At 65.5% G+C, this 57,671-nt stretch carries 51 protein-coding genes and 1 tRNA gene (2 of these 52 cut by a window edge); 36 read left to right on the top strand and 16 right to left on the bottom strand.

The genetic code is table 11. The annotated features are described in order from the left end of the window. Together J3E64_RS11025 and J3E64_RS11020 are read left to right on the top strand one after the other, a co-directional pair. Nucleotides 1-1,411: the 3' portion of an ABC transporter ATP-binding protein gene (locus tag J3E64_RS11025; protein WP_253342799.1), read on the top strand. It extends 293 nt beyond the left edge of the window; the window shows 1,411 of its 1,704 coding nt (coding positions 294-1,704); the start codon falls outside the window, past its left edge; its stop codon occupies nt 1,409-1,411. Continuing rightward, nucleotides 1,404-2,099 carry a S8 family serine peptidase gene (locus J3E64_RS11020; protein WP_253342798.1) on the top strand — a complete coding sequence of 232 codons (696 nt, stop codon included), beginning with the start codon at nt 1,404-1,406 and terminating at the stop codon, nt 2,097-2,099. Before J3E64_RS11025 ends, J3E64_RS11020 begins: the two co-directional genes overlap by 8 nt. On the opposite strand, the gene J3E64_RS11015 is transcribed toward J3E64_RS11020, so the two are convergent. Beyond that, a complete protein-coding gene (locus tag J3E64_RS11015) occupies nt 2,088-4,118 on the bottom strand; it encodes a PAS domain-containing sensor histidine kinase (protein WP_253342797.1) in 2,031 nt (676 codons plus the stop codon). The genes J3E64_RS11020 and J3E64_RS11015 overlap by 12 nt on opposite strands. A 149-nt stretch (nt 4,119-4,267) precedes the next feature. On the opposite strand from J3E64_RS11015, the gene J3E64_RS11010 reads away from it, so the two are divergent. Together J3E64_RS11010 and J3E64_RS11005 are read left to right on the top strand one after the other, a co-directional pair. Further along, nucleotides 4,268-5,302, top strand: a complete 1,035-nt coding sequence (locus J3E64_RS11010) for a COX15/CtaA family protein (RefSeq protein ID WP_253342796.1) — start codon at nt 4,268-4,270, stop codon at nt 5,300-5,302. Between the two features lie 62 nt (nt 5,303-5,364). Next, nucleotides 5,365-6,126, top strand: a complete 762-nt coding sequence (locus J3E64_RS11005; protein WP_253342795.1) for a hypothetical protein — start codon at nt 5,365-5,367, stop codon at nt 6,124-6,126. 67 nt (nt 6,127-6,193) lie between these two features. On the opposite strand, the gene J3E64_RS11000 is transcribed toward J3E64_RS11005, so the two are convergent. Beyond that, complete coding sequence (locus J3E64_RS11000; RefSeq protein WP_253342794.1) at nt 6,194-7,111, bottom strand: DUF2171 domain-containing protein; 918 nt, start codon at nt 7,109-7,111, stop codon at nt 6,194-6,196. Between the two features lie 246 nt (nt 7,112-7,357). On the opposite strand from J3E64_RS11000, the gene J3E64_RS10995 reads away from it, so the two are divergent. The 3 genes from J3E64_RS10995 to J3E64_RS10985 all read left to right on the top strand — a co-directional run bounded on the left by J3E64_RS10995 (nt 7,358) and on the right by J3E64_RS10985 (nt 9,213). Further along, a tRNA-Ala gene (locus J3E64_RS10995) sits at nt 7,358-7,433 on the top strand. 280 nt (nt 7,434-7,713) lie between these two features. Next, nucleotides 7,714-8,484, top strand: coding sequence for an NUDIX domain-containing protein (locus J3E64_RS10990; RefSeq protein ID WP_253342793.1), 771 nt, complete (start codon nt 7,714-7,716; stop codon nt 8,482-8,484). A 3-nt stretch (nt 8,485-8,487) separates the two neighbouring features. Beyond that, nucleotides 8,488-9,213 (top strand): extensin family protein, encoded by a 726-nt coding sequence (locus J3E64_RS10985; protein WP_253342792.1) that lies wholly within the window; start codon nt 8,488-8,490, stop codon nt 9,211-9,213. A 1-nt stretch (nt 9,214) separates the two neighbouring features. On the opposite strand, the gene trpE is transcribed toward J3E64_RS10985, so the two are convergent. Both trpE and J3E64_RS10975 read right to left on the bottom strand, forming a co-directional pair. Next, complete coding sequence (gene trpE / locus J3E64_RS10980) at nt 9,215-10,735, bottom strand: anthranilate synthase component I (protein ID WP_253342791.1); 1,521 nt, start codon at nt 10,733-10,735, stop codon at nt 9,215-9,217. Nucleotide 10,736: 1 nt separating this feature from the next. Then, complete coding sequence (locus tag J3E64_RS10975; RefSeq protein ID WP_253342790.1) at nt 10,737-12,689, bottom strand: peptidyl-prolyl cis-trans isomerase; 1,953 nt, start codon at nt 12,687-12,689, stop codon at nt 10,737-10,739. A 199-nt stretch (nt 12,690-12,888) separates the two neighbouring features. On the opposite strand from J3E64_RS10975, the gene tpiA reads away from it, so the two are divergent. From tpiA to J3E64_RS10955, 4 genes are all read left to right on the top strand, one after another. Next, nucleotides 12,889-13,632, top strand: coding sequence for a triose-phosphate isomerase (gene tpiA, locus J3E64_RS10970; RefSeq protein ID WP_301287243.1), 744 nt, complete (start codon nt 12,889-12,891; stop codon nt 13,630-13,632). 106 nt (nt 13,633-13,738) lie between these two features. Next, on the top strand, nt 13,739-14,101 hold the full coding sequence (gene secG / locus J3E64_RS10965; RefSeq protein WP_253342789.1) for a preprotein translocase subunit SecG: 363 nt from the start codon (nt 13,739-13,741) through the stop codon (nt 14,099-14,101). Nucleotides 14,102-14,191: 90 nt separating this feature from the next. Continuing rightward, a complete protein-coding gene (locus tag J3E64_RS10960; protein WP_253342788.1) occupies nt 14,192-15,826 on the top strand; it encodes a CTP synthase in 1,635 nt (544 codons plus the stop codon). A gap of 141 nt (nt 15,827-15,967) precedes the next feature. Then, nucleotides 15,968-18,508 carry a TonB-dependent receptor gene (locus J3E64_RS10955; protein ID WP_253342787.1) on the top strand — a complete coding sequence of 847 codons (2,541 nt, stop codon included), beginning with the start codon at nt 15,968-15,970 and terminating at the stop codon, nt 18,506-18,508. 18 nt (nt 18,509-18,526) lie between these two features. Here J3E64_RS10955 and J3E64_RS10950 read toward each other — a convergent pair whose 3' ends face one another. After that, nucleotides 18,527-19,660 (bottom strand): PQQ-dependent sugar dehydrogenase, encoded by a 1,134-nt coding sequence (locus J3E64_RS10950; RefSeq protein WP_253342786.1) that lies wholly within the window; start codon nt 19,658-19,660, stop codon nt 18,527-18,529. Between the two features lie 186 nt (nt 19,661-19,846). Between J3E64_RS10950 and rimP the strand changes: the two genes are divergently transcribed. From rimP to ligA, 16 genes are all read left to right on the top strand, one after another. After that, the gene (gene rimP / locus J3E64_RS10945; protein WP_253342785.1) at nt 19,847-20,371 is read left to right on the top strand and encodes a ribosome maturation protein RimP; all 525 of its coding nucleotides are present in this window, start codon (nt 19,847-19,849) and stop codon (nt 20,369-20,371) included. Nucleotides 20,372-20,385: 14 nt separating this feature from the next. Beyond that, nucleotides 20,386-21,954 (top strand): transcription termination factor NusA, encoded by a 1,569-nt coding sequence (gene nusA / locus J3E64_RS10940; protein ID WP_253342784.1) that lies wholly within the window; start codon nt 20,386-20,388, stop codon nt 21,952-21,954. A gap of 6 nt (nt 21,955-21,960) precedes the next feature. Continuing rightward, entirely contained in the window at nt 21,961-22,194 is a 234-nt protein-coding gene (locus J3E64_RS10935; protein WP_253342783.1) for a 4-oxalocrotonate tautomerase family protein, read from the top strand. Between the two features lie 63 nt (nt 22,195-22,257). Beyond that, nucleotides 22,258-22,926: a DUF448 domain-containing protein gene (locus tag J3E64_RS10930; RefSeq protein ID WP_253342782.1), complete on the top strand. Its 669-nt coding sequence runs from the start codon at nt 22,258-22,260 to the stop codon at nt 22,924-22,926. Between the two features lie 58 nt (nt 22,927-22,984). Further along, entirely contained in the window at nt 22,985-25,564 is a 2,580-nt protein-coding gene (gene infB, locus J3E64_RS10925) for a translation initiation factor IF-2 (RefSeq protein ID WP_253342781.1), read from the top strand. Nucleotides 25,565-25,775: 211 nt separating this feature from the next. Next, on the top strand, nt 25,776-26,525 hold the full coding sequence (locus J3E64_RS10920) for a hypothetical protein (protein ID WP_253342780.1): 750 nt from the start codon (nt 25,776-25,778) through the stop codon (nt 26,523-26,525). After that, nucleotides 26,522-26,932, top strand: coding sequence for a 30S ribosome-binding factor RbfA (gene rbfA, locus J3E64_RS10915; protein ID WP_253342779.1), 411 nt, complete (start codon nt 26,522-26,524; stop codon nt 26,930-26,932). Before J3E64_RS10920 ends, rbfA begins: the two co-directional genes overlap by 4 nt. Before the next feature lie 79 nt (nt 26,933-27,011). After that, on the top strand, nt 27,012-27,908 hold the full coding sequence (locus tag J3E64_RS10910; protein WP_253342778.1) for an alpha/beta fold hydrolase: 897 nt from the start codon (nt 27,012-27,014) through the stop codon (nt 27,906-27,908). Between the two features lie 8 nt (nt 27,909-27,916). Beyond that, the gene (locus J3E64_RS10905; protein WP_253342777.1) at nt 27,917-28,495 is read left to right on the top strand and encodes a thymidine kinase; all 579 of its coding nucleotides are present in this window, start codon (nt 27,917-27,919) and stop codon (nt 28,493-28,495) included. 83 nt (nt 28,496-28,578) lie between these two features. Further along, entirely contained in the window at nt 28,579-29,487 is a 909-nt protein-coding gene (gene truB / locus J3E64_RS10900; protein WP_253342776.1) for a tRNA pseudouridine(55) synthase TruB, read from the top strand. 17 nt (nt 29,488-29,504) lie between these two features. After that, entirely contained in the window at nt 29,505-29,774 is a 270-nt protein-coding gene (gene rpsO, locus J3E64_RS10895) for a 30S ribosomal protein S15 (RefSeq protein ID WP_253342775.1), read from the top strand. 175 nt (nt 29,775-29,949) lie between these two features. Beyond that, nucleotides 29,950-32,280 (top strand): polyribonucleotide nucleotidyltransferase, encoded by a 2,331-nt coding sequence (pnp, locus tag J3E64_RS10890; RefSeq protein WP_253342774.1) that lies wholly within the window; start codon nt 29,950-29,952, stop codon nt 32,278-32,280. Nucleotides 32,281-32,443: 163 nt separating this feature from the next. Further along, nucleotides 32,444-33,463, top strand: coding sequence for a sensor histidine kinase (locus tag J3E64_RS10885; RefSeq protein ID WP_253342773.1), 1,020 nt, complete (start codon nt 32,444-32,446; stop codon nt 33,461-33,463). Nucleotides 33,464-33,519: 56 nt separating this feature from the next. Continuing rightward, nucleotides 33,520-34,305, top strand: a complete 786-nt coding sequence (locus tag J3E64_RS10880) for an outer membrane protein assembly factor BamD (RefSeq protein ID WP_253342772.1) — start codon at nt 33,520-33,522, stop codon at nt 34,303-34,305. Between the two features lie 51 nt (nt 34,306-34,356). Then, nucleotides 34,357-36,030, top strand: coding sequence for a DNA repair protein RecN (gene recN / locus J3E64_RS10875; protein WP_253342771.1), 1,674 nt, complete (start codon nt 34,357-34,359; stop codon nt 36,028-36,030). A gap of 290 nt (nt 36,031-36,320) precedes the next feature. Continuing rightward, nucleotides 36,321-38,438, top strand: coding sequence for an NAD-dependent DNA ligase LigA (gene ligA, locus J3E64_RS10870; RefSeq protein WP_253342770.1), 2,118 nt, complete (start codon nt 36,321-36,323; stop codon nt 38,436-38,438). Between the two features lie 28 nt (nt 38,439-38,466). Here ligA and J3E64_RS10865 read toward each other — a convergent pair whose 3' ends face one another. The 7 genes from J3E64_RS10865 to J3E64_RS10835 form a co-directional block, all read right to left on the bottom strand. Further along, entirely contained in the window at nt 38,467-39,252 is a 786-nt protein-coding gene (locus J3E64_RS10865; RefSeq protein ID WP_253342769.1) for a phosphoadenylyl-sulfate reductase, read from the bottom strand. Then, nucleotides 39,245-39,685: a DUF934 domain-containing protein gene (locus tag J3E64_RS10860; RefSeq protein ID WP_253342768.1), complete on the bottom strand. Its 441-nt coding sequence runs from the start codon at nt 39,683-39,685 to the stop codon at nt 39,245-39,247. Before J3E64_RS10860 ends, J3E64_RS10865 begins: the two co-directional genes overlap by 8 nt. Continuing rightward, a complete protein-coding gene (locus tag J3E64_RS10855; RefSeq protein WP_253342767.1) occupies nt 39,678-41,309 on the bottom strand; it encodes a nitrite/sulfite reductase in 1,632 nt (543 codons plus the stop codon). The genes J3E64_RS10860 and J3E64_RS10855 overlap by 8 nt, the downstream gene beginning before the upstream one ends. A 2-nt stretch (nt 41,310-41,311) precedes the next feature. After that, the gene (locus J3E64_RS10850) at nt 41,312-41,608 is read right to left on the bottom strand and encodes a DUF2849 domain-containing protein (RefSeq protein ID WP_253342766.1); all 297 of its coding nucleotides are present in this window, start codon (nt 41,606-41,608) and stop codon (nt 41,312-41,314) included. After that, nucleotides 41,605-42,405 (bottom strand): uroporphyrinogen-III C-methyltransferase, encoded by an 801-nt coding sequence (gene cobA, locus J3E64_RS10845; RefSeq protein WP_253342765.1) that lies wholly within the window; start codon nt 42,403-42,405, stop codon nt 41,605-41,607. The genes J3E64_RS10850 and cobA overlap by 4 nt, the downstream gene beginning before the upstream one ends. A gap of 94 nt (nt 42,406-42,499) precedes the next feature. Continuing rightward, complete coding sequence (locus J3E64_RS10840) at nt 42,500-43,933, bottom strand: succinylglutamate-semialdehyde dehydrogenase (RefSeq protein WP_253342764.1); 1,434 nt, start codon at nt 43,931-43,933, stop codon at nt 42,500-42,502. Nucleotides 43,934-43,987: 54 nt separating this feature from the next. Further along, complete coding sequence (locus J3E64_RS10835; RefSeq protein WP_253343006.1) at nt 43,988-45,385, bottom strand: protein adenylyltransferase SelO family protein; 1,398 nt, start codon at nt 45,383-45,385, stop codon at nt 43,988-43,990. Between the two features lie 37 nt (nt 45,386-45,422). Here J3E64_RS10835 and J3E64_RS10830 point away from each other — a divergent pair, with 37 nt between their 5' ends. From J3E64_RS10830 to J3E64_RS10810, 5 genes are all read left to right on the top strand, one after another. After that, complete coding sequence (locus J3E64_RS10830; RefSeq protein WP_253342763.1) at nt 45,423-46,292, top strand: alpha/beta fold hydrolase; 870 nt, start codon at nt 45,423-45,425, stop codon at nt 46,290-46,292. After that, a complete protein-coding gene (locus tag J3E64_RS10825) occupies nt 46,285-47,418 on the top strand; it encodes a glycosyltransferase (protein ID WP_253342762.1) in 1,134 nt (377 codons plus the stop codon). Before J3E64_RS10830 ends, J3E64_RS10825 begins: the two co-directional genes overlap by 8 nt. A 90-nt stretch (nt 47,419-47,508) precedes the next feature. Continuing rightward, nucleotides 47,509-48,912, top strand: coding sequence for a nitronate monooxygenase family protein (locus J3E64_RS10820; protein ID WP_253343004.1), 1,404 nt, complete (start codon nt 47,509-47,511; stop codon nt 48,910-48,912). Then, a complete protein-coding gene (locus J3E64_RS10815) occupies nt 48,912-49,127 on the top strand; it encodes a DUF2093 domain-containing protein (protein WP_253342761.1) in 216 nt (71 codons plus the stop codon). Before J3E64_RS10820 ends, J3E64_RS10815 begins: the two co-directional genes overlap by 1 nt. A gap of 479 nt (nt 49,128-49,606) precedes the next feature. Beyond that, nucleotides 49,607-49,987: a VOC family protein gene (locus J3E64_RS10810; protein ID WP_253342760.1), complete on the top strand. Its 381-nt coding sequence runs from the start codon at nt 49,607-49,609 to the stop codon at nt 49,985-49,987. 9 nt (nt 49,988-49,996) lie between these two features. On the opposite strand, the gene purU is transcribed toward J3E64_RS10810, so the two are convergent. The 3 genes from purU to J3E64_RS10795 are packed head-to-tail and all read right to left on the bottom strand — an operon-like array spanning nt 49,997 to nt 53,334. Further along, nucleotides 49,997-50,863, bottom strand: a complete 867-nt coding sequence (gene purU / locus J3E64_RS10805) for a formyltetrahydrofolate deformylase (RefSeq protein WP_253342759.1) — start codon at nt 50,861-50,863, stop codon at nt 49,997-49,999. Between the two features lie 33 nt (nt 50,864-50,896). Beyond that, on the bottom strand, nt 50,897-52,318 hold the full coding sequence (gene astD / locus J3E64_RS10800; protein ID WP_253342758.1) for a succinylglutamate-semialdehyde dehydrogenase: 1,422 nt from the start codon (nt 52,316-52,318) through the stop codon (nt 50,897-50,899). Beyond that, a complete protein-coding gene (locus tag J3E64_RS10795) occupies nt 52,315-53,334 on the bottom strand; it encodes a DUF1338 family protein (protein WP_253342757.1) in 1,020 nt (339 codons plus the stop codon). The genes astD and J3E64_RS10795 overlap by 4 nt, the downstream gene beginning before the upstream one ends. An 86-nt stretch (nt 53,335-53,420) precedes the next feature. Here J3E64_RS10795 and J3E64_RS10790 point away from each other — a divergent pair, with 86 nt between their 5' ends. After that, entirely contained in the window at nt 53,421-54,314 is an 894-nt protein-coding gene (locus J3E64_RS10790) for a LysR substrate-binding domain-containing protein (protein ID WP_253342756.1), read from the top strand. A gap of 93 nt (nt 54,315-54,407) precedes the next feature. Here the strand turns inward: J3E64_RS10790 and J3E64_RS10785 are convergent, their stop codons facing one another. Next, a complete protein-coding gene (locus tag J3E64_RS10785) occupies nt 54,408-55,427 on the bottom strand; it encodes an SPOR domain-containing protein (RefSeq protein WP_253342755.1) in 1,020 nt (339 codons plus the stop codon). A 199-nt stretch (nt 55,428-55,626) separates the two neighbouring features. Here J3E64_RS10785 and J3E64_RS10780 point away from each other — a divergent pair, with 199 nt between their 5' ends. The 3 genes in view from J3E64_RS10780 to J3E64_RS10770 are tightly spaced (at most 19 nt apart) and all read left to right on the top strand, a layout consistent with a single transcriptional unit that may run on beyond the window. After that, the gene (locus J3E64_RS10780) at nt 55,627-56,349 is read left to right on the top strand and encodes a ParA family protein (protein WP_253342754.1); all 723 of its coding nucleotides are present in this window, start codon (nt 55,627-55,629) and stop codon (nt 56,347-56,349) included. Nucleotides 56,350-56,362: 13 nt separating this feature from the next. Continuing rightward, nucleotides 56,363-56,914: a hypothetical protein gene (locus tag J3E64_RS10775; RefSeq protein WP_253342753.1), complete on the top strand. Its 552-nt coding sequence runs from the start codon at nt 56,363-56,365 to the stop codon at nt 56,912-56,914. A gap of 19 nt (nt 56,915-56,933) precedes the next feature. Further along, nucleotides 56,934-57,671, top strand: partial view of an SPOR domain-containing protein gene (locus J3E64_RS10770; RefSeq protein WP_253342752.1) — the 5' portion only. Its footprint extends 624 nt past the window's final position; the window shows 738 of its 1,362 coding nt (coding positions 1-738); the start codon lies at nt 56,934-56,936; its stop codon lies off the right edge, out of view.

The raw sequence follows: 57,671 nt of genomic DNA, 5'->3' as shown, positions 1-57,671 counted from the left end.
GCTCTACGATATTCGCGCCGCCCTGCTGCGCCATCTCCAGACGCTCTCGCCTCGTTTCTACGGCAGTTTCCGGCTGGGCGACCTGGTGTCGCGCCTCAACAGCGACGTCAGCGACGTGCAGCGGATCGCGGCGGACACGCTGCTTTCGGTTGTCGGCAACCTGCTCTTCTTCGTCGGCTGCGTGGCGATGATGCTGTGGCTCGACTGGCGCCTGTTCCTGGTCAGCGTGCTGCTCGTTCCTGCCAGCCTCGCCATCTTCTCCCATTACCAGCGCCGCCTGACCGCGCTGACGCGCACCATGCGCGAACGGGGTGCGGATCTGGGCAGCCTGCTGGTCGATACGGTGATGGGGATGCGCGTGGTCGCGTCGCTGCGCGCGGGCGAGCATGAGGTCGGGCGGTTCAGGGCGAGGAACGACGCCTTCGTCGCCGCGATGCTCAGGATGCAGGTGGCCTCCTTCCTGACCGGGGCGCTGCCCGGCACGCTGATGACGGCGGCGACGTCGGCGGTGATCCTCTACGGCGGCTGGCGCATCATAGAAGGGGACATGAGCATCGGCACGCTGGTCGCCTTCATGACCTATCATATGCGGCTGCTCTCGCCGATCCAGACGCTCATGGGCCTGACGTCGGGCCTTGCGTCGGCACGGGTGTCGCTGGGGCGTATCTTCGAACTGTTCGACACCCCTCCCGACGTGGTGGAGCGTGCCGGCGCCCGGCCCCTGACGGGCGCCGGCACACTGCGGTTCGAAGCGGTGGCGATGCGCTACGACCGCGATGCCGTGCTGCGCCATGTGGACCTGACCATTCCTGCGGGCAGCCTGTGTGCGATCCTGGGACCCAGCGGCGCGGGCAAATCGACCATGGCTGACCTGATGGTGCGCTATCTCGACCCGGACAGAGGGCGCATCAGCGTGGACGATGTGGACCTGCGCGATTGCCGGCTGGACGACCTGCGGCGCGAAATCATCCTGGTCGACCAGGCACCCTGGCTGTTCAACGACACGATCGCCGCCAATATTGGCTTCGCCCTGCCGGACGTCACCCGGGCGCAGATCGAGGCGGCGGCGCATGCGGCCGGGCTCGACGCCTTCATCGACCGGCTTCCCGAAGGCTACGACACGCCTGCGGGCGAGCGCGGCATGGCCCTGTCGGCGGGCGAGCGGCAGCGGATCGTGCTGGCGCGCGCCCTGCTGCGCCGGCCGGGCATCCTCATCCTGGATGAACCGACATCGGCGCTGGACGGCGATACGGAACAACTGGTCGCGGACCGCCTGCGCGCGGCATTGCCCGGCGCGACCATCATCGTCATCACCCACAAACCCCTGCTGGCGCAGATGGCGGACCATGTCATCGCGCTGAAGGACGGGCGGGCGACCATGACCCGGCGTGCCGGTCCGGTCCATGTCTGATCCTGTCCGCATCGCCATCATCGACAGCGGCGTGCATCCGGGCCATCCGCATATCGACGCCGCCCGGCTGCTGCCCGGCTTCGCGGTTGCGGCGGACGGAACGGTGTCCCGTGACGAGGCGGTCGACCGGCTTGGACACGGCACGGCCGTGACCGCGGCGATCCAGGATCAGGCGAAGCAGGCGTCCTGCCTGCCGATCCGCGTGTTTCACGAATCGCTCCGCACGACCGCGCGGGCGCTGGTTGCGGCGATCGACCGGGCGGTGTGGGAAGGCGTGGAGATCGTCAACCTCAGCCTGGGGACGACGAACCCGGCGCACCGTGCCCTGTTTGAAGCCGCCGCCGATCGCGCCCTTGCGGCGGGCGTGCTCGTCGTCGCGGCGCGCGCGGTGGAAGGGACGCCCTGTTATCCGGGCAGCCTGGACCGGATACTGGGCGTGGCGCCGGACTGGGACTGTGCGCGCGACACCATAGTGGAGCGGGACGGCATCCTGCATGCATCCGGCCGACCCCGGCCGATTCCCGGCGTACCGCAGCGCCGCAACCTGCACGGTGTCAGCTTTGCCGTAGCCAATATGAGCGGCATTATCGCGCGACGGGGGCGACAGGAAGTTGCGCGCCGACTGGTGCAGCTTGGCGCGGCGGCGGACCCGGCCGGACGCCCGGCCGACGATGCCCTAGGCCGGTGACACCATCGCCTGGCGATCGAGTATCTCACGCACCTTCGCGGCCAGGTCGCCATAGCTGAACGGCTTGGTCAGCAGGTCGACGCCGGGGTCCAGCCGCCCATGATGCACGATGGCGTCGCGCGCATAGCCGGTGGTGTAGAGGATTCGCAGGTCCGGCCAGCGGGCATGGACATCGCGGGCAAGGTCGGCACCACTCCGGCCGCCGGGAAGAACGACGTCGGTGAACAGCAGGTCGATGGGGTCGCTCGACGCCTCCAGCACCCGGATCGCCTCGGCCGCCGTTTCCGCCTCCATCACCCGATAGCCCAGATCGCGCAGGACGTCGGCGGAATAGGCGCGGACCTGCTGGTCGTCCTCGCACAGCAGGATGGTTTCGTTGCCGCCCTTGCGCGTCGGTTCCACGGCAGATGCCGCCTCGACCGGCGCCATGCCATGCAGGCGCGGCAGATAGAGGTTGATGCTGGTGCCTTCACCCGGCTTCGACAACACGCGCATGTGCCCGCCAGATTGCTTGATGAAGCCATAGACCATCGACAGGCCCAGCCCGGTACCGCGTCCGACATCCTTGGTCGTGAAAAAGGGTTCGATGGCATGGCGCACCGTATCGGCATCCATGCCTTCGCCGCTGTCTGTGATCGTGATCAGCACATATTGGCCCGGAGCGATGTCGGGCTCTCCCGCCATTGCCGCCGTCTCGACATAGATGTTGTCGACCGCGATTCGCAGCGTGCCGCCGTCCGGCATGGCATCGCGGGCATTGACAGCCAGGTTGATCAGGGCGTTCTCAAGCTGGTTATGATCCACCTCGATCGTCCAGGCCTGCGGGTTGAGGCAGGTGTCGATCTGGATCGTCTCGCCCAGGCTGCGGCGCAGCAGGTCATGCATGCCCGATACCAGCTGGCTGGGGTCCATTGCGCGGGGCATCAGCGGTTGTCGCCGGGAAAAGGCGAGCAGCCGCTGCGTCAAGACTGCGGCACGTTCGGCGCCCGCCATGGCATTTTGCGCCGCCCGTTGCAGCCTGGCATCGTCCGCGGGCAACTTGCGCATCAGCAGGTCCAGATTGCCGGTGACGACCTGGAGCAGGTTGTTGAAGTCATGCGCGACACCGCCGGTCAATTGCCCCAGCGTCTCCATTTTCTGCGCCTGTCGCAACGCCGCCTCGGCGTCCGCGCGCGCCTGCGCCTCGGCCCTATGCTCGGTGACGTCACGCGCCACGCAAAACATCAGGTCGCCGTCCGCGACGGCGGTCCAGCTGAAGATATGATAGTTGCCGTTCCGCGCGCGAAACCGGTTTTCGAACCGGCTCGCTTGCTCGCCGGCCGCAATGGCCTCGATCCTGCCCCGTGTCCGCTCCACATCGTCGGGATGTTCCATCCATTCCGACGTCCGGCCGATCAGTTCCGCCTGCGACCACCCCAATATGTCGGTCCAGGCCGGGCTTGCGGCGAGCCATGTCCCCCGGGCATCGGCGATCAGGAACGGATCGCGCGCAAGCGCCCACAACCGGTTGCGCTCGGTCGCCATCTGCCTTTCGGCCAGGACGCGCTGCGTGGTTTCGCTGACAATGCACAGAACACCGCCGATGGATCCGTCCGCCTCGAACACGGGCGAATAGGAAATGTCGAAAAACACTTCCTCGCCCCGGCCGCCGTCACGCTCGATGTAGAAGGGACGATCCTTGGCATGGACCGTCTCGCCTCCGTTCAACACCGAATCCAGCAGCGGCGCCAGGTCGTCCCACAATTCGGCCCAGCCTTCGCGTGCCGGTCGCCCCAGCGCGCGGGGATGCTTGTCACCGATGGTAGGCGCATAGGATTCATTATACAGCGCGCACAGATCCGGCCCCCAGAACAGGGCGATTTCCGCGCGGGACGACAGCAACAGGCGAACGGTCGACACCAGCGCAGGCGACCAGGATTCCACCGGTCCCAGCGGTGATGACCCGTCGATCGCGGCGATCAGCCGTCCCAGGGACCCCTGGCTTGCGATCATGGTCTCGATGGTCTGGTGCGCTTCCATCCTCCCCACCATAATTGTTCAGCCCCCCGACCCGATCGGAAACGATACGTCCCGTCGCGCTAATGTTTCCATCCTGTTAGGATGAAAAGATATTTGTACATTAAAATGCACTCTTGTAACGGCACGGGCATCGGCGCATGTGACCGCCGATGACGCGTTTTGCACCCGCACCCACCGCGCGACCCCGCGCCCTGGCCTGGTGGCTTCTCGTTGTGGCAGCGCTGGTCTTTTGCATGGTCGTCGTCGGCGGCATCACCCGTCTGACCGAATCCGGACTGTCCATCACCCAGTGGAAACCGATCACCGGCGCCATCCCGCCGCTTACCCATGATCAGTGGATGGAGGCGTTCCGCCTGTATCAGCAGATTCCCGAATATCGCGAAATCAACCGGGGCATGAGCCTGTCCGATTTCCAGTTCATATTCTTCTGGGAATGGACGCATCGCCTGCTCGGCCGGCTGATCGGCATGGCTTTCGCCTTGCCGCTGCTCTGGTTCGCCTGGAAGCGCGCGATCCCGGCAGGCTATGGCTGGCGCCTCGTCGCGCTGCTGGCGCTGGGCGGGCTTCAGGGAGCGATCGGCTGGTGGATGGTGGAATCGGGCCTGTCGGTGCGCACCGATGTCAGCCATTATCGTCTGGCGGTGCATCTGCTGACCGCCCTTTTCATCATGGGCGGGCTGATCTGGACGGCGCTGGACCTGTTCGCGCTGGCGCGTCATCCCCATGCGCGGCCGGCCCGGATGCGCGGCGCCGCGCTGCTGACGTTGCTGGCGCTGTTCGTCCAGTTGATGTTCGGGGCCTTCACCGCCGGGCTCGATGCGGGCTATGTGTCCAGCACATGGCCCTTGATGAACGACCATTTCGTCCCGGAAGGAATCGACTGGGGCGGCTCCTTCTGGGCGACGCTGTCGAGCGACCCCTATCTCGTCCACTTCATCCATCGCTGGTGGGCGTGGATCGCCGCACTGGCCCTGGTCATGCTGGCGCGGCGCGCCCGGCGGGCGGGCTGGCGCGGGCCGTCGATAGCGATCAATGCGACGGTGGGCACACAGATATTGCTTGGTATCCTGACGGTGGTGAGCGGTATCGCCCTGCCGCTGGCGGTGCTGCATCAGGCCGTCGGCGCGCTGGTCGTCGCCAGCGCCGCGTGGGGCGCCCATGCCGTTGGTCGCAAGGCTGCGTAACGGTGCCTGCCGCCAGATTGTGCGGGCCTGCCTTGAAAGTCCTGTCCATGATGGCGGCGGCGATGACGGCCGCATCGGCCGGCGCCGACATCGTCGCCATTCCATTCTCCCCGCCGGTCGACCGGTCGCTCGTCTACCGCGTCGATCAAAGCCGTACGATTGAATCGGCAATGCGCCGGTTTACCGCGACGCGGTCGCTACGCTTCACGCGTGATGGCGACGGTTACCGGTTGCAAGCGACGCTGGTCGCGATTGACAGCGACGCGCCGCCTGCCGCGGCGGAGCCCTTCCGTGCGGCGCTGACCCCGCTTGTCGGCGTGGAGATGCATTTTCGACTGGACGCCCAGGGGCATATCCAGTCCCTGGACGACATGGATCAGGTGTGGGCGAGCGTCGAATCGGGCCTGGCGCGGATGATCGGGACATTCGCGCCGGACACGCCGCGCCATCGCGCCGGCGTGGCGGTACAGGCTCTTTTTGCCGGCCTTGCTCCTCAATCCCGCCTTGCCCTGCTTGCCGGCGAATATCAGCCCTTGCTGCTCTTTGCCGGCGGCAATGTGGATGACGCCACGGGGCGGGGGGTCAGGACGGTGGCCGGGTCGCCACTTGGTCGGCCAGTGTCGGTCGAGGGGGTCTTGCATGTCAAGGGACGGAGCGGCGATCAGCTTGAACTGGAGGAAGTCCTCGCCGGGAACGGGGTGGATGTCACGATGCACTATCGCCTCTCCGGCGCCACCGGACTGGTGGAGCACCAGGTGCGCAGAATGGTCATGGGCGAAAGGCGCCTGGTCGAGGAGCGCGATCTTCGCCCGGCACGGCCATGAAGGCGGCATGAAACAAACAGAAGGCCCGGCGCATCGGCCGGGCCTTCCATATCGTCGTTGCTGCTGATCAGCGGTAGCGGCCGGCCACGTAGCCGCCGCTCGTCAGACCATTTTCGCGCCCGTTCGGACTGCGTTCGTCACGGCCGAACATCGCGCCCTGTTCGCGCTCGGTGCGCCATGCGTCCTGCGCTTCCTCGGCGGTCTTTTCGATGGTCACACGCGTCGCGTCGACCGACTTGATCCACCGCGACGGGATGGAATGGTGCACGCCGCCGGCATCCTGGTCGTTCTTGGTCAGGATGATGCGGTCGCCCCGGCATTTGTCGACGGTGCCGACATGTTCGCCGTCGCTGCCGACGACTTCCATATGTTCCTTCACCTGGGCCAGGGCCTGACGCTGTTCGCTGCGACGATTGCGCCAGGTGCCGAATTCAGAGTTGAACCGCGACCGGTTCTCGTTCTGATATTCGGCATAGTCGCGATCCAGCTCGTCGATGCGCTGTTGCCGCCACGCGTGATAGTTGCTGTCATGGTGCGACCCGTGATCCTGCGCCGGGCCGAATGCGCGGGTGCGATAGCCATGATCTTCGCTGCCGAAGCCGCTCCGCTCGCTGGTGTAGGGCGCATAGCCGCGATTGGGGAGGTAGCTGTCGCTGCGCGAGGCGGACGCGAAGCCGACACGGCTCGACGGGTCGCGCGGATCGCCGTAGGGGCGATTATAATATTCGTCATATTCACGGCGGCGCTCGGCTTCCTCGTCGCCGAACCAGCTGCGGATCTCGTCTCCCGCCCGGTCGAAAAACCCGCGCTCGTCGGGATCGTAGCTATCGGGTCCACGGCGATAGTCGGGACTGTCGAATTGGCCGCGCGTGCCATATCGATAGCCGCGCTCTTCGCGCCTGTCCCGGCGGTAGCGATCGTCGCCGCGGTCCCATCCGGCCGAATAGCGATCATCACCATAGCGGCGTGCGCCTTGGTAACCCATTGTCCTTCTCCTTCGTCTGCGTCTTGGAGGCGGCATCCTTGCGGCACCGTCCCCCCTTCAATGTGCGGGCGCGGGCATCGTTCCGGGCGTTACGCAGGAGTAATATCCGGGTGCAGCCTCGCTTCGCCGCTGGCGGATTTTCGCGCTTCCCGGCTACGCCGACCGGGCATGGGCGGCCCTCCGAATTTTTGCGCAAAACACCGTTGCATGGCACAGATGGCTCGCTTATAGGCAGCGCTCCTTCAAGGGGCCGTAGCTCAGCTGGGAGAGCGCGTCGTTCGCAATGACGAGGTCAGGGGTTCGATCCCCCTCGGCTCCACCAATTCTCGGAATTGGTTTCGCCTTCGGTTATGGGTTTGGAACCGGGGCTCCATCCGACTCTTCAGCGTGTTTTCGCCTCGGCATCCGGGGTATCTCCGCCATAGTCTTGTGCGCTGTTGTCGCTGGCCGCGGGCACAAATCCGCTCGGGCATCGGGCGCCGCGTCGCGATCACGGTCCCTGCGGACGCGTTCCAGGGCATTTTTTGTCGCAAGTCCGCGGCCGCAGGGTTTCGCCCGGACGGAAAAGCGTCGTAGGGCAAGGCCATGACACAGGAATTGCAATGACACAGTCATCGACTCTGGACCGGCCGGCCGCGACAGTGGTGATCGTGCGGGACCGGCCCGGCGCCATGCCATCATTGCTGATGGTGCAGCGGGCGCCGACCTTGGCGTTCGCGGCCGGGGCGCTGGTCTTTCCCGGCGGCGCGGTGGACGATGCCGACCGCGCGCTGGCCCTTGAAACAGACCACGGCCTGCCGCAGGACGAAGCGGCGAGCCGGATCGCCGCGATCCGGGAAGCGATAGAGGAGGCCGGCATCGGTGTCGGCCTTGTCGGGGCGGTCGATGCCGCCGCCCTGTTGCGGCTTCGCGACGGGCTGCATGACGGCCAGCCGCTTGGCGCGCTGCTGACCCGGCATGATATCGGCCTCGCGCTGGATCAACTCGTCCCCTTCGCCCGCTGGCACCCCGCGCCGTTCGAGCGGGCGACGCGCATATTCGATACGCGTTTTTACCTGGCACGCGCGCCCGAAGGGCAGGTGGCCAGCGTCGACACGACCGAAAATGTGCGGCTGCTGTGGGGTAGCGCCGCCGACACGCTGTCCCTTTGCGACGCGGGGGAGGGGCGGATCATCTTTCCGACCCGTCGTAACCTCGAACGCCTCGCCCCCTTCGCCTCCCATGCCGACATGGTCGCCCATGCGGCCGCTTTCCCGGTCGAAAAGATCCGGCCCTGGCAGGAGGAAAGGGACGGTGAAACCTGTCTGTGCATCCCCGATCATCTGGGCTACCCCGTTACCTCGGAACCGATGCGCCGGGTGCAGCGCGGCTAGGCGATGCGTCGCCTTCATCTTGTCCTCCGCCGGGTCTTTCTGCTGATTGCCTGCCTCGCACTGGCATTGCTCGCCTATGCCTGGCTGGGGCACAGGCCGCAGGACCTGCCCTGGACCGATCTCGACCTGGAACGGCCGATCGGTCTGTTCACCGGGCGCAAGCTGGCGGCGCTGACCGGCGACGCCGCGCGGTGCAGGGCGCTGCTCGACCGCGCCGGTGTCGCCTATGCGCCCGTCGCGCCGGGAGGCACGGGCCAGTGCCGCCATGCCGACGCGGTGCGGCTGCGCCTCGGCGCCGACGCGATAGCGCTTTCCCCGGCCTCGGTCGCGCCGTCCTGCCCGGTGGCGGCGGCGCTGAAACTTTGGGAATGGCATGTCGTCCAGCCCGCGGCGCAACATGTCTTCGGTCAGCCGGTCCGGACGGTGGCGCATTTCGGCAGTTATAGCTGCCGTCGCCTCTATGGCCGCAGCGAAGGCGCGTTCAGCGAACATGCGACGGCGGACGCGATCGACATCGCAGCCTTCGTGCTGAAGGACGGCCGGCGGGTCAGCGTGGTGAATGACTGGGCAGGGCAGGGCCGGGACGCCGCCTTCCTGCACGCCGTGCGCGACGGGGCGTGCGGCCTCTTCTCGACGGTGCTGTCACCCGATTACAACGCGGCGCATCGCGATCATTTCCACCTGGACCAGGCGGAACGCGGCGCGCTGGGCGGCCGCGTCTGCCGCTGACCTACTGCCCGAACCGGGCTTCCCGCGACACGCTCACGGCTTCGCGCGCGGCGGCCAGCAATGCGCCGCTCTTCGCCTCGCATTCGCGCTGTTCATAGTCCGCGTTCGAATCCGCTACGATGCCCGCACCCGCCTGCACATGCATGACGCCGTCCTTCAGCACGGCGGTGCGCAGCACGATGCAGCTGTCCATATTGCCGTCCGGGCCGAAATAGCCGACCCCGCCGGCATAGGCGCCGCGCGTTTCCGGCTCCAGTTCGGCGATGATCTCGCAGGCGCGGACCTTGGGCGCGCCCGACACGGTGCCTGCCGGAAAGCCGGCGAACAGGGCGTCGATCGCGTCCTTGTCGTCGGCCAGACGTCCGACCACGTTCGACACGATGTGCATCACATGACTGTAGAATTCGACGCTATAGCTGTCCGTCACGGTCACGCTGCCGGCGGCGGCGACTCGGCCGACATCGTTGCGGCCCAGGTCCAGCAGCATCAGATGCTCGGCCCGCTCCTTGGGATCGGCGAGCAGGCTTTCGCGGTTGGCGGCATCCTCCACCGCCGTCCTGCCGCGCGGCCGGGTGCCGGCGATCGGGCGGATCGTCACCTCGCTGTCGCGCGCGCGCACCAGAATTTCCGGGCTCGATCCGATCAGGGCAAAGCCGGGCAGGTCAAGATAATAGAGGAACGGCGACGGGTTGATCCGCCGCAGCGCGCGATAGAGCGCGATCGGGGGCAGGGTGAAGGGGCTGGTGAAACGCTGCGCCAGCACCACCTGGAATATGTCGCCCGCGACGATATAGTCCTTCGCCGCGTCTACCATATGCGCGTAGCGCCCCGGCTCCAGTACGGGCGTCACCGCCACATCGGCGATGTCGGCGGGGACGGGCATGTCCGGCAGGGGCGCGGCCAGCCGGGCGGCGGTGGCGTCGATCCGTTCCAGCGCGGCCGCGATCGCTTTGTCGGGATCGGTGAAGCTGCCCTTCCACACCGGCGACACGATGTAGAGCGCATCGGCCAGTCGGTCGAACACCAGGATGACGGTCGGCCGGACGAACAGCATGTCGGGCACGCCGATCGGATTGGGTGCGGGGCGGGGCAGCTTTTCGACCAGTCCGACCGTCTCATAGCCGAAATAGCCGACCAGGCAGGCGAGTGCATTGGGAAGGCCGGGGTCCATCTCCGCCCGGCATTCCGCCACCAGTGCGCGCAGCGCGGCGAGCGCACCGGCGCTTTCCGGGACGAAGGCGTCGCGGTCGGTGGTCCACTGGCGGTTGATCTCCGCCCTGTCGCCTTCCACGCGAAAGACCAGGTCGGGCGCCAGCCCGATCAGGCTGTACCGGCCGCGCACCGCGCCGCCCTCGACCGATTCGAGCAGATAGTCGCCCCGGTCGGCCTCGAACAGCTTGAGCGCGGCGGAAATTGGCGTGTCGGTATCCGCGACCTGCCGTCGCCACACCAGCGCGGACTCGCCGCGTGCCAGTGCCGCGCGCGCCGATGCCACGCCGTCCGCCGCCCCCCGGTTCGCCATGTTACTGCGCGCCGCTGCTGGTGGCGGCCAGTGCCTGACGCGCCTGCGCGACGGCCTTCGGGTTGCGGGTCACGCCCAGTTCCTTCTCGATCGCGCGCTCGAACTGCTGGGCATATTCCTCGCCGGTGGCACGGCCCAGCTCGTCGCGCAACTGCTTGACCACTTCGGGCTGCTTGCTCGCGTCGCCCGGATCGATCTTGTTCAGCTGCACGACGAAATAACCGCGCCCCTGGCTGATCGGCAGCGTCTTGACCGTGTTTTCCGCCATGGAAAACAGGATCGCCACTTCGGCGGGCGGGCGCTGCTCGCCGCGCATGATCTCGGCGCGGGTGCCGCCAAGCTGCTGCGGCGGGGGCAGCCGCACGCCGGACTGCGCGATGGCGTCGGCCAGCTTGGCGCCCTTGGCGACCTTGGCGCGGATATCCTCGGCCAGCTTCTTGGCCTTCTGGTTGCCCGCGTCCAGCTTGTATGCGGCGACGATCAGCGACTTGACCTCCGCCAGCGGCGGCGGTGCGGCGGCGATGATCTCGCCGGGCGCGACCAGCGCATAGCGCTTGTCCGCCGTGATCGGAACCAGCTGCGCATCGTCGTCCGCACTCATCGCAAAGACCGGCGCCAGCAGCGGCTTGACGTCGTCGGACGGCACATAGGCCTGATCCTTCGCCTGCTTGCCGGTCGACAGCAGCGCCGGGCTGGTCTCCAGCTTCAGGCCGTTGTCCTTGACCACCTGCTCGAAACTGTCGCCGTCGCCGATCTGGTCCTCCAGCTTGCCGGTGAAATCGGCCAGCAACTGCTTTTCCTTCTGCGCGCGCAGCGTGTCGACAATGTCGCCGCGCACGGCGTCCAGCGCCTTGGCCGGCGTTTCCTTGACCGCCGTCACCCGCACCACCAGCCATCCCAGCGGCGCGCGGATCGGCCCGACCAGATCGCCTTGCCCGGCGGCGAAGGCGGCGTCTGCGACCGCCTTGTTGGCGGCGCTTGTCAGCTGCGGCACGGTCTGGTCCGACAGGGTCGACGTCGCAAGGCCGGCGCCCTGCGCGGCGGCGGACAGGCTCTTGCCGCCCTTCACCTGATCGGCGATGGACTTGGCCGCCGCCTGAGTCGGCAGCACCAGCTCCTCGATGGTGCGGGTCTGCGTCGCGGCGTAGGCCGCCTTGTTCTGGTTGTAATAACCGGAAATCTCTGCGTCTGAAGGCTGCGCCGCCTGCGCGAACCGCTCTGCATCGATCACGGCGTAGCGGATGCGGCGCTGTTCGGGGATGGTGAAGCGCGCGGCGTTCTTCTTGTAGAAGTCGGCAAGCTGCGCGTCGGTCGGGTCCTTGGGGTCGAGGAAGGCGACGGCGGGGATGGCGGCGACCGATCCCTGCCGCTTTTCCAGCAGCAGCGACGCATAGGGCAGTGCCTGGCTCTCGGTCGGCCGCGCACCCAGTCCGACCGGGCCGAGCAGTTGGCGTTGCAGTATCTCGCGGCTGATGTCGTCACGCAGCGCCTGTTCGGTGATGCGCTCACGCACCAGCAGCTGGCGGAAATTTTCCTGGCTGAAATTGCCGGCCGCGTCCTGGAAGGCGGGAATCTGCGCGATCTGCGCGTCGACCAGCCGCTTGCTGATATGCACGCCCTGCGCGTCGGCGAAGGCGCGCATCGTCAGCGACGCGACCAGCTGGTCATAGACCTGGTCGCCGCCGCCCTGCGCGAAAAAATCGGCGATCTGAAGCTCGGGGCTGGATCGCCGGGCGTTTTCGAACACGCGCTGCACGCGATCCTGCAACTCCGCCTCGGTCAGCGCATAGCCCTTGGCCTTCGCGACCGTGCCGCCGCCCAGCATCGATCCGGTGCCGAACTTCCCGCTGGTGACGTCGCCCAGGATGAACGCTGCGGCGATGACGCCCAGGAACAGGATCGCGAACAGCGCCCCGAACCTGGAATGAATGATGCGACGAAGGACAGAGAGCATGAAATGATCCGAACAGCGGAAATATGGCGGCCCGCTTTAGGGGTGAAGCGGGTCGGCGGCAAGGCTTGGACTGGACAAATGCGCGACGCGCCGCCATCGCGGGCCGTGCGGCCGGCCCGTCCGGGGAGACATGCCTGCATCGGCGGGTGGTGCGGACGGTTCGTCGCGACGTGCAGCAAGGATCACAAGGGGAAGTACATTGGCGGACAGGCGCAAGCTGGTCGTTGGCAACTGGAAGATGAACGGCATGAAGGCCCAGTTGGGCGAGGTCGAGGCGATCGGGACGCTGGCGGCGGCGCATCCGGGCGTCGATGTGGGCCTGTGCCTGCCCGCGACGCTGATCGCGGCGGCCGATGCCGGCAAGGGCGGCGCCTTCGTCGGGGCGCAGGATTGTCACATGAAGGACAGCGGTGCCCACACCGGCTGCCTGTCGGCGGCGATGCTGGCCGAAGCCGGCGCGACATGGACCATCGTTGGCCATAGCGAGCGTCGGCAGGACCAGGGCGAAAGCGACGCCGACATCGCGGCAAAGGCGCTGGCGGCGCGCGCCGCCGGGCTGAAGGTCATTCTGTGCGTGGGCGAAAGCCTGGACGTGCGCGACGCGGGCGACGCCGAAGCGGTGGTGTCGGCGCAGTTGCTCGCGTCCCTGCCCGACGGCGCGGCGGGGGACTGGCTGGCCATCGCCTATGAACCCATCTGGGCGATCGGCACCGGCCGCATTCCCACCATGGATGCGGTCGATGCCATGCACCGGGCGCTGCGCGACGCGCTGGCCGGTCGCATCGGCGACGCCGCGCAGGCGGTGCGCATCCTCTATGGCGGCTCGATGAACGGCGACAATGCCGCGGAACTGCTGGCGATCGCGGATGTCGATGGCGGGCTGGTGGGCGGCGCCAGCCTGACCGCCGCGAAATTCGCGCCGATCGTCCAGGCCGCGGCCTGACCGAAACGACGCCGGGGGGCACCGCCGGTTCACACCGGTTGCCCCCGCGTCCCTTCATCGCTATGTGCGCGCCAAGGCACTCCATCACCGGACAGAAAATCGTCGCATGTTCACATTCCTCCTCGTCGTGCAGGCCATCGTGGCGGCCCTGCTGGTCACCGTCATCCTGATGCAGAAATCGGAAGGCGGCGGCCTGGGCGTCGGCGGCAGCCCGGCGGGCTTCATGTCGGCACGCGGCGCGGCGGATTTCCTGACCCGTTCCACGACGATCCTCGCCAGCATCTTCGTGCTGCTGTCCATTGTGATGGCGGTTATCGCGTCGGTGCGTCACGCCCCCAGCGACATTGATACCTCGCTGGTGAAGCAGGTGCCGGCGACGCAGGGCGCGCCCGCCGCCAACGGCGCGGCTCCGCTGGGCAATGCGGCTGATTCGCCCGCGTCCAACGGCGCGGTTCCGCTCGCCAACTAAAAACGTCGCCGATCTTTCGATCTTTTTTTAAGCGCGCGTGGATTCGCGCGCTTGCCCTTTGTTGTTCCGAAAGGCTAAGCCTCCACCCCCATGGCGCGGTATATTTTCATAACCGGCGGCGTGGTCTCCTCGCTCGGAAAAGGCCTTATGGCCGCATCCCTTGCAGCGCTGCTGCAAGCACGGGGCTATCGCGTGCGCATCCGGAAGTTCGATCCCTATCTCAACGTCGATCCGGGCACCATGTCGCCCTATCAGCATGGCGAGGTCTATGTGACCGACGACGGGGCGGAAACCGACCTCGACCTTGGCCATTATGAGCGATTCACCGGCGTGTCCGCGCGCCAGAGCGACAATGTGACGCAGGGGCGCGTCTACCAGACCATCATCACGCGGGAACGGCGCGGCGACTATCTGGGCGCTACGGTGCAGGTGATCCCGCACGTCACCGACGAGATCAAGGCTTTCGCCACCGCCGATACGGACGACCTCGACTTCGTGCTGTGCGAAATCGGCGGCACCGTGGGCGACATCGAATCGCTGCCCTTCATGGAGGCGATCCGCCAGCTTCATAACGATCTCGATCGCGGTCAGTCGATCTTCGTCCATGTGACGCTGGTCCCCTATATCGCGGCGGCGGGGGAGCTTAAGACCAAGCCGACCCAGCACAGCGTGCGCGAACTGACCTCGCTCGGCATCCAGCCGGACATATTGCTGTGCCGCTGCGAACATCCGCTGCCCGAGAGCGAGCGGCGCAAGATCGCGCTTTTCTGCAACGTCCGTCCCGAAGCGGTCATTCCCGCGCTCGACGCAAAGAGCATCTATGCCGTCCCCGGCCAATATCATGCCGAAGGGCTGGATGCCGAAGTGTTGCGCGCCTTCGGGATCGCCGACGCGCCCGCACCGTCGCTGGATCGCTGGGCCGACATCATGGATCGCCAGCAAAATCCCGAGGGCGAGGTGACCATCGGCGTCGTCGGCAAATATGTCGGCCTGCCCGACGCCTATAAATCGCTGCACGAGGCGCTGACCCACGGCGGATTCGCCAACCGGGTGAAGGTCAACATCAAGTGGATCGATGCCGAACTGTTCGAGGAAGAGGGCGCGGACATCGCCGCCCGGCTCGAACCGATGCACGGCATCCTCGTCCCCGGCGGCTTCGGCGTGCGCGGGTCGGAAGGCAAGATCGCCTCCGTCCGTTTCGCGCGCGAACGCGGCGTCCCCTTCTTCGGCATCTGCCTCGGCATGCAGATGGCCTGCATCGAAGGCGCGCGCCACACCGCCGGCATCGACAATGCGTCGACCACCGAATTTGGCGAAACGTCCGAACCGGTCGTCGGCCTCATCACCGAATGGATGGGCAAGGAAGGCCTCCAGAAGCGCACGGCCGAGACCGATCTTGGCGGGACGATGCGGCTGGGCGCCTATCCCGCCAGCCTGACCGGCAACAGCGTGGTGGCGGGCATATACGGCACGACGGAGATCAGCGAACGGCATCGCCACCGCTATGAGGTAAATGCCGGTTATCGCGATCCGCTGGAAAAGGGCGGCCTGATCTTCTCGGGCATGTCGCCCGACGGCATGTTGCCGGAAATCGTCGAGCGGCCCGACCATCCCTGGTTCGTGGGCGTGCAGTTCCACCCGGAACTCAAGTCCAAGCCGTTCGATCCGCACCCGCTCTTCGCCAGCTTCATCGAAGCGGCCGTCAAGCAGAGCCGGCTGGTCTGATCGACCCTCGCCCCGATGCCGGCGCATCGGGGCGTCTGTCTCAAATCCATAATATTAGGGTCTTTCCGCCGTAACGCATCGGACATGCTGCGGTAGCGAAAGCGGCATACCCGCCCCCCATCTCATTGGGGGTTCAGGGTCATGCGTTGTCTTGCCGGTTCGATCAGTCTGCTTGCTCTTGCCATCGCCGGGTCGGCCCACGCGCAGGAGGCCGCGCCGGGGGGCGAGGGCGACGCCATCGTCGTCACCGGCCAGCGCGCGCAGCAACAGCGTTCGATCGAGGAAAAGCGGATGGCGCTCGGCATCGTCGACGTGGCCGCAGCCGACGAGATCGGCCAGTTGCCCGACAAGAATGTCGCCGAGGTGGTAGAGCGCCTGCCCGGCGTCGGCGTGCAATATGATCAGGGGGAAGGACGCTATGTTGCGGTGCGCGGCGTGCCCTCCAGCCTCAACGGCTATACGCTCAACGGGTTCGAGATCGGCAATCCCGACGGCAACACGCGCGCCTTGCCGTTGGACATCCTGTCGGGACAGCTTCTCAACCGGGTGGAGGTCGCCAAGGTCAAGACCGCCGACCTGACGGGGCAGGGGATCGGCGCCACCATCAATCTGGTGACGCAGACCGCCTTCGACTTCGACCGACCATTCATCTTCCAGGCCAACGGCCAGGTCGGCTATCAGGAACTGCGCAAGGACGACCGTCCGGTGCGCGGCGATGCGACGGTGGGCGCGCGGTTCGGCGCGGACGAACAGTTCGGCATCCTGCTGGGCGCCAGCTATTCCGACCGCACCTACACCAGCTACGGCCTCTATCCCGACGACTGGGCGCCCGACGCCGATGCGGCGCGCGGGGCGGTGCCCACGAACATCAAATATACCGACTATCGCCTGCGCCGCGAACGCATCGGCGCGGCCGGTTCGCTCGACTGGCGCGGCGGCGCGACGCAACTCTATGTGCGCGGCGTCTATTCGAAATTCACCGAGGATGAATATCGCCAGCGCTTCCGCCTCGATTTCTCGGACATCGACTGGGATGCGAACGGCCTCACCGGTATCGCCTCCACCAGCGAGCAGCGGTCGGACCTGCGCACCGAATATAAGGAAAAGTCGATCCTGTCCTTCATGGCGGGGGGCAGCACGCAATTCGCCGACAGATGGACGCTGGATTTCGGCGCAGCCCACACGCGCAACGAAGTCATCGAACCCAATGAACTGTGGCAGTTCCGGGGCAATCCCGGCAATGTCGCCGTCGATTTCACCGACAAGCTCTATACCGCCGTCCCGGTCGAGGGCTATCTCGATCCCTCCGCCATGGGTTTTCGCCAATATAGCGCGCAGGACGAATATGGTCTGGAAAAGACCTGGCAGGCCCGCGTCGACCTGACCGGCAAGCTGCCCGCGCTGAGTGATGGCAGCTTCGTGAAGATCGGCGCGAACGGCCGCTGGACGGACAAGGATTTCAATTCGTCCAACGCCGTCTACGGGCGCGGCAGCAGCGCCAACCGCTTCTCCATGGCGGGCCTGTCGGGCGACGATGTCGTCGTGAAACTGGGCGACGGCCGCAGCTATCTCCTCACGCCCGCGATCAGCGAGGATCTGATCAAGGCCTATACCGACGGAAAACTGGGCGGCGCGCAGTTCGTGCTGAACGAAGCGACGACGCTCGCCAATGACACGCTGGGCGACTTCAGCCTGAGCGAGGATGTACTGGCGGGCTACGCCATGGCCAATCTCGACTTCGGATCGATCGCGGTCACGGCGGGCCTGCGCGTCGAACATACCCGGCTCGGCATCACCGGCTACCTGCTGGAGGACGAGGTGGTGACGCCGACCGACGGCCGCCGCAGCTATACCGACTGGCTGCCCAGCCTGGTCGTGCGCATCACCCCGTCCGACAACACGGTCTTGCGCGTCGCCTATTCGCGCAGCGTCGGCCGGCCGCAATATTCCGACCTGTCGCCGGGCGGCGAACTGTCCTCGGACGGGGAGGGCGAACTCAATGTCAGCACCGGCAACCCGGCGCTCAAACCTTATGTCGCCGACGCCGTCGACATGACCGGAGAATGGTATTTCGCGCCCGGCGGCCTGCTGAGCGTCGGCGCCTTCGCCAAGTTCATCAGGAACCCGATCTTCACGCAAAGCTACACCATCACCGATGGCAGCTTCGGCGGCGTCGGCTATGACCGGATCAATTTCAGCCAGACCTTGAACGCCGACCGGGGCGACATCGTCGGGATCGAAGCCGCCTATCAGCAGCAATTCACTTTCCTGCCCGGCCTGCTGTCGGGTCTCGGCGTCAACCTGAACCTCACCCTGATCGACGCCAGCCTGCGGATGCCGGGGCGCGGCTCGATCGCCTTTCCTGAACAGTCGAAGCTGCTGTGGGGCGCGCAGCTTTTCTACCAGAAAGGACCGGTGGAGGCCTCCATCGCCTATCACCATACCGGCCGCGCGCTGATCGCGCCCGCGGACGATGCGCTCAACGACCAGTATAATGACGATCTGCGCCGGCTGGACGCGAAGATCGGGCTCGACCTGACGAAGAATGTCCGTCTCTTCGCGGAGGGGCAGAACCTGACCGACGAACCGACCCGTCAATATCAGGGCGGCGTGCGCAACTGGGTCACGCAGAACGAACGCTATGGCCGCACCTTCTATGTCGGCGGGTCGGTGCGTTTCTGATCGGACGGCCGTTGCAGGTCAGGATGCGGGCGTCAGCTTCAGCATCCTGCCCTGCGACCCCTTGCCGCCATCTTCCAGCAGCCAAAGCGCGCCGTCCGGTCCCTGTTCGACTTCGCGGATGCGGGCGCCCATGTCCCACTGGTCGGCCTTTTCCGCCCTGTCGCCGTCCAGCTTCACGCGGACCAGGCTCTGGCTCGACAGGCCGCCGATGAACAGCGAGTTTTTCCACTGCGGAAAGAGATCGCCGGAATAATAGAGCAGGCCGCCGGGCGAGATCACCGGATTCCACCAGACGTTGGGTGCCTCGAACCCGTCGCCCGGCGCATGGTCGGGAATGTCGCGGCCGTCATAATGGCTGCCGTTCGACACTTTGGGATAGCCATAGTTGAGGCCGGGCTTGATGAGATTGACCTCGTCGCCGCCCTTCGGCCCCATTTCCTGTTCCCACAGGCGCCCGTCCTTGTCGAAGGCGATGCCGAGCAGGTTGCGATGGCCGTAGGACCAGATGGCGGGGTGGAAGCCCTGGGCGCTCAGCGGATTGCCCGCGGCCGGTGTGCCGTCCAGGTTTAGGCGCAGCACCTTGCCCAGCGTCGACTTGGGGTCTTGCGCCGGATCGAACTTCTGCCGCTCGCCATTGGTGAAGAAGAGATATTTTCCGTCCGGCGCGAAGGCGATGCGGCCCGAATAATGGCCATCGCCGTCGACATAGGGGCTGGCGCGGAAGATGATCTGTACGCCGTCCAGTTTCGTCGTGCCGTCACTCGCCTGCTCGAAGGCGCCCTTGGCCAGTGCCACGCCCTTCACTCCGTCGCGCTCTTCGGAAAAGCTGAAATAGACCCCCTTGTCCTTCGCGAAAGTCGGCGAGAGGACCACGTCCATCAGCGCGCCTTGCCCTGCGCTGTCTGCTTTCGGGATGCCCGCGACCGGAATTTTCGTGCCGTTCCCGGGATCGAACAGGATCATCTCGCCCGCCTTCTCCGTCACCAGCGCGCGCCCGTCCGGCAGGAATGTCATTGCCCAGGGCGAATCGAAATCGGCGATCACCGACGTCTTGAACGGCTTGTCCGGGGACGGCGCGGCCTGCCCGGTGGCGTCGTCGGCGGAACAGGCGATCAGGATGAGCGGCAGGGCGGCGGCGGATAGGTAACGCATCTCTGTCTCCATTTCGGCAGGACGGCGTGGGCCGATATGCGGGAATAATGTGTCGCAACGAATATTGTTGCAGATTTCCCGCACCCCGCCTATATCCGCCCTGCTTCCTTACATCGTCAAACATGTCGGGGTCGCGGGCAGATGCTCGCGGCGGCGTGAGGTTGCACATTCTTGTCTGGAGACCGCATGGCGGACATCGCCGAACTGACTGCGCTGATCGAACCCGAGGTGAAGGCTTTGGGCTTCGACCTTGTGCGCATCAAGCTTTTCGGGTCGGGCGAGGACCACACGCTTCAGATCATGGCGGAAGACCCCAGGACGAAGCAGCTTGTCATCGAGGATTGCGCCACCATTTCGCGCCGCCTCTCGGATGTGCTGGACGAGGTCGATCCGATCGAGGAAGCCTATCGCCTGGAAGTCAGCTCGCCCGGCATCGACCGGCCGCTTACCCGTCTCCACGACTTTCAGGAATGGGCCGGGCATGAGGCGAAGATCGCCGCGACCGAGGTCGTGTCGGGGCGCAAGGCGTTTCGCGGCACGCTGAACGGCGTGCAGGGCGACGACATTCTTTTCACGGACGCGAAGGCCGGCGATGTCGTCATCCCCTTTGCGCTGGTGGGCGACGCGAAGCTGGTGCTGACCGACCGTCTGATTTCTGCTACCATGCCGCTCTCTTCCGAAGGGGCGGACGACTTTGAAACCGAGGAATAAGGGTTCGTAACGACATGGCCAACGCCATTTCCGCCAACAAGGCCGAGCTGATCGCGATCGCCAATTCGGTGGCGAGCGAGAAGATGATCGACAAGGCCATCGTCATCGAGGCGATGGAAGACGCGATCCAGCGCGCCGCGCGTGCCCGCTACGGCGCCGAGAACGACATTCGCGCCAAGCTCGATCCCGACAGCGGCGACCTGCGCCTGTGGCGCGTCGTCGAGGTGGTCGAGGTGGTCGAGGATTATTTCAAGCAGGTCGACCTCAAGCAGGGGCAGAAGCTGAAGAAGGACGCCGTGATCGGCGACTTCATCGTTGACCCGCTGCCCGCCATCGACCTGGGCCGTATCGACGCCCAGTCCGCCAAGCAGGTGATCTTCCAGAAGGTCCGCGACGCCGAGCGCGAGCGTCAGTATGAGGAATATAAGGACCGCGTGGGCGAGATCATCACCGGCGTCGTCAAGTCGGTCGAATTCGGCCATGTCGTCGTCAATCTCGGTCGTGCCGAGGGCGTCATCCGCCGCGATCAGCAGATTCCGCGCGAGGTCGTCCGCGTGGGCGACCGCATCCGTTCGGTCGTGCTTAACGTCCGCCGCGAAAATCGTGGCCCGCAGATTTTCCTCAGCCGCGCGCATCCCGAATTCATGAAGAAGCTGTTCGCGCAGGAAGTCCCCGAAATCTACGATGGCGTCATCACGATCATGGCGGCCGCGCGCGATCCGGGCAGCCGCGCCAAGATCGGCGTGATCAGCCGCGACAGCAGCATCGACCCCGTCGGCGCCTGCGTCGGCATGAAGGGCAGCCGCGTGCAGGCCGTCGTGCAGGAAATGCAGGGCGAGAAGATCGACATCATCCCCTGGAGCGAGGACACCGCGACTTTCGTGGTCAACGCGCTTCAGCCCGCGCAGGTCGCCCGCGTCGTCATCGACGAGGAAGAAGAGCGGATCGAGGTCGTCGTCCCCGACGATCAGCTCAGCCTCGCCATTGGCCGTCGCGGCCAGAATGTCCGCCTCGCCAGCCAGCTGACCGGCAAGGCCATCGACATCATGACCGAGGCCGACGCATCGGAGAAGCGCCAGAAGGAATTCATCCAGCGCTCCGAAATGTTCCAGAACGAACTCGACGTCGACGAAACATTGTCGCAGCTCCTTGTGGCGGAAGGCTTCGGCGAGCTTGAGGAAGTCGCCTATGTCGAGGTTGACGAGCTCGCCTCGATCGAGGGTTTCGACGAGGAACTGGCCGCCGAGCTTCAGAGCCGTGCGCAGGAAGCGCTGGAACGCCGCGAGGCCGCCGCACGCGAAGAGCGCCGGGCGCTGGGCGTCGAGGATGCGCTGGCCGACATGCCGCACCTGACCGAAGCGATGCTGGTCACGCTCGGCAAGGCGGGCATCAGGACGCTGGACGATCTGGCCGATCTCGCCACCGACGAACTGGTGCAGAAAAAGCGTGTCGATCCGCGCCGCCGCAAGAGCGAGACGTCGGAGGACAAGGGCGGTGTGCTCGCGGCCTACGGCCTGTCGGACGAACAGGGCAATGAGATCATCATGGCCGCGCGCGCCCACTGGTTCGAAGAGGAAGCCTGAGCCCCCATGCCTTTTGTCGACATCCGCCTGGCCGGCAGCGCGACCCGCGAGCAGAAAGCCGCGATCGTCGCTGACGTCACCCGGTCGCTCGTGGAGCGGCTGGGCAAGCCGGCGGCTGCCGTTCAGGTTGTGATCTCGGAAATCCCGACGGAAAATTACGCGGCCGGCGGGCAGTTGCTCGCCGACCGCGCCGCCCCTCGACACAGGGAGGACGCCCATGCCGCGGACACTCCCCGATGAGAGAATAGGCGCTCCTCATAGCGTTGGCCTTGCTGTTTCTTCCGTTCTGGCGGAGGAGCGCGCATGACCGAACGCAAATGCATCCTGACCGGCGACCGCGCCGACCCCGAACGCCTGATCCGGCTGGCCGTCGGCCCGGAAGGTCAGGTCCTGCCCGACCTGCGCGCCAAGGCGCCCGGGCGCGGTGCCTGGATCGGCGTGTCGCGCGCCGATCTTGAAACGGCGCTGGCGAAGGGAAAGCTCAGGGGCGCGCTGGCCCGCGCCTTCAAGGACGGTGACCTCGCCATCCCCGACACGCTGCCCGCCATGATCGAGGACGGGCTGCGCAAGGCGTTGCTGGACCGGCTGGGGCTGGAGGCGCGGGCGTCCATGCTGCTGACCGGATCGGAAAAGATCGACGTCGCCTGTCGCAAGGGACAGGTCGAACTGCTGCTCCATGCCGCCGATGCCGCCGCCGACGGCAACCGCAAGCTGGACCAGGCTTTGCGCGTGGGACGGGAAGCGGAAGGCACGGATCTTGCCGGTATCACCTTGCCTGTGGACCGGAATGCCCTATCTATGGCAATGGGGCGGGACAATGTCGTCCATATCGCGGTGACCGACTCGCGCGCTGCTTCGCGCCTGCGCGCGGCCATAGGCCGCTTGGAAAGCTATCTGGGTTGCGCTACCGGAGCGCCCGTGCAGGGGGAGACTGTCTCCACCGATGCGCCGGGCGTCGGTCAGCCATCATAATAAGGCGCCGGCGGGCCTTTTCCGGCCGGAGCGGAAGTGAAGGGTATAGTTCAGTCGTATGAGTGACAGCAAGGAAGACAAGCCGGTTCTGGGCCGCAAGCCGCTGGGTATCAAGCGGACGGTCGAATCCGGTCAGGTGCAGCAGCAGTTCAGCCATGGCCGCAAGAATACGGTCGTGGTCGAGGTGAAGCGGCGCCGTATCTTGGGCAAGCCTGGTGAGGCGACCGGTGCCCAGCCTGCGGCCACGCCCCAGGCTGATCCCACCCCCGCGCCCAGCGCTCCGCCGCCGCGCCCGGCGCCGCCCGCGCCCGCGCCGCGCCCGGCAGCGCCGACGACGATGCTGTCCCGCAAGGAATTGCAGGAAAAGCTGCTGCGCGAGGCCGAGGAAGCCCGCATGACCGCGCTGGAGGAAGCGCGTCGCCGCGAGGAGGCCGAACGCCAGGCCGCGAGCGAAGAGGAAAAGCGCCGGGCGGAGGAGAATCGTCAGGCCGCCGCAGCCGAGGCCGTGCGCGAAGCCGATCCGGTCGAGGCCGAGCAACCGGCCGCCGCTCCCGCAGCGGAGGAGGCGCCTGCCGCCGCCCCGACCGAAGCCGCCCCGACCGAAACCGCGCAGCCGGATGCCGCCGCCCCGGCCGCGTCCGCGACGGCCGCCGCGCCGCCGCCCCGTCGTTTCACGCCGGTCACGCCGGCCAAGCGTCCCGAACCGGCGAAGCCCGAGCGCGCCAAGCGCGGCGACGATAATCGTCGCCAGTCCGGCAAGCTGACCGTCACCCGCGCCCTGTCGGACGACGACAGTGCGCGCGCACGCAGCCTCGCGGCGCTCAAGCGCGCCCGCGAAAAGGAACGCCGCTCGCACTTCGGCGGCTCCAGCCAGCCGCGCGAGAAGCAGGTCCGCGACGTCGTGGTGCCCGAAAGCATCACGGTGCAGGAACTGGCCAACCGCATGGCCGAAAAGGGCGCGGATCTGGTCAAGTCGCTGTTCAAGATGGGCATGGCGGTCACGCTCAACCAGCCGATCGATCAGGACACCGCCGAACTGCTGGTCGAGGAATTCGGCCATCGCATCCAGCGCGTGTCGGAAGCGGACGTCGAAATCGGCATGAGCGGCGAACCCGATGCGCCCGAAACGCTCAAGGCGCGGCCGCCGGTCGTCACCATCATGGGCCATGTCGACCATGGCAAGACGTCGCTGCTCGACGCGCTGCGCGGCACCAATGTGGTGTCGGGCGAAAGCGGCGGCATCACCCAGCATATCGGCGCCTACCAGATCAAGGCGAAGAATGGCGACCTCATCACCTTCCTGGATACGCCGGGGCATGAGGCCTTCTCGGAAATGCGTGCGCGCGGCGCCAACGTCACCGACATCGTCATTCTGGTGGTGGCGGCCGACGACGGGCTGATGCCGCAGACGATCGAGGCGATCAACCATACCAAGGCGGCCGGCGTGCCGATGATCGTCGCGATCAATAAATGCGACAAGCCCGACGCGAACCCGCAGCGCATTCGCGAACGCCTGCTGGAACATGAGGTGGTTGTCGAGGACATGGGCGGCGAGACGCAGGACGTGGAAGTGTCCGCGCTCAAGAAAACCGGCCTGGACACGCTGCTGGACAAGATATTGCTCCAGTCGGAACTGCTCGAACTGGTTGCCAACGCCGACCGCGATGCCGAAGGCACGGTGGTCGAGGCGCAGCTCGACAAGGGCCGGGGCGCGGTCGCGACCGTTCTGGTGCGGCGCGGCACGCTCAAGGTCGGCGACACGTTCGTGATCGGCGCCGAAAGCGGCAAGGTCCGTGCGATGATCAACGACAAGGGGCAGCAGGTAAAGGTCGCCGGCCCGTCGACTCCGGTCGAGGTGCTGGGCCTGTCGGGCGTTCCCTTGGCGGGCGACCAGATGACGGTCGTCGAGAATGAGGCGCGCGCGCGTGAGGTCGCGGCCTATCGTCAGGAACAGGCGACGCGCAAGCGCACGACCGCCGCACCGACCAGCTTCGAACATATGTTCTCCGCGCTCAACACCCAGGTCATCGAATATCCGCTGGTCGTGAAGGGCGACGTGCAGGGCTCGGTCGAAGCGATCGTGTCCTCGCTCAACCGCATCTCGACCGACGAGATCAAGGTCCGCATCCTGCATTCGGGCGTCGGCGCGATCACCGAAAGCGACGTCACGCTGGCCGCCGCCAGCCGCGCGCCGCTGATCGGCTTCAACGTGCGTCCCAATGCCAAGGCGCGCCAGCTTGCCGAGCGCGAGAAGATCAGCCTGCGTTACTATGACGTGATCTACGACCTGCTTGAGGAAGTGCGCGGCGAAATGGCGGGCCAGCTCGCCCCCGAACGCATCGAAACGGTCGTCGGCCGGGCCGAGGTGCTTCAGGTGTTCCCGGCGGGCAAGAAGGACAAGGCCGCCGGTCTGCTCGTCCTCGACGGCATCATTCGCAAGGGTCTGGCCGCCCGCCTTACCCGCGAGGATGTCATCGTATCGCGCACCAACATCGCGTCGCTGCGTCGATTCAAGGACGATGTCTCCGAAGTCCGCGCCGGCATGGAATGCGGCGCGGTCCTTCAGGACACGAACGACATCAAGCCCGGCGACATGCTGGAACTCTTCGAGGTCGAAGAGCGCCAGCGCACGCTGTAACGTATTCGAGTAGCTGAGAATGGCGAAGCGCAGAGGTCACTTCTCTCCCGAAGTTATTCGAGCGCTCATGTTGCGGGCCGGGGGCAAGTGCTCTCGGCCCGACTGTGGTAGAGAGACTTTTGGGCCAAGTGAAGCACAGGCCACAAAGGCGATCATTCTAGGTCAAGCGGCGCATATTTGTAGCGCTAGTCCTGGAGGAGCTCGGTACGATTTGAGCCAAACTGACGCCGAACGACATAGCTTAGAAAATGGCCTATGGCTGTGCGAAAACTGTGCCTCATTGATTGATAAAAATAAGGGGGTCGATTTTCCAGTATCCCTTCTGAAAATATGGAAGAAAGCCTCGGAGGCTGCGGCCCAAGATAGGTTGTTTCGGCTATCCGAATCAGTGCGAGATAATTGCGTTAGTAGTTTGATATTTATGAATATCCCGCGACTGCATCATTTGATTGCCTTGACGAAGCAACCATTGGAACTACCTACGTATTTTGATGATGGTATTCCGGGGGAAGGTTATATCGCGCCGGAATTAAATAGCCTTAGGCGCATTATCGCTCAAATGCGGTTTCCCGCGTTACAATGGCAAGAAGCGATAAAAATGTTTGCTGATCCAACGGGTCTAGTAGTGTCATTCGAGGGAAGGTTTAGAACTCGGAATGGGCCTAAGGAAGCTCGTGATCGTTCAGAGCGTGACATATCTGATATCGAAAATGCACCACAAATTTACGCGAAGTCGGGAAATATAAAATTTGTTATGCCTTACGACCCTCGTTTTTTGACCACTGCAACAGCTGGAGTTGAAATGAGGAGGGGGTCTACAAATGTGGGTGGATTTGCATCGATCAAGTATAGGGAAGATGATGTGGTCGTTGCATCGCCTTTTATAATTGGTTTGTATTCCACGCCAGAGGCTAGGGCGTTTATGAATGCCTTGGTAGCTCATCAGAGGGCTGGACGATGATGGGAAACGATCAATCTCAAAATAGCAGTCCCTCCGTCCGCCTCCTCCGCGTGGGGGAACAGGTGCGCCATGTCCTGTCGGACATTCTCCAGCGCGGCGACGTGCATGACGATGTGCTGACCCGGCATGTCGTCAGTATCACCGAAGTGCGCATGTCGCCCGACCTGCGCCATGCCACCGTGTTTGTGAAGTCGCTGCTGGGGCAGGATGAGGAGGCCGTGCTCAAGGCGCTGCGCACCAACACCGCCTATCTCCAGCGCGAAGTCGCCCATCGCATTCGCCTCAAATATGCGGCGAAGCTCAAATTCCTCTCGGATGAGAGCTTCGACGAGGGCAGCCATATCGACAAGCTGCTCCGCGATCCGAAGGTCGCCCGCGACCTGGCGTCGGACGAGGACGTCGAATAAGCAGCCCTTGCCGGTCGACGCGACTGTGCCGCGGCGCTAACAGCGTCTTGCCCATATCCGGACAAGGGGGGACAGGCGCATGAAGACGGTCGGCATTTTCGCGGCGGCTCTGCTGGCAGGGGCGGCACCCGTCCTTGCCCGGGAACCCGCCATCCACCCGGCGGTCACGAGCGATCCCGCGCCGGACGCCGCGCATCCCGCCGGCATGAGCGCCTTCGTCATCCCGGTCGAGGACGGCGCCATGAATGCGGTCATGTACACGCCCTCGGGCGGCGGGCTGCATCCGACCCTCCTGCTGCTCCACGGCTTTCCCGGCAATGAGCAGAATCTGGACCTGGCGCAGGCCGCCCGCCGGGCGGGGTGGAATGTTTTGACGCTCCATTATCGCGGCTCCTGGGGCAGTCCCGGCGTCTTTTCCTTCACCCATGCGGGGCAGGACGCCTTCGCCGCGCTGCAATTTCTCCAGCAGTCCGCGACCGTCGCCAAATATGGCATCGATACCAGCGCCATCGTAGTTGCCGGGCACAGCATGGGCGGGTTCATGGCGGCGGAGGCGGCGGCGGCCGAACCGCGCGTCGCGGGCCTGTTCCTGATCGATCCGTGGGACCCGGCCCAGACCGTCGCGGCGCTCGCCACCCCGGAGGGCGAAGCGGGCTGGAAGGCGGAGGTGGCGAGTGACCTGCCACCGCTTCACGGCGCGACCTATGACGGCCTGACCGGCGAAATCCGCGAAAACGGTCAGAAATTCGATCTGGGACGCCAGCTCGCCGGCTATGGCCGTCGCCCGCTCAGCATCATCGGCGCGGAACGGGGCATCGGCGCCATGGCGCGTCGCGCGGCCGCCGACGCGCAGGGTGCAAATCCGCGCGCGCGCCTGATGGTGTGGCCCACCGACCACAGCTTTTCGGACCAGCGCATCGCGCTCGCCGACGCGCTGGTCCGCTTCCTGGCGGGCGTCGCGCCGGTCATTCGCTGAAGCGCGGCATGGCCAAGCTCTATTTCTACTACAGCTCGATGAATGCAGGGAAATCGACGACCCTGCTGCAATCGGACTTCAACTATCGCGAGCGGGGCATGGACACCATGCTGTGGACCGCCGGGCTGGACGACCGATACGGCCGGGGGCGGATCGTGTCGCGCATCGGGCTGGAGGCGCCGGCCCATCTGTTCGAACCCCATGTCGACATGTTCGCCGCGATCGCCGGTCGCCATAATGACGCGCCGCTGTCCTGCGTGCTGGTGGACGAAGCCCAGTTCCTCACCCGTGCGCAGGTGCGGGACCTTGGGCGGGTGTGTGACGAACTGGACGTGCCTGTGCTCTGCTATGGCTTGCGCACCGATTTTCAGGGCGAACTGTTCGAAGGCAGTGCGCACCTCCTTGGCCTTGCCGACACGCTCAACGAGATCAAGACGGTGTGCGAATGCGGGCGCAAGGCGACGATGAACCTGCGCGTCGACGGGCAGGGGCGGGCCATTCGTGCCGGCGCACAGACGGAAATCGGCGGCAATGACCGCTATGTGGCGCTGTGCCGCAGGCATTTCATGGCGCAGATGCGCGGCTGACGTCCCGGGCTGCTCGCGCCGCCGCCCGTTCCGGCCCATGAATGGCGTGACAGGCCGACCGTGCCGGGATAAGGGCCGCCGCCATGCACGGCTGGATCATTCTCGACAAACCGCATGGCCTGGGTTCCACGCAGGCGGTGAGCGCTGTCAAGCGCGCGCTGCGCACCCAAAGGGAGATATCGGGCGGGACGCAGAAGTGGAAAGTCGGCCATGGCGGCACGCTCGATCCGCTGGCGACCGGGGTGCTGCCCATCGCGGTGGGGGAGGCGACGAAGCTCGCCGGGCGAATGCTGGACAGCGACAAGATCTATGATTTTACCCTGGCCTTCGGGGTGCAGACCGACACGCTCGACCTCGAAGGAAAGCCGGTCGCCCATAGCGATCATCGACCCACGCCCGCGGATGTAGAGGCAATCCTGCCGCGCTTCACCGGCCCGATCGAGCAGGCGCCGCCCGCCTACAGCGCGATCCTGATCGACGGCCAGCGCGCCTACGACCTGGCCCGCAAGGGGGAGGCGGTGGAGATGAAGATGCGCGCGGTCACGATCCACGCGCTCGATTTCGTCGGGCAGGACGGGACGGGGGACGCCCTGGCGTCCGTGACCCTTGCCGCCCATGTCTCCAAGGGCACCTATATCCGCTCGCTCGCGCGCGACATCGCGCTGGCGCTCGGCACGGTCGGCCATGTCACCATGCTGCGCCGCGTGAAGGCCGGCCCGTTCAGCCTGCAATCCGCGATTTCGCTGGACAAACTGGACGAAGCTGCTAGGGGCGGCGGCATCGTGCAGCTTATGCTGCCGTTGACGGCGGGGCTGGACGACATCCCGGCTCTCCCCGTCACTCCCGATGAAGCGCTGGCTCTCCGACAGGGGAAGGCGCTGGTCGGGAAACCGCATACCGGCTTGCTACTGGCGATGGAGGGCGAAACGCCCGTCGCGCTGGTTCAGGCCAGTGGCCCGGACATTCGGGTGGTGCGCGGCTTCAATCTCTAGATACGAAAGGAAGCCCGATGTCGATCACTGCCGAGCGCAAGGAAGCGCTGATCAAGGAACATGCCCGCGTCGAAGGCGACACCGGTTCGCCGGAAGTCCAGGTTGCGATCCTCTCGGAACGCATCTCCAACCTGACCGAGCATTTCAAGGGTCATCACAAGGATAACCACAGCCGTCGCGGCCTGCTGATGCTGGTCAACAAGCGCCGTTCGCTGCTGGACTATCTGAAGAAGAAGGATGAGGGCCGCTATACCGACCTCATCGCCAAGCTGGGCCTGCGCAAGTAAGTCTGCTATCAAAGGAGCGGCCCCCCGAAGGGGCCGTTTCCGATTCCGGGACGGGCGCAATTCGGCGTCCGATTCCGTCAGGGGCCAGGAATTGCTCCGCAACCGTCGCGGACCGGTTTAGTCCGCAGATGAGGCCCCGCCGGGCAATAGGGCCATGGCGGGCGAAGGAAAAACCATGTTTAATGTAAAGAAAGTTTCGATCGAGCTGGCCGGCAAGACGCTGACGCTCGAAACCGGTCGCATTGCGCGTCAGGCCGACGCCGCCGTGCTGGCGACCTATGGCGAGACGGTGGTGCTGTGCGCCGTGACCGCCGCCAAGTCGGTCAAGGACGGGCAGGATTTCTTCCCGCTGACCGTTCACTATCAGGAAAAATATTCCGCCGCCGGCCGCATTCCGGGCGGCTTCTTCAAGCGCGAACGCGGCGCCACCGAAAAGGAAACGCTGACCAGCCGTCTGATCGACCGTCCGATCCGCCCGCTGTTCCCCGAAGGTTTCTATAACGAAATCAACGTGATCGCGCAGGTTCTTTCGTTCGATGGCGAAAGCGAGCCCGACATTGTCGCGATGATCGCGGCGTCGGCCGCCCTGACCCTGTCGGGCGTGCCCTTCATGGGTCCGATCGGCGCCGCCCGCGTCGGGTACAAGGACGGCGAATATCAGCTCAACCCCTCGCTCGACGAAGCCAAGGAAGGCGAGCTCGACCTGGTCGTCGCCGCCACCCATGACGCAGTGATGATGGTCGAATCGGAAGCCAGGGAGCTGTCCGAAGACGTCATGCTGGGCGCCGTCCTCTTCGCCCACGACGCGTCGAAGAAGGTGGTCGAAGCGATCATCAAGCTTGCCGAGCAGGCCGCCAAGGACCCGTGGGACATCGCCAAGGGCGACGATCTGGGCGATCTCAAGAAGAAGCTGACCAAGCTGATCGGCAAGGACATTGCGGCCGCCTACAAGCTGACCGACAAGTCCGCCCGCTCGAACGCGCTCAATGAAGCCCGTGCCAAGGCGAAGGCCCAGTTCGCGGCCGACGGCCTCGACGCGCAGACCGTCATGGCCGGGATCAAGATCACCAAGAAGCTGGAATCGGAAATCGTCCGCACCGCCATCCTGAAGGACGGCAAGCGCATCGACGGTCGCACCACCACGCAGATCCGCCCGATCGAGGCTATGGTCGGCTTCCTGCCGCGCACCCATGGTTCGGCGCTGTTCACCCGTGGCGAAACGCAGTCCATCTGCACCACCACGCTGGGCACCAAGGACGCCGAGCAGATGATCGACGGCCTGACCGGCCTGCATTATGAAAACTTCATGCTGCACTATAACTTCCCGCCCTATTCGGTCGGTGAAGTCGGCCGCTTCGGCGCGCCGGGCCGTCGCGAAGTCGGCCATGGCAAGCTGGCATGGCGTGCGCTGCACCCCGTGCTGCCCAGCAAGGACGAGTTCCCCTACACCATCCGCGTCCTGTCCGACATCACCGAATCCAACGGCTCCTCGTCGATGGCGACGGTCTGCGGCGGCTCGCTCTCGATGATGGACGCGGGCGTTCCGCTCAAGCGTCCGGTGTCGGGTATCGCCATGGGCCTGATCCTGGAAGGCAAGGATTTCGCCGTCCTGTCCGACATCCTGGGCGACGAGGATCACCTCGGCGACATGGACTTCAAGGTGGCGGGCACGGAAAACGGCATCACCACCATGCAGATGGACATCAAGGTCGCCGGCATCACGCAGGAAATCTTCGAAGTCGCGCTGCGTCAGGCGAAGGAAGGCCGCGCCCATATCCTGGGTGAAATGAGCAAGGCCCTGTCCTCGACCCGCACCGAGCTGTCGGCCCACGCCCCGCGTATCGAGACGATCCAGATCGACAAGTCGAAGATCCGCGACGTCATCGGCACCGGCGGCAAGGTCATCCGCGAAATCGTCGCGGAAACCGGCGCCAAGGTCGACATTGACGATGAAGGCATCATCAAGATCAGCTCGTCCGACATCGCCCAGATCGAAGCTGCTAAGGCGTGGATTCTCGGCATCGTCGAGGAAGCGGAAGTCGGCAAGATCTACAATGGCAAGGTCGTCAACATCGTCGATTTCGGCGCGTTCGTGAACTTCATGGGCGGCAAGGACGGCCTGGTCCACGTGTCCGAGATGCGCAACGAGCGCGTTGAAAAGCCGACCGACGTCGTGTCGGAAGGCCAGGAAGTGAAGGTCAAGGTCCTCGAGATCGATCCCCGCGGCAAGGTCCGCCTGTCGATGCGCGTCGTCGATCAGGAAACCGGCGAGGAACTGGAAGACACCCGTCCGGCCCGCGAACCGCGTGAACCGCGCGGCGACCGCGGCGACCGTGGCGATCGCGGCCGTGGCCCGCGTCGTGACGGCGGTGACCGTGGCGGCCGCGGCGGCGAGGGTCGTGGTGATCGCGGCCCGCGTCGTGATCGCGGTCCGCGCACCGAAGGAAAGGGCGGCGACGATGACGGCTCGGGCGCCGGTCTGCCCGATTTCCTGACCCAGGATTGATAGCAGCGGGGCCGCTTCCGGGCGGTCCCGATCGGAAAGAATGAAATAGGGGCGCCCGGGTATCGGGCGCCCCTATTTTATGCCGCGTCATCTATTGACTAATCTCGATCAATGCACCCCGGTAAAGTTCTGATACTGTAACGATGGGCAAACGGGATTAGCCATGCAACGCAAAAATGAGCGGTTCGTCGAACGGCTGCCGCTCGTCCTCGACCGGCCGGCTTATGCCTATCTGCTGACGGCGCTCTTCTGCGCGGCCGGGCTGTTGTTGCGCTTCTCCGCCGAGCCGCTGCTGCCCGGCGGCTATCCCTTCGTCACCTTTTTCCCGGCGGTCATCCTTTCGTCCTTCCTGTTCGGCGTGCGTCCCGGCATTTTCGCCGGGCTCGTCTGCGGCATCCTGTCCTGGTATTTTTTCATCGCGCCCGCACACAGCTTCGTCATGAATCCCGCCGTCGCGACGGCGATGCTGTTCTACACCGGCGTCGTCGCGATCGACATCCTGCTGATCCAGTTCATGCAGCGCGCGAACTACAGCCTGGGCGTCGAACGGGAACGCAGCCGGACGCTGGCGGAAAACCGCGAACTGCTGTTTCATGAATTGCAGCACCGCGTGTCCAACAATCTTCAGGTGGTGGCCGCCCTGCTGGCGTTGCAACGCCGGCATATCGTCGACGATGTCGCACGCAAGGGACTGGACGACGCGGCGGCCCGGCTGGCCCTGATCGGGCGGATCAGCCGGACGCTGTACGATCCGTCGGCCGGGGGCCAGGACGCCAGGATATTTCTCACGTCGCTGACGGACGACATACTGCACGCCAGCGGGCGCGAGGATATCCGCGCTGTCGTGACCGCGCCGGACGGCGTGCTGCTGGCATCGGACATCGCGATCCCGCTGGCGCTGATCGTCGCGGAATCGATCAGCAACGCCATCGAACACGGCCTTGCGGATCGGCCGGGCAGCATCGCGGTGGTGCTGGAACGCGGGGAGCGCGAATTGCGCCTGCGCGTTGCCGATGACGGCCGGGGGCTTGCCGGCCCCGTTGAGCCCGGGGAGGGAACATCCCTGGGTTTGCGCATCGCTTCCGCTCTGGCGGCCCAATTGGGCGGCAGCTTCGCGCTGGAACCCGGCGACGGCGCGGGGGCCGTGGCCCGGCTGGACCTGCCGACCGACCAAGACAGTTGACGCCCATGCCATTCTGCCGCTTGGCGGCGGCGTTTCGCTGGGCTATGACCCGCCCCATGCTGACCAAAAACCTGACGCGCATCGGCGCGGCGACCGCTCCGCTCCTCATGGCCGCCCTGCTCGCAGGCTGCTCGACATCGAAGAACAAGGCCGACACCCTCTATGTCGCCCGCGACGTGTCGACCCTCTACAACAGCGGCAAGGCGCGGCTCGATCGCGGGCAGTACAAGCTCGCCGCCGCCCTGTTCGACGAGGTGGAGCGCCAGCATCCCTATTCGCCCTGGGCGCGCCGGGCGCAGCTCATGTCGGCGTTCAGCTATTATATGAACCGCGACTACGCCGAATCCATCTCGGCCGCGCAGCGCTTCCTGTCGATCCATACCGGCAACAAGGACGCGCCCTACGCCTATTATCTGATCGCGCTCTGCTATTATGAGCAGATCGCCGACGTCACCCGCGACCAGAAGATCACGCAGCAGGCGATGGATGCGCTGGGCGAACTGATCCGCCGCTATCCCGACACGCGCTACGCCGCCGATGCCCGGTTGAAGGTCGACCTGGTGAACGATCACCTCGCCGGCAAGGAAATGGAGATCGGCCGTTTCTACCAGCGTCGGGGCCAATGGCTTGCCGCCACGCTGCGCTTCCGCACCGTGGTCGATAAATATCAGACCACCACCCACACGCCCGAGGCGCTCGAGCGTCTGGTCGAATCCTATCTGTCGCTCGGCATTCCGGCCGAAGCGCAGAAGGCGGCGGCCGTGCTGGGCCGCAACTATCCCGGCACCAAATGGTATGAGCGCAGCTACAAGCTGATGCGGGAACATGGCACGACGGCCTGAGGGCCTTCTTTCCCTGTTCCCCTTTTGTGCATTGACGGGTAGGAACGCGTCATGCTGACGAGCCTCGCGATCCGCAATGTGGTGCTGATCGAGGCGCTGGACCTGGAGTTCGGCGCCGGCCTTTCGGTCCTGACCGGGGAAACCGGGGCGGGCAAGTCGATCCTGCTCGATTCGCTGGGGCTGGCGCTTGGCGCGCGCGCCGACACGGGCCTTGTCCGCGCGGGGGCGGCGCAGGCCAGCGTGGTCGCGACGTTCGACCTGCCCGTCGCCCATCCCGCCGCCGCCCTGCTTGCGGAAAACGACATCGCCATGGATGTGGGCGAACCGCTGATCATCCGCCGCACGGTAAAGGCCGACGGCGGCAGCCGCGCCTTCGTCAACGACCAGCCCTGTTCCGCCGCGCTGCTGCGCGACCTGGGCGGATCGCTGGTCGAAATCCACGGCCAGCACGACGATCGCGGCCTGCTCAATCCGCGCGGCCACCGCGCCCTGCTCGACAGCTATGCGCGCTGCGACTCCGCCGCCGTGGCCGATGCCCATGGTGCCTGGCGCACCGCTGCCGCCGCGCTGGCGCAGGCGCGCGAAACGGTCGATCATGCCGCCCGCGACCGCGACTATCTTTCCCACGCCGTTGACGAACTGCGCAAATTCGCGCCCGAACCGGGGGAGGAGGCGACACTGGCCGGGGAACGCGCGACCATGCAAAAGGGCGCGCGCCTGACCGACGACCTGTCGGCGATCGCCGACTGCCTGACCGGGTCGGACGGCGGTCTGGCCCAGTTGCGGCAGGCCGCGCGCCGGTTGGACCGGATCGCCGCGGAAGAGCCGCTGCTGGGCGCGGTGCTCGATGCGCTGGACCGCGCCGTTGCGGAAGCGGGGGAGGCGGAGGATCGGCTGGCGGAGGCGGTAGAGGCGCTCAGCTTCGACCCCGCCCGGCTCGATGCCATGGAAACCCGCCTGTTCGACCTGCGCGGTCTGGCCCGCAAGCATCAGGTCGCGCCCGACGACCTTGCCGCCCTGTGCGACGAAATGGCGGCCAGGCTTGCCGCGATCGAGGGCGGGGAAGGGCATATCGCCGCGCTGGAGGCGGAGGTGCGCGGCAAGGATGCCGCCTACCGCGCCGCTGCGCGGGCGCTGTCGGCCGAACGGCAACTTGCCGCCGGTCGCCTCGACGCGGCTGTGGCGGGCGAACTCGCGCCCTTGAAGCTGGACGCCGCCCGTTTCCGCACCGTCGTCGCGCCGCTGGACGAAGGACAGTGGAGCGGGCAGGGCATGGACCGGGTGGAATTCGAAATCTCGACTAACCCCGGCGCGCCCTTTGCGCCGCTGGCGAAGATCGCGAGCGGCGGCGAACTGTCGCGTTTCATCCTGGCGCTCAAGGTTGCGCTTGCCGAACGGGGCGGGGCGGACACGCTGATCTTCGACGAGATCGACCGGGGCGTGGGCGGCGCCGTGGCCGATGCAATCGGCGAACGCCTGTCCCGCCTCGCGCAGGGCAGCCAGATCCTTGTGGTCACCCACAGCCCGCAGGTCGCGGCGCGCGGCGCTGGTCATATGCTGATCGCAAAGTCGAGCGCGAGCGAGAATGGGGATATCGTCACCCGTACCGGCGTTCATGCATTGGGTGAGCGCGAACGCCGGGAGGAAATCGCCCGGATGCTCTCCGGCGCGGAAATCACCGCCGAAGCCAGGGCGCAGGCGGATCGCTTGCTGGAGAAGCTGTGAACGTCCGGGGCGCCACCTCCAGGTCGGCGCGCCAAGTCCCTTCCCAAATAGGATTTGCTCTGCTTAGCTTTGCCCATGATGCAGCCGCCCGTCCCGCCCCGCCATCTGTGCGAAATGATGACGTTATCGTGGCCTCGCCCGGACCCGGTCGTGACCCGGCCGGGACGCGACAGGCGCGCCGGTGTGACGTAACAGGCGCTTGGGTGTGACTATCGGCCTGCGGGACCGGCATTCGCATCGACGACAGTGTGAACTTCGACCCGTGACCCTGATGATATGCCGGAAGGCCGATGACCGACCCCATGCAAATGACAGAAGCCGAAGCCGCCAACCGCCTGATGCGCCTTGCCAGGGAAGTCGCGCGGCATAACCGGCTCTATCATGACCAGGACGCGCCGGAGATCAGCGACGCCGATTATGACGCGCTGATCCGCGAGAATAACGCGCTCGAAGCCCGGTTTCCGCATCTCGTGCGCGCGGATTCGCCGAATGCGCAGGTCGGCGCGGCGGCGACATCGGCCTTGGGGAAGGTTCCGCACGCCGTCCGCATGATGAGCCTCGACAACGGCTTTTCGGACGAGGACATCGCCGAGTTCATCGCCCGCGTCCGCCGCTTCCTCGCGCTCCCCGAAGACGCTCCCGTAGCGCTGACGGCCGAACCCAAGATCGATGGCCTGTCCTGCTCGCTGCGCTACGAAAAGGGCGAATTGGTCCTCGCCGCCACCCGCGGCGACGGCACCACGGGCGAAGACGTCACCGCCAATGTCCGCACCATCGCCGACATTCCTGAAAAGCTGACCGGCCCGGACATCCCCGACCTGTTCGAGGTGCGGGGGGAGGTCTATATGGCCAAGGCCGATTTCGTGGCGCTCAACCAGCGCCTGCTTGCCGAGGCGGACGACCCGGAAAAGGCGCGCCAGTTCGCCAATCCGCGCAACGCCGCCGCCGGGTCGCTGCGGCAGAAGGATGCCGCCGTCACCGCCAGCCGGCCGTTGCGCTTCCTGGCCCATGGATGGGGCGCCCACAGCGCGCTGCCCGCCGATACGCAACTGGCCGTCATGCAGGCAATCGCGGGCTGGGGCCTGCCCGTGTCCGACATGCTGGCCTGCGTCGACAGTCTCGATGCCCTCATCGCCCATTATCGCGCCATCGAAGCCGCCCGCGCCGACCTGCCCTTCGACATTGACGGCGTGGTCTACAAGGTCGACCGGCTCGACTGGCAACAGCGTCTGGGCTTCGTGGCCAAGGCGCCGCGCTGGGCCATCGCGCACAAATTCCCCGCCGAACGCGCGCAGACCACGCTGGAGGCCATCGACATTCAGGTCGGCCGCACCGGCAAGCTGACTCCGGTCGGCCGCCTGACGCCGGTGACGGTGGGCGGCGTCGTCGTGTCCAACGTCACGCTGCACAATGCCGACGAAATCGCCCGCCTTGGCGTTCGTCCCGGCGACCGCATCGTCGTCCAGCGCGCGGGCGACGTCATCCCGCAGGTGATCGACAATCTGACCCGCGACGAACCTCGGGATCCATTCGATTTTCCAACCCATTGCCCGGTATGCCAGTCCGAAGCGGTGCGGGAGGAGGGAGAGGTCGATTATCGCTGCACCGGCGGCCTGATCTGTCCCGCCCAGCGGTTCGAGCGGCTGCGCCATTTCGTCAGCCGCGCCGCGCTGGATATTGAGGGGCTGGGCGAAAAGACGATCCAGGAGTTTCTGGACCTGGGCTGGATCGCCGAACCGGCCGACATTTTCCGGCTTAAGGCGCGCCGCGATGAACTTATCGGCCGGGAAGGGTGGAAGGAAAAGTCGGTCGACAATCTCCTCGCCGCCATCGAGGCCAAGCGCCAGCCCGACGCCGCCCGCCTGCTCTTTGGCCTCGGCATCCGCCATGTCGGCGCGGTGACGGCGCGCGACTTGCTCAAACGCTATACCAGCCTGCCCGCCATCCGCACACTGGCGGACGCGATCATCGCCCTGCGTGCTGCCGCCGACCCGGAGGAAACTCAGGCCAAACGCGACAAGGCCATCGCCGAAACTATCGGGGTGGAGAATGTCGGCGCGGCGGTCGGCCACGCGCTGGCGGACTTTTTCCACGAACCCCATAATCAGGCAGTGTGGGACGATCTGCTCTCGCAGGTCTCTCCCCCCGACTATGTGGTCGAAACCACCGCCAGTGCGGTGACGGGCAAAACGATTGTATTCACCGGCAAGCTGGAAACCATGAGCCGCGACGAGGCGAAGGCGCAGGCCGAACGGCTGGGTGCGAAGGCCGCCGGGTCGGTCAGCGCCAAGACCGATCTGGTCGTGGCCGGGCCGGGGGCGGGCAGCAAATTGAAGCAGGCGACCGCGCTCGGGATCGATGTCATTACCGAGGAGGCATGGGCCGAAATCGTAAGGGCCGCCGGCTGAGTCCGGGCGGCCCTGTCGGATGTCGTCCTTAGAATACCGGCATGTTTGCCGGATCGTCCGGGTCGGCAACCGGGATCGGGGATATGGGCGAATGGATGCCGCATTCCACCTTGTCCCACCCGCGCCAGCGGCCCGCGCGCGGGTCTTCGCCCGGCAGCACCTTCGACGTGCAGGGTTCGCAGCCGATCGACAGATAGCCCTGGGCTTCCAGCGGATGGCGGGGCAGATCATGCGCCTCGAACCAGGCTTCCAGATCGGTCTTGGTCCAGTCACCCAGCGGATTGATCTTCAGCCGGCCGTCCTCCACCTCGAATCGGGGCAGGTTCTGGCGCGTCACCGACTGGAACGCCTTGCGGCCCGAAATCCAGGCGTCCAGGCCATCCTTGGCGCGCTTCATCGGTTCGACCTTGCGGATTTCGCAGCACCCGTCCGGATCGTAGGACCAGCGCAGCCCGGTTTCGTCCTTCGCCGCCAGCACGGCGGCGTCGGGCGCGACCACCCGGCTGTCGGTAAAGCCCAGCGTCCGGATCAGCGTGTCGCGATAATCGAGCGTTTCGGTGAACATCTTGAGCGTGTCGACGAAGATCACCGGCACGGTCGGGTCTGCCTTTGCCACCAGATCGAGCAGCACCGCGCTTTCCGTGCCGAAGGAGGAGACGACGGCGACGTTGCCGGCAAGCCCTTCCGCGAACACGGTCCGCAGCATGGTCAGCGTGTCGACCCCATCGAAGCGGGCGTTGAGCGCGTCCGCTTCAGCCTGGGTGAAGGCGGGGCGGGCGTCGATAATGTCGACCTTGCGGGCGGGTTCAGCCATTTATTGTCTCCGGGTGCCGTTTCGCCCAGATGGGCTGGCGGTCGTCGATCGCCTTCTGGTAGACGTCGGCATAGCGGGTGAGCGCACGCTCCACGGCGCCGTCATCCAGCGGCTTTGCGGGATGGAAGCTGTCGAAGCCGCAGCGGCGCATGGCGACGATCTGGTCCACGAGCACGTCGCCCACGGCCCGCAATTCGCCCCGATAGCCCGATTCCCGCAGGATACGTGCCGCCGAATAGCCGCGTCCGTCGCCGAAACCGGGGAAGTTCACTTCCACCAGCGAAAGCCGGTCGAGATACGGCAGCAATTCGCGGGCATCCTCGCCCGGTTCGATGCGCACGGCGGTGGCGTTGGACTGGCCGGTGAACGCCTCTACCGTGACGGCCGGTTCCTGCGCGGAATCACCGTCGCGGAAGGACAGGAATTCAACCATAGATCGCCTCCTTGAAGGGCTTCATGCCGATGCGGCGATAGGTGTCGAGGAAGCGTTCGCCGCTTTCCCGCTGCGCCAGATAAATCTCCGTGACCTTATCGATCGCGTCGACCACGCCGTCCTCGGAAAAGCCGGGACCGGTGATCTGTCCGAGCGAAGCGTCCTCCGCGCCCGATCCGCCGAGCAGCAGCTGGAAATTCTCCACGCCCTTCCGATCCACGCCAAGGATGCCGATGTGACCGGCATGATGGTGGCCGCAGGCGTTGATGCAGCCAGAAATCTTCAGCTTCAGCTCGCCCAGTTCCGCCTGCCGTTCGTTGTCGGCGAAGCGCTGTGCGATCTTTTGCGCCAGCGGGATCGATCGCGCATTGGCGAGCGCGCAATAGTCGAGGCCCGGGCAGGCGATAATGTCGGTGATGAGGTCGAGATTGGCTTCGGCCAGCCCGGCTTCGTCCAGCTTCTGCCAGATGGCGTAGAGGTCCGCCTTCCTGACATGGGGCAGCACCAGATTCTGCGCATGGGTGACGCGCAGTTCGTCGAGCGAATATTGCTCGGCCAGCGACGCGACCAGTTCGATCTGCTCGGCCGAAGCGTCGCCGGGAATGCCGGTCAACGGCTTCAGGCTGATGTTGACGATGGCATGGCCGGGTGCCTTGTGCGCGGCGACCTGACGGTCGACCCACAGCGCAAAGGCCGGATCGCTGCGATCGATGTCCTCGCTCAGGCCCGTTTCATAGGCGGGCGGCGCGAAGAAGGCTCGGATGCGGTCCAGTTCCTCGGTCGGCGGGTTGAGGCCGAGCGTCCGCATATGAGCGAATTCTTCCTCAACCTGGCGCTTATAGTTCTCGACACCGATCTCGTGGACCAGGATCTTGATCCGCGCCTTGTACTTGTTGTCGCGGCGGCCATAGCGATTATAGACGCGCAGGCATGCCTCCAGATAGGAGACGATCTCTTCTTCCGGCACGAAATCGCGGATCTGCGGTGCGACCATCGGCGTGCGGCCCATGCCGCCGCCGGCATAGACTTCCGCGCCGATGACGCCGTCCCTCGACACCAGCTTGAGCCCGATGTCGTGCAGGCGCATCGCCGCGCGATCGTCGTCCGACGCGATCACCGCGATCTTGAACTTGCGCGGCAGGTAAGTGAATTCCGGGTGGAAGCTCGACCATTGGCGCAGCAGTTCGGCCCAGGGGCGGGGGTCCGCCACCTCGTCGGCGCTGACGCCCGCATATTGGTCGGAACTGATGTTGCGGATGCAATTGCCGCTGGTCTGGATGGCGTGCATCTCGACCGTCGCCAGCTCGGCGAGGATGTCGGGGGCATCGGCCAGCTTGATCCAGTTATATTGCAGGTTCTGGCGCGTGGTGAAGTGGCCATAGCCCCTGTCATATTTCGCCGCGATCTCGCCCAGCTTGCGCATCTGCTTGCCCGACAGCGTGCCATAGGGGATGGCGACGCGCAGCATATAGGCGTGCAGCTGGAGATAGAGGCCATTCATCAGCCGCAGCGGCTTGAACTGGTCCTCCGTCAGGGCTCCGGCCAGGCGGCGCTGCACCTGATCGCGAAATTCCTCGACACGGGCGTCCACCATGGACTGGTCGTAGCTGTCGTAACGATACATGGTCAGATCACCCAGTTGCCGGCATCGGCGTCGTTCGGTTTGAGAGTGAGGTCGGGGCGCACGGTCGGCCCCAGTGCGCGGATGCGGTCCTTGATATGGGCCGGGCGCACGCCCTCTTCGGTGACGGTGGCATCGATCACATAAGCGCCTACGACGCGCAGTGCGGCCTCCTCGGCGCGAGCGAGGTCTTCGCCATGCACCCCGACATCGGCGCTGTCGCCCACCTGCCGCGACCAGCCGTCGCCCGCCCACCATATGACGTCGCCGGTCACCAGATCATTGCCGGTCAATATCTTCACGAACGCATCTCCGAATTAAACTCCCCCGGTGCTGTCAGATGCCGGATACCCTGTGCCAACACGTCGCGGGCCAGTGCATGGGCCGCCACGTCGCCGACAACGATCAAGGCCGGGCTCTTCACGTCTTCCCGTGCCACCATGTCGCCCAGATCGGCGAGCAGGGTACGCAATGTCCGCATGCCGGGGCGCGTGCCGTTTTCCAGCACCGCGACCGGAATGCCCGGCGACACGCCGTCGGCGATCAGCTTGTCGGCAATGACGGCGGCGGTTGCCACGCCCATATAGATGACGAGCGTGCGACCTTTTCCCGCAAGGCCGGACCAGTCCTGATCGGTCAGCCCCTTGCACTGGCCGGCAACGAAGCTGACCGCGCTCGACGCCTCGCGATGGGTGAGGGGAAGCTGGGCGGATGCCGCGCTGCCGATCGCGGCGCTGATGCCGGGCACCACCTCCACCGGCACGCCGGCGGCGCGACAGGCATCGACTTCCTCGCCACCCCGGCCGAATATGAAAGGATCGCCGCCCTTCAGCCGTACGACCCTGCGCCCTTCGCGCGCGAGGTCGACAAGAAGAGTGTTGATCGCGTCCTGCGGCAGGCTGTGCCGGCTGCGCTGCTTGGCCACCGAAATGAGGTCTGCCTGCTGAGATGCGAGGGACAGGATGGCGTCCGACACCAGTCCATCATGCACGATCACGTCCGCAGCGCCGATCAGGCGCGCGGCCTTTACCGTCAGCAGGTCCGGATCGCCCGGCCCCGCGCCGACAAGAAAGACAGTGGCGGGTATGGTGTCAGCCATGATCGTCCACATGGCGAAAGCACCCGGTGAGTTCAATTCAGAATGGATATGCAGGGGGCTAGGAAATGTTTGCCAGCCGGCATTCTTGAACGCATCACTCGCCCATCGCGCTGATGTCGATATCCTTAAGGCCGACGCCGATGGATGCACGGACATTCTCGATCTCCGCGGACACCACAGGATAGGCGCAATAATCGGCGGCATACCAGCCGCCGGGGCGATGATTCCCGGAAATGCCGATGCCGCCGGTCGGTGCGGACGCGGCAAGGCCCGTGGTCGGACGGTTCCAATGAATCATGCCCGCACGGATGTTGGACCAGAACCGGTTATATTGTTCCGGCGTTCCGCCGATCAGCGCGGCGGCCAGGCCATAGCGGCTGGCATTGGCTTCGGCGATCGCTTCGCCGAATTCGGAAACCCGTACGATCTGGAGCAAAGGCCCGAACAATTCGACATCGGGCCGTTCCTTCATCGCAGTGACGTCGATGATCGCCGGGCTGACGAAGGGCAGTCCGTCCTTCGGCCGGACCATATGCTTGATCGGCCGTCCGCCGTGGCTCATCAGGTAAAGGAAGCTTTCTGTCAGCCCGTCCGCCGTCGGATTGTCGATGACCGGGCCCATATAGGGGGTCGGGCTGGCATGCGGATGGTCCACGATCAGTCGGTCGGCCAGTTTCTTGACTTCCCCGATCAGGCGATCCGCGACGGTGTCGTGGACGATCAGGCGACTGGCGGCCGTGCAGCGCTGTCCGCCGGACAGGAAGGCGGACTGGACGACCAGCGCGGCGGCGGCACTGATTTCCGGCGTGTCCCAAACGACGATGGCATTGTTGGCGCCCATTTCCAGCGCCAGTATCTTCGACGGCTGGGCTGCGAACTGGCGATTGATGGCCATGCCCGCCTGCGACGATCCGGTGAACAATATACCCGCGACATCGGGATGCGCGGCCAGCGCCTTGCCTATGTCCGGCCCGCCGATCAGCAATCGCAGCGCGTCGGTAGGAATGCCCGCTTCGTGATAGAGCTTCACCAGCATCTCGCCGACCGCGGGTGTTTTTTCCGACGGTTTGAATACGACAGCGTTGCCCGAAAGCAGCGCGGGAACGATATGGCCGTTCGGCAGGTCCGCCGGGGCATTATAGGGACCGAGCACCGCCATGACGCCGTGGGGCTTGTGCCGGACGGACTGGCGGGCGCCCAGTGCGGCTTCCAGCCGTTTCTGCCCGGTGCGTTCCGAATAGGCCGCCACGGTGGAATCGACCCGCGCGATTACTGCCTCCACCTCTGCGCGGGCATCCCACAGGGGCTTGCCGGTTTCGCGCGCGATCAGGTCGATCAGCGCGTCTTCCTGCCGGCGGACCACATTGACGAACCGGCGCAGGGTTTCGATGCGATAGGCGATCGGCTGTGCCGCCCATTTGGGCCACGCCCCCCGGGCCCGCGCGACCTCTGCGTCGACGTCGCCGGTCTCTCCCTGCCAGAGCAGGGTTCCGGTGGCAGGTTCGTAAGAGAGGAGCGGCGCGACCATTTGGAGAAAGGATATGGCGACAAATGGTTAAGGAAAGAAGAGGGATGTTGCGGTTCAGCGCGGATCCGCCGCGCCGAGCGCCCCGCCCATCCGGCGGATGGCATCTACCTTTTCGTGCAGGGGGCGCCAGTCGTCCGACGTGTCGACCGCGTTCCACAGGCTTTCGACCTCCTCGATATGCATCGAACAGGGCCGGTCGTCCGACCAGTAGTCGTGATCGCGGGCGCCGGCTATCGCGCGAAGGTCGGCCATAGCCTCGCGCAGCGGTGCCCAGATTTCCGCCGCGTAGGCACTTGCATCCCTGGCGGTGCCTCCGCGCCAGTCGTGAAAGAAGCGATCGATCGTTGTTCCGCTGCCGATCATGCCGCGCACCGCCGCCTGGATCATCGCGTTTGCGGCGTCGGTGCCGCCTTCCACGCCCAGCCGCCAGCAAAAACGACGCTGAAGCGCTGCACCGTAAAGTTCGGGAAAACGTTCCAGTTGCTCGATAAGCGGCGGTGCGTCCGTCAGCGGGCGCAGCGACACCGCCAGTTGCGCAACATTCCAGTGGATCGCTTCGGCCTGTCGTCCGAATGCATAAAGACCTGAATGGTCGAAATAGGCGGCGGTGAAACCGGCGTCCCACAACGGCGTGAACCGCCACGGGCCATAATCGAAGCTTTCGCCCGTCACATTGATATTGTCGCTGTTCAGCACGCCATGGACGAAGCCGGCGACCATATAGCTCGCCGCGAGGTCGGCGGCCCGCTCCACCACCCGGCCCAGCAACTGGGCGGCCGGATTGTCGCCCGGCTGATCCTGATACAAGCGCGTCAGGACATAGGCGGTCAGGGCTTCCAGCAGCGATACGTCCTCCAGATAGACGGCGCGCTGGAACGATCCGACGCGGATGTGCGAGTGACTGAGCCGCACCAGCACAGCCGACCGGGTCGGCGACGGCTCGTCATGGCGCTCCAGCGCCTCGCCGGTCTCGATGATCGACAATGTCCTGCTGGTAGGGACGCCCAGCGCTTCCAGCATCTCGCTCGCCAATATCTCCCGCACGCCACCCTTCAACGTCAGCCGACCGTCGCCGAAGCGGCTCCAAGGCGTGCGGCCCGATCCCTTGGTACCCAGGTCCATCAGCCGGTCGGCATCGTCACGCAACTGGGCGAACAGGAAGCCGCGCCCGTCGCCGATGTCCGGATTGTACTGGCGGAACTGGTGGCCGTGATAACGCAGGGCCAGCGGTTGCGGCAGACTGCCCTCCAGCGGCACGAAGCGGCCGAAATGGTCGATCCATGCGTCATCGGACAGACCGTCCAGCCCCACCGTCCCCGCCGCCCGATCATTGCGATAGCGCAGGACGTGGCGTGGAAATACGGCCGCCGCCACGGGATCCGCGATCGCCGGCATCAGCGCGTCTATTTCGGTGGCGGGACGATATTTGGCGGGTTGCGGCGTGGGGGTCATAAGGTGATATGGGGGATGGTCACGCAAAGGATCAAGCTTGAGCGCATTCAAGGACGGATATTGGTGGTCCCCCGATGGGCTGCGGCTTCACTACCGGGACTATGACGGGGGGAGCGACGGCCGCCCCCCGCTGCTGTGCCTGCCGGGGCTGACCCGCAACGCCCGCGATTTCGAGCCGCTGGCGGCGCGTCTGGCGGGGCAGTGGCGGCTGATCTGCCCGGACATGCGCGGACGGGCCGAAAGCGCCTATGCCAAGGATGCGATGAGCTATGTTCCGCTGACCTATCTTCAGGACATCAGCCGCCTGCTCACTGACCTGGCCGTTACCCGCTTCGTCGCGATCGGCACGTCGCTGGGCGGCGTCATCACGATGCTGATCGCCGCGACCCACCGTGAATGGCTGGCGGGCGCGCTGCTCAACGATGTGGGACCCGCGCTGGCCCCGGCCGGGCTGGAGCGCATCCGCAGTTATGTCGGAGTCAGCCAGTCGCATCCGACATGGGTTCATGCCGCGCGTGCGCTGGCGGAAGCGAACGGGGACGTCTATCCCGATTATGGCCTGGAACAGTGGCTGGCCATGGCCAAGCGGCTCTATCGACTGAACGGTGCGGGGCGCATCGTGCTGGACTACGACATGCGGGTTGCCGAGCCGATCCGCGCCATGGACAGCGAGGCGGGCGTCGATATGTGGCCGGTAATGTCCGCCTTTCGCGATATTCCGACCCTGTTGCTGCGGGGCGAGCGATCCGATTTGCTGGATGCCGCCAGCGCGGATCGCATGGTCGCAGCGATCGGCGACAGCGCCGAAATGGTTACCGTTCCGCGCGTCGGCCATGCCCCGGTGCTCGACGAACCCGAAGCACTGGCGGGCATCGACCGGTTGTTGAACCGGGTCCTGCATGGTTGACCGGCCCAGCATCTTGCATGTCCATGGCAGCTTTTCCCTGGGGGGGAAGGAAGCACGGGCCGTGCGCCTGATGAATATCTGGGGCGACAAGGCACGTCACAGCATCGTCAGCGCCGATCCCGACGCAATGGGCGCGCGCGCGGCGATCGACCCGACGGTCGACGTCGATTTCCCCGATGGCCCTTCCTTTGCGGGGAAGCCCGGACTTGCACGCTATCGGGTCATCACCGCCTTTCTGCGGCGGTTCGACCTGATCCTGACCTATAATTGGGGGTCGATGGACGCTGTGATGGCGCACCGCTTGGCCGGAGGGGCGGCGGCGGGACTGCCGCCGCTGATCCATCATGAGGACGGCTTCAACGCCGACGAGACTGCAGGGCTGAAAACCAAGCGCAATCTTTTTCGCCGCGTCGGGCTGAAAAGCGCGCATGCGATGGTCGTGCCGTCCGTCCGGCTGGAAGGGATAGCGCGCAATGTCTGGAAGCAGCCGGCCGGGAAGGTCCACCTGATCCGCAACGGCATCGATATCGCACGCTACGCCGATCCGCCTGCGCCAGATGCGATCCCGGCACTGCGCCGCACGCCGGGCAAGCTGCTGGTGGGCACGCTGGCCGGGCTGCGCGCGGTCAAGAATATTCCGCGCCTCGTTCGTGCGGTCGCGCGGCACCGGGACAGATTGCAACTGGTCGTCGTGGGAGAAGGGCCGGAGCGCGATGCCATCATGGCCGAAGCCGCGGCGTGCGGCCTCGACGACATCTGCATGGCGGGCTTCATGGACCAACCGTGGCGCTTCGTCGGCCTTTTCGACATCTTCGCGCTGTCTTCCGACAGTGAGCAATTTCCCATCTCGCTTGTGGAAGCCATGGCGGCGGGCGTGCCTGCGGCGTCGATGGATGTGGGCGATGTCGCCAACATGGTTTCTACCGAGAACCGCCCCTTCATTGTGTCGGACGAACCGGGACTGGCCGGGGCGCTGGGCCGGCTGGCCGAAGATGCCGGATTGCGGCGGCGATTGGGTGAAGCGAACCGGCAGCGGGCGGTGCGCGACTATGCGGAGCATAGCATGGTGGACAGCTATGCGTGCCTGTACGGCGAGGCTATGGCCAGCCCCATGATTTTGCGCTAGGGCGCGCCGAAATTCGTCATTGGCGGCGATTGCTGCTATAGGGTTGCCTTTACCCGGCCGAAGGGCCGGTCCGTGATGCGGGAGATGTCGTTGTTCAAGGGGTTGAAGCCCATCGTCTATGGTGGCCGTGAAGTCTGGCCGCTGGTCGAAGGTGGTAAGGGGGTCGCCGTTTCCAACCATGCAAGTTCCGGCGCATGGGCTGCCGCGGGCGGTATCGGCACGGTATCGGCGGTCAACGCCGACAGCTATGACAGCTTCGGCAATCCCATCCCGCAAATCTATCATGGCCGTACCCGCCGCGACCGGCATGAGGAACTGATCGCCTATGCCGTCGACGGAGCGGTCGAGCAGGTGAAGCGCGCGTTCGAGATCGCCGGCGGCAAGGGTGCGATCAACATCAACGTGCTTTGGGAGATGGGTGGCGCGCAGCGCGTCCTGCACGGGGTGCTGGAAAAGACACGCGGCATGGTGGCGGGCGTGACCTGCGGTGCGGGCATGCCCTACAAGTTGAGCGAGATCGCAGCGTCATACGGCGTATCCTATCTGCCCATAGTCAGTTCCGGCCGTGCCTTCCGCGCCCTGTGGAAGCGCGCCTATTCCAAGGCATCCGAATGGCTGGCGGCGGTCGTCTATGAAGATCCCTGGCTGGCGGGTGGGCATAACGGCCTGTCGAATGCCGAGGACCCCAAGGTGCCGCAGGATCCCTATCCGCGCGTCAAGGCATTGCGCGATACGATGCGCGAGGGGGGCATTTCGGACGATGTGCCCATCGTGATGGCGGGTGGCGTCTGGGCGCTCAAGGACTGGAACGACTGGATCGACAATCCGGAACTGGGCGCCATCATGTTCCAGTTCGGCACCCGTCCGCTGCTGACACAGGAAAGCCCCATTCCACAGGAATGGAAGGAGCGGCTGACGAAGCTGGAGCCGGGCGACGTGCTGCTGCATCGCTTCTCACCCACCGGCTTTTACAGTTCGGCCATCCGCAACCCGTTTCTGCGCGAGCTGGAAGCGCGGTCGGAACGGCAAATTCCCTTCAGCACCGAACAGGCCGGCGACCATACGCACCAGCTTGACGCCGGTGTGAAGGGCAAGAATTTCTGGGTGACGCGGGGCGACCTGCTGCGCGCGCGCGAATGGGTCGGCCAGGGTTTCGTCTCGGCGCTCAAGACGCCGGACAATACTCTGGTCTTCGTGACCGATGAGGAGCGCGGCGAAATCCGCAAGGACCAGACCGACTGCATGGGCTGCCTCAGCCAGTGCGCATTTTCAAGCTGGATGGACAGCGAAACCAATTCGACCGGTCGGCTGGCCGACCCGCGCAGTTTCTGCATCCAGAAATCGTTGCAAAATTCGGTCCACGGCGGCGATCTGGACCGGAACCTGCTGTTTGCCGGTCATGGTGCCTATAAGTTCAAGCAGGACCCTTTTTATTCCAACGGGTTCGTTCCGACCGTCAAGCAACTGGTCGATCGCATCCTGACGGGTGACTGATGGCGGCTGAAATTCACGGACTGGCCGTCCTGCATTATGACGCGTCGCATTTCGAGGTGATCCGACCCGGCCAGTTCGTGCTCTGCGCGGTGACCGGCGAACGGATCGATCTGGAGGATCTGAAATATTGGAGCGCCGCGTTTCAGGAGGCCTATCGCGGTGCGCGGGAGGCGACCCAGGCCTTTTTGAAGCGTCAGGCCGATCTATCTTCCTGACGGACGCGGCAGGGCAGCGCCGAATCTCGTCGCGACCGCGCGAAATCATTGCACTGGCATGTCGAACGCTGCTATCATCCTCTCCCGTAAGCGCCAGCAGAGCGCCGGGGGAAGGATGCCAAAATGTCTCGTATCGATATTGTCGGTGATCGTGTGTGTATCATATCGAGCCTGCTGATCGTCGGCTGGTTCATGTACAGCATCATTTTCTGACCGGAAGCTGCCGATTGAAGGCAGCAGGACTCCGTTGCGATCCCGGTGGATTGATTTTGCCACTTGCATCTCCTGACGGCCTGGATGAGTCTGCGGACGACAAAATCGTAAAATCCACTAGAATCTAATATTTGTAGTGGTCCGGGCAAATTCTGACATTCGAGCGAGACTTGGCCTCGAATGGTATCGAATGTCAGAATCGGACCAATAGTGTCCGGCATCATGGTCGGCGCCTGCCGCGCGCCGACAAAAGAGGGAATGCGCGAATGTTTAGTCATGTGATGGTCGGCGCGAACGATGTCGACGCCTCCAAGGCCTTTTACGATGCACTGTTCCAGTCGATGGGTGGCAAAAGCGGCATGGTCGATGAAAAAGGTCGCGTTATATACATGCACAAGGGCGCGCTGTTCATGATTTCAAAGCCGATCGACGGTGGGCCTGCATGCCACGCAAATGGCGGCACGATCGGTTTCGCGATGGATTCGCCCGAACAGGCGGCTGCCTGGCACGCGGCCGGCATTGCGGCGGGCGGCACCAGTTGCGAAGATCCGCCAGGCGTGCGGGAACTCGCATTCGGTCCGCTTTACCTCGCCTATCTGCGCGATCCGGCCGACAACAAGCTCTGCGCGCTGTACCGGGCGGCCTGAATCGCGTTCCTACCGGAAGACGACGGTCTTCGCGCCGTTGAGAAGCACGCGACGGTCCGCGATCCAGCTGACCGCCCGCGCCAGCACCTGGGCCTCTATGTCGCGGCCGATACGGACCATATCTTCCGGCGTCGCGCGGTGATCCACCCGTTCGACCGCCTGTTCGATGATTGGCCCTTCATCCAGGTCGCCCGTGACGAAATGCGCCGTCGCGCCGATCAGCTTGACGCCGCGTTCATGGGCGCGATGGTAGGGGCGGGCGCCCTTGAAGCCGGGCAGGAAGCTGTGATGAATGTTGACGCACTGGCCGGCGAGGCGTTCCGACAGGCCCTGTGACAGGATCTGCATGTAGCGGGCCAGGATCAGGTAGTCCGATCGGGTCCGTTCATAAATGTCCAGCAAGGCGGATTCCTGCGCGACCTTGTCACCATTGCGTGGCAGTTCGTGATAGGGGATGCCATGCCATTCGGTGATCCGGCGCATGTCCGGATGATTGGAAACCACGCCCATGATGTCCACGGGCAGCATCCCCGTCTGCCAGCGGTGGAGCAGGTCGGCCAGGCAGTGCGACCCCTTCGATACAGCTATCAGCATGCGGGGGCGTTCGGTGGCCGCCGTCAGGCGCCAGTCCATGTCGAAACGGTCGCCCACGGCGACGAAATCCGCGCGCAAGGCGTCGGCGTCCGTGATCCGGTCGTCGGTCGCCTCGAAAGCCACGCGCATGAAGAACAGGCCTGCTGCCCGATCGGCATATTGCTGGCTGTCGGTGATGAAGCCGCCCCGTTCGGCAAGGAAATTGCTCACGGCCGCGACGATGCCGACGCGATCGGCACAAGCCAGGGTCAGGACCCAGAATGGAACGACAGATTCTGGCAACGGCCCCTCCGCAGATGATTGAACGCCGTTGCCTTAACCGGCCGTGCTGATCAAGCCGTTAACCGGCACGGCCTGCACGGCTTCGGCTTCGAAGCTGGCGATCGGATAGGCGCAATAGTCGGCGGCATAATAGGCGCTGGGGCGGTGATTGCCCGAAGCGCCAAGGCCGCCAAAGGGCATGTTTCCCGCCGCTCCGGTGGTAGGGCGGTTGCGATTCACCACGCCGGCGCGGCTTTCTTCCGTCATGCGCCGCCACAGGACGGGGTCCTGGGAGATCAGGCCGGCGGACAAGCCGAAGCGGGTCGCATTGGCTGCGGCTATCGCGGCGTCGAAATCGGCGACGCGGATGACGGTCAGCACGGGTGCGAATATCTCCGCATCCGGCAGGTCGTCGATGCCGGTGGCGTCGAGCAGGGCGGGGGTTACGAACGCCGTGCTGCGGCCCGCTATCCCCTCAAAGGGCAGGACGACCCGCGCGCCGCGCGCGACCAGGTCGCCGACGGCGCGATGGGCGGCGGATGCCGCCCCGTCGGACACGAGGGGACCCATGAAGGCTTCACCGGGCTCATTCCAAGCGGCCGCCGGCAGACGCGCGGCCATGTCGGCTACGGCGTCGACGATGGCGTCACCCGCTTGCCCCGCCGGAACGATCAGGCGGCGCGCGCAGGAGCAGCGCTGCCCAGTAGTAATGAAGGCCGAATTGGCGATGATGGAAGCAGCCTCCTCCGCTGAATCCCAGGCGATAAGCGGGTTGTTGCCACCCAGTTCCAGCGCCATGATCACATGGGGGCGGTCGACCAATGCCCGCCGGAGCGCCGCCCCGGCGCCCGCAGACCCCGTGAAGAGCAGCCCGTCAATGTCGCTCGCCACCAGCGCTTCCCCGGTTGCGCGGCCGCCCTGAACAAGTGTCAGCAGGCCCTCGGGCAACCCGGCCGCAGCCCAGGCATCGACCATTGCCGCGCCCGTGGCGGGCGCGATTTCGGAAGGTTTGAATATGACCGCGTTGCCCGCGATCAGGGCGGGTATGATATGGCCGTTGGGCAGATGGCCGGGGAAATTATAGGGACCGAGCACCGCCATCACGCCATGGCCGCGATGGCGTAGCACCGCCTGACCGAAGGGCATGTTCGCCCGCCGTTCGCCGGTACGTTCGGCGTAAGCGCGGATGGAGACCTCGACCTTGGCGATCATGGAACCGACCTCCGCGTCGGATTCCCACAACAGCTTTCCGGTTTCTCGGGAAATGAGCCTTGCCAGCGCTTCCCGCCGTTCGCCAAGAATGTCGGCATAACGCCGGGCAACGGCGATGCGTTCTTCGACCGGTGCCGCGCGCCAGCCGGGCAGCGCGGACCGCGCGGTTGCGACGGCATGCCGGCAGGCGCCAGCATCGGCCACCGGGCCTTCCCAGACGATCTCACCGGATGCGGGGTCGAAAGATTGCAGCATGGCCATCATTGCTCCCGGGCGCCGGTCATGGCGAATATGCCGGTCGCGTTGCCGGTGTCGAAGGCAAGGTCCAGGGCACCGGTTTCCGGATCGATGTCGCGGCTGATAAATTCATAGAATGAGCCTGGAACCATGCGGATGTCGTTCCCGGCAAAGGTGCGTTCGACCCTTTCTGCGCGGAAGGCGGTCTGTCGGACCCGGCCGGTGGCGGAGATTTCCAGCCGGTCCTTTATCGGTCCGCCCCCGGCGCGCAACTGTTCCGCGAGCATGGCGACATCGGGCACGCGGTCCGTCGCATGATTGAAGGCGTTTCCTTCGGTCGCGATCCAGGCCGCTTCGTTGGATTGACCAAGCAGCGTCTGATAGTCGGCGAAGGCAGGCGCGTCGTGCTGACGGTCGAACGCCGCGAGGATGGGCGGCAACGCGCCCAGCGCCGCCGCGTAATCGACCGGCTGGCCAGCGTCAAAGGCGGCAAGAACGGCGGTCGCCGACATATCGAGCGGATCGCGGGAACTGTCGAAAACGCGGTGCGAAGCAGCGGCGAAGTCCGCATCGAAGCGATCGACATGCAGTTCCGACAGGAAGAATTGCGGAATCGCTTCGGGTTCGTCGCGATGGCGGTAGGCGCGGCCCGTCATCTTGAGCCTGTCGAGCGGATAGACCGCCGCCATGTCATAGCCGAGCGGCAGAAGAATGCGGGTGAACGCCGCTTCCCCCGCCGGCAATGCGCCGGTGGATCCCTGGCCGAACCGGACGGTGCGCAATGCGCCATGATCGAACAGGACCCGGCCACGGTGCGCCAGCCGATCGCGCACATAGGCCGCGCCACTTGGCACGCGTTGCAGCAGGTCGTGGAAGAGGCATATATTCATCGCCATGGCAAAAGCGGCGCGGGAGACATGGGGACCGCCCTGATCCAGCAGGCGGGCCGGAATGTCCAACGCGTCGAGCGTGGCGTTTCCCGCCGCTTCTCCCAATATGGCGACCGTCAATCGCCTGATGTGACGTTCATTCCCGTTCGACATGAAACGCTCCAGATGACAGACGGACTATCGCACTATAATCGCGCCATTCAAAATGGCATCCTGTCATCTGTTCATGAGGTAATGGAATGAATATGCCCCGTCGACACCTCCCGTCGATGACGGCGCTTGCCAGTTTCGAGGCAGCTGTTCGCCAAGGCGGGTTTTCGCGCGCCGGAGATGCCATAGGATTGACCCAGAGCGCCGTCAGTCGCCAGATCGCCATGCTGGAGGAAGCCGTCGGTACACCGCTGTTCGATCGGATCGGACGGCGCGTGCGCCTGAACGAGGCAGGACGCGCTTACGCCGACGCGCTGCTGCCTGCGCTGGAAAGCATACACCGCGCCACGGCCCGACTGGCAATGCGACGGCCGGACCATCTGCTGCGCATAGCGACCCTGCCCAGCTTCGGCATGCGCTGGCTGGCGCCTCGCCTGGCGCAGTTGAGCGCGCGCCATCCGCAGTTGGTGATCGATTTCGCCAGCAGATCCGAACCGTTCGATTTCGGGCAGGAAGATTTCGACGCGGCGATCCATTTCGGGTCGCCGGGGGATTGGCCGGGGGCGGTGATGGACCTGCTGTTCCGGGAGGAGGTGGTGCCGGTCTGCGCGCCCGCATGGTTGGCGGAGCATCCCCTGCGCACGCCCGCCGACCTGCTCGATCTGCCATTGCTAAGCCAGAGTTCGCGGCGCGATGCTTGGCCACGCTGGTTCAGGGCGGCCGCCGTGGAGATGGACGGACCGGTGGCCGGGCCGGCCTTCGAGCAATTTCTGATGCTCGCGCAGGCCGCCGCCGCCGGCGCAGGCGCCGCGCTGATCCCCAGCTTCCTGATCCGGCCGGAACTGGAAGCTGGCACACTGGTCATCCCATTTGCGCGCCCGCTCGCGAGCACCGGTGCCTATTATCTGGTTCGGCCGGAGGGGCAGGCCAGCAATGCGCTGCAACGGTTTCGCGGCTGGGTAATGGAACAGGCGACAGGCTAGCGCTCTTACGTCCTGGACGAGAAAGTTCTTGTCCTTGAACGCTGCATTTCCAGGGCCGTTGGCCGGAAACGGTCAACCTGAATAGGCTGCAGATCAGAGCTTCTTGGGAATGCAGTCGCCGCCCGCGGCCTTTATGCGGCTGCACAGCCGCTCGGCATCCGCACCGCTGCCCAGCGGGCCTGCCTGAAGGCGTGTGAGCGACCCAGCCTTGACCAGATAGGGCTGGTAAGCGGACAAGCCGTTCACCCGGCCGGTCAGCTTGCCCCAAAGCGCGCGGGCATTGCCTTCTTCGCCAAAGGCGCCGAGCTGAACGCGCCAGCCCCCCGCAGCGGCGGGCGCGGGCACGGGTTCGGCGGCGCGAGGCGCGGGCTTTGCGGCGGCGACTTGCGGCGTCGGCTTTGGCGGTGCCGGTTTAGCGGGCGCCGGTGTCGGTCGGGGTGCCTTTGCCGGCTCACCGATCGTGGAAGGCGGCAGGTCCGCGGTGCGGATGGGGGATGTCGACGGGCGAACGGGCGTCGGCCCCGGCGCCGCCGCAGCGAAACTCGCGCCCTTGCCTTGTTCAAGGCTGGCCGCCATGGCGAGCCCCTGCTTGCGCTGGTCTTCGGGAATATATTTATCCATCTGCTCCAGGCTGGCCGACGCCTGCGGCAGTCCCGACGCCGCTGCGCGGGTCATGAGTGCATAGGCCCGGACCCAGTCCTTGCCGATCGTGTCGCCGTTGAACAGCGCGGTCCCCACGATATATTGCGCGCGCGGTTCGCCGCGCTGCGAGGCGCGCTGGAGATAGGGGAGGGCGCCTGAACGGTCGCCCTGCTGGAACATCAGCAGACCCAGATTGTCCTCGGCGCGCAAATGGCCCTGAGATGCCGCCTTGCGATACCAGTCGAGCGCGACATTAAGGTCGGGTTGTACGCCCCGGCCCAGCTTATATGCCTGGCCCATGTTGAATTGCGCGTCGGGGTCGCCGGCGTCGGCGAGCGGGCGCCACTGGGATATCGCCCGGGCGTAATCGCCCTGCTGCCAGGCGTCTACGCCGGCCTTCACATCGGCCGATGCGGGCGCGGACAGTCCCAGCAGGGTGCCGAGGGCAATGGTCCCCCAAAGATGCTTCATGATACCGTGCTCCTGCGCGAATAGATGCGGGCCTCTATGGCGAGACAAGGTTAAGACCCGATTAGCATAAGCGCAGAACCTTGCCACCGCATTCACCCGATTGATCCTTGATCGATGCGGATTTCGTGCAGGTTAACCGAATTTTAGGCGCCGCCATGGCAATCCGCACGGGAAGTGGATTTTTCCTGGGGGGATTTGCGTGCGGATTCTGGCATTGGCATCGCAGAAGGGCGGATCGGGCAAGACGACCCTGTCGGGCCACCTTGCCGTGCAGGCGCAACTGGCCGGGGCGGGCCCCGTGGTGCTGATCGACATCGATCCGCAAGGGTCGCTGGCCGACTGGTGGAACGAGCGCGAAGCCGAATATCCCGCCTTTGCGCAGACGACCGTAGCGCGACTGGCAGCGGATCTGGAAATCCTGCGCCAGCAGGGGTTCAAGCTTGCGGTCATCGACACGCCCCCTGCCATCACCATGGCGATCCAGAGCGTCATTTCCGTCGCCGAACTGATCGTCGTGCCGACGCGTCCCAGCCCGCACGACCTGCGCGCCGTGGGCGCCACCGTGGACCTGTGCGAGCGCGCCGGCAAGCCGCTCATCTTCGTGGTCAACGCCGCCACTCCAAAGGCGCGGATCACCTCCGAAGCGGCTGTCGCGCTGTCGCAGCACGGCACGGTTGCACCGGTGACGTTGCATCACCGCACCGATTTCGCGGCGTCGATGATTGACGGTCGCACCGTGATGGAGGTCGATCCCAAGGGCCGGTCGGCAAATGAGGTGGTCCAGCTATGGTCCTACATTTCTGACCGTCTCGAAAAGAATTTCCGCCGCACGGTCTTTTCCGTGCCTCATGGCAGCACCGGCACGGCCGGTGCGGCGCGCCCGGTCAGCGGCGGCTTCGGTCGCCGCGTGATCGGCCAGTAAGGGAGGACAGGGCATGGCCGAACCCAAGCCGATCGCTTCGCTGACCTCCGGCCTGCTTGCGCGCAAGGGGGCCGCACAGCCGGCGATGCGCCGTCCGATGATGGGCTTTGGACGCGCCAATGCCGCAGCGGTCCAGCAGGATGACCTGGGCTGGAACGATATGGGGTTCGACGTCGAACCGACGCCATCGCCGGTGGAACAGCCGCCGGTCATCGGGCTGACGCCGATGGGGCAGACTCCTGTGCCGGCAGAGACGGCGGTTCCGCCTGTCATCGCCGAACGGGAGGAACTGGCCGAACGTATCAGTGCCCCGGTGGCCGAAGCGGCGCCACAGCCGTCTGTCGTCAGCGCAGTCCCGCGCAAGGCGGCATTGGCGCGCACGTCGAAGGCGGCCTTTACCTTGCGGCTGGATACCGAACGGCACCTGAAGCTTCGGCTTGCAAGTGCGGTCACGGGCCGGTCCGCGCAACAGATCGTGACCGAGGCTCTGGACGATCTTTTGAACAACCTGCCGGAAATTGACCGGCTGACCGACCAGTTGCCGCATCTGCGCGGCAAGAACTGAACGAAGGGTGGGTAGGACAATGAAGCGCACGACATTCGGAAAGGCGGCGATCTCATCGCTCATCGTCGCCACCACCATGGTCGGCTGCACCGGTGCGGCCTTCCGTCCCTCGACCTCGGCCGCGCCGGCCAAGGGCAATCCTGTAAGGCTCGCCGAACAGGCCGAGAAGGAACTGGAGCGGCACGACATCGCCGACGCGATCGCCGCAGCCGAGGCTGCCGTGCAACTTGCGCCGGAAAATTCCGATTATCGCGCCCTTCTTGGACGTACCTATGTCGCGGCAGGACGCTTCGCGTCCGCGCAGTCGGCGCTGGAGGATGCCGTGACGCTTGGTAGCGGCGATGCCCGCACGATCGTCAACCTGGCGCTGGTGCATGTTGCGCAGGGAAGGGCGGACGACGCCCGCAACCTGCTGGTCGCCCATGCCGATACCGTGCCTGCGGCTGATTACGGGCTCGCCATGGCGATGGCCGGCGATCCGGTCGAAGGCGTGCGCATCCTGTCCGAGGCTATTCACGATCCGTCCGCAACCGCTCGCACGCGCCAGAATCTGGCCTATGCCTATGCGCTTGCCGGCCGCTGGAAAGATGCGCGGACGGTCGTGGGCATGGACCTGGAGCCGCTGGCAGCCAACAAGCGTATTTCCGACTGGGCGCAGATCGCCGAACCGTCGCTTGCGCCCCTGCGCGTCGCTTCGCTGATGGGCGTGACGATCGACGACAGCGATGCCGGACAGCCCGCGATGCTGGCGCTGGCG

This window comes from Sphingobium sp. OAS761 (assembly GCF_024168485.1).
Classification (GTDB): Bacteria; Pseudomonadota; Alphaproteobacteria; order Sphingomonadales; family Sphingomonadaceae; genus Sphingobium.
This window is presented reverse-complemented; position numbering and strand designations above follow the sequence as displayed.

Coding starts and splice junctions, on each gene's coding strand:
- J3E64_RS11020 (WP_253342798.1), top strand. CDS start 1,404: ATGTCTGATCCTGTCCGCATCGCCATCATCGACAGCGGCGTGCATCCG.
- J3E64_RS11015 (WP_253342797.1), bottom strand. CDS start 4,118: ATGGAAGCGCACCAGACCATCGAGACCATGATCGCAAGCCAGGGGTCC.
- J3E64_RS11010 (WP_253342796.1), top strand. CDS start 4,268: ATGACGCGTTTTGCACCCGCACCCACCGCGCGACCCCGCGCCCTGGCC.
- J3E64_RS11005 (WP_253342795.1), top strand. CDS start 5,365: ATGACGGCCGCATCGGCCGGCGCCGACATCGTCGCCATTCCATTCTCC.
- J3E64_RS11000 (WP_253342794.1), bottom strand. CDS start 7,111: ATGGGTTACCAAGGCGCACGCCGCTATGGTGATGATCGCTATTCGGCC.
- J3E64_RS10990 (WP_253342793.1), top strand. CDS start 7,714: ATGACACAGTCATCGACTCTGGACCGGCCGGCCGCGACAGTGGTGATC.
- J3E64_RS10985 (WP_253342792.1), top strand. CDS start 8,488: ATGCGTCGCCTTCATCTTGTCCTCCGCCGGGTCTTTCTGCTGATTGCC.
- trpE (WP_253342791.1), bottom strand. CDS start 10,735: ATGGCGAACCGGGGGGCGGCGGACGGCGTGGCATCGGCGCGCGCGGCA.
- J3E64_RS10975 (WP_253342790.1), bottom strand. CDS start 12,689: ATGCTCTCTGTCCTTCGTCGCATCATTCATTCCAGGTTCGGGGCGCTG.
- secG (WP_253342789.1), top strand. CDS start 13,739: ATGTTCACATTCCTCCTCGTCGTGCAGGCCATCGTGGCGGCCCTGCTG.
- J3E64_RS10960 (WP_253342788.1), top strand. CDS start 14,192: ATGGCGCGGTATATTTTCATAACCGGCGGCGTGGTCTCCTCGCTCGGA.
- J3E64_RS10955 (WP_253342787.1), top strand. CDS start 15,968: ATGCGTTGTCTTGCCGGTTCGATCAGTCTGCTTGCTCTTGCCATCGCC.
- J3E64_RS10950 (WP_253342786.1), bottom strand. CDS start 19,660: ATGCGTTACCTATCCGCCGCCGCCCTGCCGCTCATCCTGATCGCCTGT.
- rimP (WP_253342785.1), top strand. CDS start 19,847: ATGGCGGACATCGCCGAACTGACTGCGCTGATCGAACCCGAGGTGAAG.
- nusA (WP_253342784.1), top strand. CDS start 20,386: ATGGCCAACGCCATTTCCGCCAACAAGGCCGAGCTGATCGCGATCGCC.
- J3E64_RS10935 (WP_253342783.1), top strand. CDS start 21,961: ATGCCTTTTGTCGACATCCGCCTGGCCGGCAGCGCGACCCGCGAGCAG.
- J3E64_RS10930 (WP_253342782.1), top strand. CDS start 22,258: ATGACCGAACGCAAATGCATCCTGACCGGCGACCGCGCCGACCCCGAA.
- infB (WP_253342781.1), top strand. CDS start 22,985: ATGAGTGACAGCAAGGAAGACAAGCCGGTTCTGGGCCGCAAGCCGCTG.
- rbfA (WP_253342779.1), top strand. CDS start 26,522: ATGATGGGAAACGATCAATCTCAAAATAGCAGTCCCTCCGTCCGCCTC.
- J3E64_RS10910 (WP_253342778.1), top strand. CDS start 27,012: ATGAAGACGGTCGGCATTTTCGCGGCGGCTCTGCTGGCAGGGGCGGCA.
- J3E64_RS10905 (WP_253342777.1), top strand. CDS start 27,917: ATGGCCAAGCTCTATTTCTACTACAGCTCGATGAATGCAGGGAAATCG.
- truB (WP_253342776.1), top strand. CDS start 28,579: ATGCACGGCTGGATCATTCTCGACAAACCGCATGGCCTGGGTTCCACG.
- rpsO (WP_253342775.1), top strand. CDS start 29,505: ATGTCGATCACTGCCGAGCGCAAGGAAGCGCTGATCAAGGAACATGCC.
- pnp (WP_253342774.1), top strand. CDS start 29,950: ATGTTTAATGTAAAGAAAGTTTCGATCGAGCTGGCCGGCAAGACGCTG.
- J3E64_RS10885 (WP_253342773.1), top strand. CDS start 32,444: ATGCAACGCAAAAATGAGCGGTTCGTCGAACGGCTGCCGCTCGTCCTC.
- J3E64_RS10880 (WP_253342772.1), top strand. CDS start 33,520: ATGCTGACCAAAAACCTGACGCGCATCGGCGCGGCGACCGCTCCGCTC.
- recN (WP_253342771.1), top strand. CDS start 34,357: ATGCTGACGAGCCTCGCGATCCGCAATGTGGTGCTGATCGAGGCGCTG.
- ligA (WP_253342770.1), top strand. CDS start 36,321: ATGACCGACCCCATGCAAATGACAGAAGCCGAAGCCGCCAACCGCCTG.
- J3E64_RS10865 (WP_253342769.1), bottom strand. CDS start 39,252: ATGGCTGAACCCGCCCGCAAGGTCGACATTATCGACGCCCGCCCCGCC.
- J3E64_RS10860 (WP_253342768.1), bottom strand. CDS start 39,685: ATGGTTGAATTCCTGTCCTTCCGCGACGGTGATTCCGCGCAGGAACCG.
- J3E64_RS10855 (WP_253342767.1), bottom strand. CDS start 41,309: ATGTATCGTTACGACAGCTACGACCAGTCCATGGTGGACGCCCGTGTC.
- cobA (WP_253342765.1), bottom strand. CDS start 42,405: ATGGCTGACACCATACCCGCCACTGTCTTTCTTGTCGGCGCGGGGCCG.
- J3E64_RS10840 (WP_253342764.1), bottom strand. CDS start 43,933: ATGGTCGCGCCGCTCCTCTCTTACGAACCTGCCACCGGAACCCTGCTC.
- J3E64_RS10835 (WP_253343006.1), bottom strand. CDS start 45,385: ATGACCCCCACGCCGCAACCCGCCAAATATCGTCCCGCCACCGAAATA.
- J3E64_RS10825 (WP_253342762.1), top strand. CDS start 46,285: ATGGTTGACCGGCCCAGCATCTTGCATGTCCATGGCAGCTTTTCCCTG.
- J3E64_RS10815 (WP_253342761.1), top strand. CDS start 48,912: ATGGCGGCTGAAATTCACGGACTGGCCGTCCTGCATTATGACGCGTCG.
- J3E64_RS10810 (WP_253342760.1), top strand. CDS start 49,607: ATGTTTAGTCATGTGATGGTCGGCGCGAACGATGTCGACGCCTCCAAG.
- astD (WP_253342758.1), bottom strand. CDS start 52,318: ATGATGGCCATGCTGCAATCTTTCGACCCCGCATCCGGTGAGATCGTC.
- J3E64_RS10795 (WP_253342757.1), bottom strand. CDS start 53,334: ATGTCGAACGGGAATGAACGTCACATCAGGCGATTGACGGTCGCCATA.
- J3E64_RS10790 (WP_253342756.1), top strand. CDS start 53,421: ATGAATATGCCCCGTCGACACCTCCCGTCGATGACGGCGCTTGCCAGT.
- J3E64_RS10785 (WP_253342755.1), bottom strand. CDS start 55,427: ATGAAGCATCTTTGGGGGACCATTGCCCTCGGCACCCTGCTGGGACTG.
- J3E64_RS10775 (WP_253342753.1), top strand. CDS start 56,363: ATGGCCGAACCCAAGCCGATCGCTTCGCTGACCTCCGGCCTGCTTGCG.